At 71.0% G+C, this 54,575-nt stretch carries 55 protein-coding genes and 1 tRNA gene; 18 read left to right on the forward strand and 38 right to left on the reverse strand.

What is annotated here, in order from left to right:
* Positions 1 to 161: 161 nt before the first annotated feature.
* Both FM112_RS08175 and FM112_RS08180 read left to right on the forward strand, forming a co-directional pair.
* Positions 162 to 905, forward strand: coding sequence for an ABC transporter permease (locus tag FM112_RS08175; RefSeq protein ID WP_087006314.1), 744 nt, complete (start codon positions 162 to 164; stop codon positions 903 to 905).
* A gap of 77 nt (positions 906 to 982) precedes the next feature.
* Positions 983 to 1,510 (forward strand): GNAT family N-acetyltransferase, encoded by a 528-nt coding sequence (locus tag FM112_RS08180; protein WP_087006316.1) that lies wholly within the window; start codon positions 983 to 985, stop codon positions 1,508 to 1,510.
* Here FM112_RS08180 and FM112_RS08185 read toward each other — a convergent pair.
* Positions 1,455 to 2,060, reverse strand: a complete 606-nt coding sequence (locus FM112_RS08185; protein ID WP_087006319.1) for a GNAT family N-acetyltransferase — start codon at positions 2,058 to 2,060, stop codon at positions 1,455 to 1,457. The genes FM112_RS08180 and FM112_RS08185 overlap by 56 nt on opposite strands.
* Positions 2,061 to 2,207: 147 nt before the next feature.
* Between FM112_RS08185 and FM112_RS08190 the strand changes: the two genes are divergently transcribed.
* Complete coding sequence (locus FM112_RS08190) at positions 2,208 to 2,621, forward strand: DUF1622 domain-containing protein (protein WP_087006322.1); 414 nt, start codon at positions 2,208 to 2,210, stop codon at positions 2,619 to 2,621.
* 127 nt (positions 2,622 to 2,748) lie between these two features.
* Here FM112_RS08190 and FM112_RS08195 read toward each other — a convergent pair whose 3' ends face one another.
* The 4 genes from FM112_RS08195 to FM112_RS08210 form a co-directional block, all read right to left on the reverse strand.
* Positions 2,749 to 3,108: a hypothetical protein gene (locus FM112_RS08195; protein WP_176386740.1), complete on the reverse strand. Its 360-nt coding sequence runs from the start codon at positions 3,106 to 3,108 to the stop codon at positions 2,749 to 2,751.
* Positions 3,109 to 3,206: 98 nt separating this feature from the next.
* Complete coding sequence (gene rhuM, locus FM112_RS08200) at positions 3,207 to 4,061, reverse strand: RhuM family protein (RefSeq protein WP_217874485.1); 855 nt, start codon at positions 4,059 to 4,061, stop codon at positions 3,207 to 3,209.
* Complete coding sequence (locus FM112_RS08205; RefSeq protein WP_087006325.1) at positions 4,058 to 5,626, reverse strand: type I restriction-modification system subunit M; 1,569 nt, start codon at positions 5,624 to 5,626, stop codon at positions 4,058 to 4,060. Before FM112_RS08205 ends, rhuM begins: the two co-directional genes overlap by 4 nt.
* A gap of 105 nt (positions 5,627 to 5,731) precedes the next feature.
* Positions 5,732 to 5,929, reverse strand: a complete 198-nt coding sequence (locus tag FM112_RS08210) for a zinc finger domain-containing protein (RefSeq protein WP_087006328.1) — start codon at positions 5,927 to 5,929, stop codon at positions 5,732 to 5,734.
* Positions 5,930 to 6,174: 245 nt separating this feature from the next.
* On the opposite strand from FM112_RS08210, the gene FM112_RS08215 reads away from it, so the two are divergent.
* A complete protein-coding gene (locus tag FM112_RS08215) occupies positions 6,175 to 7,263 on the forward strand; it encodes a hypothetical protein (RefSeq protein WP_087006331.1) in 1,089 nt (362 codons plus the stop codon).
* Positions 7,264 to 7,311: 48 nt separating this feature from the next.
* Here FM112_RS08215 and FM112_RS17210 read toward each other — a convergent pair whose 3' ends face one another.
* The 10 genes from FM112_RS17210 to FM112_RS17215 form a co-directional block, all read right to left on the reverse strand.
* Positions 7,312 to 7,452: a hypothetical protein gene (locus FM112_RS17210; protein ID WP_176386741.1), complete on the reverse strand. Its 141-nt coding sequence runs from the start codon at positions 7,450 to 7,452 to the stop codon at positions 7,312 to 7,314.
* A gap of 372 nt (positions 7,453 to 7,824) precedes the next feature.
* The gene (gene mutM, locus FM112_RS08225; RefSeq protein ID WP_087006337.1) at positions 7,825 to 8,700 is read right to left on the reverse strand and encodes a bifunctional DNA-formamidopyrimidine glycosylase/DNA-(apurinic or apyrimidinic site) lyase; all 876 of its coding nucleotides are present in this window, start codon (positions 8,698 to 8,700) and stop codon (positions 7,825 to 7,827) included.
* Between the two features lie 2 nt (positions 8,701 to 8,702).
* Positions 8,703 to 9,437: a ribonuclease III gene (rnc, locus tag FM112_RS08230; protein WP_087006340.1), complete on the reverse strand. Its 735-nt coding sequence runs from the start codon at positions 9,435 to 9,437 to the stop codon at positions 8,703 to 8,705.
* Complete coding sequence (rpmF, locus tag FM112_RS08235; RefSeq protein ID WP_087006343.1) at positions 9,437 to 9,640, reverse strand: 50S ribosomal protein L32; 204 nt, start codon at positions 9,638 to 9,640, stop codon at positions 9,437 to 9,439. The genes rnc and rpmF overlap by 1 nt, the downstream gene beginning before the upstream one ends.
* A 197-nt stretch (positions 9,641 to 9,837) precedes the next feature.
* Entirely contained in the window at positions 9,838 to 10,347 is a 510-nt protein-coding gene (locus FM112_RS08240) for a DUF177 domain-containing protein (RefSeq protein ID WP_087006346.1), read from the reverse strand.
* A 33-nt stretch (positions 10,348 to 10,380) separates the two neighbouring features.
* Positions 10,381 to 10,884 (reverse strand): pantetheine-phosphate adenylyltransferase, encoded by a 504-nt coding sequence (gene coaD, locus FM112_RS08245; protein ID WP_087006349.1) that lies wholly within the window; start codon positions 10,882 to 10,884, stop codon positions 10,381 to 10,383.
* Between the two features lie 85 nt (positions 10,885 to 10,969).
* Positions 10,970 to 12,190, reverse strand: coding sequence for a Dyp-type peroxidase (locus FM112_RS08250; RefSeq protein ID WP_087006352.1), 1,221 nt, complete (start codon positions 12,188 to 12,190; stop codon positions 10,970 to 10,972).
* A complete protein-coding gene (locus tag FM112_RS08255) occupies positions 12,190 to 12,726 on the reverse strand; it encodes a copper chaperone PCu(A)C (protein WP_087006355.1) in 537 nt (178 codons plus the stop codon). The genes FM112_RS08250 and FM112_RS08255 overlap by 1 nt, the downstream gene beginning before the upstream one ends.
* A gap of 22 nt (positions 12,727 to 12,748) precedes the next feature.
* Entirely contained in the window at positions 12,749 to 13,372 is a 624-nt protein-coding gene (locus FM112_RS08260) for a copper resistance CopC family protein (protein ID WP_176386742.1), read from the reverse strand.
* An 83-nt stretch (positions 13,373 to 13,455) separates the two neighbouring features.
* A complete protein-coding gene (locus tag FM112_RS17215) occupies positions 13,456 to 14,073 on the reverse strand; it encodes a hypothetical protein (RefSeq protein WP_176386743.1) in 618 nt (205 codons plus the stop codon).
* 138 nt (positions 14,074 to 14,211) lie between these two features.
* Between FM112_RS17215 and FM112_RS17220 the strand changes: the two genes are divergently transcribed.
* Positions 14,212 to 14,694 carry an HXXEE domain-containing protein gene (locus FM112_RS17220; RefSeq protein WP_176386744.1) on the forward strand — a complete coding sequence of 161 codons (483 nt, stop codon included), beginning with the start codon at positions 14,212 to 14,214 and terminating at the stop codon, positions 14,692 to 14,694.
* A 24-nt stretch (positions 14,695 to 14,718) separates the two neighbouring features.
* Here FM112_RS17220 and FM112_RS08270 read toward each other — a convergent pair whose 3' ends face one another.
* Genes FM112_RS08270 through FM112_RS08285 form a run of 4 tightly spaced genes read right to left on the reverse strand, consistent with a single transcriptional unit; the run spans position 14,719 to position 21,470 of the window.
* Positions 14,719 to 16,839 (reverse strand): ATP-dependent DNA helicase RecG, encoded by a 2,121-nt coding sequence (locus tag FM112_RS08270; RefSeq protein ID WP_087006535.1) that lies wholly within the window; start codon positions 16,837 to 16,839, stop codon positions 14,719 to 14,721.
* Positions 16,840 to 16,856: 17 nt separating this feature from the next.
* A complete protein-coding gene (locus FM112_RS08275) occupies positions 16,857 to 19,235 on the reverse strand; it encodes a DUF3488 and transglutaminase-like domain-containing protein (protein ID WP_087006364.1) in 2,379 nt (792 codons plus the stop codon).
* Complete coding sequence (locus tag FM112_RS08280) at positions 19,232 to 20,494, reverse strand: DUF58 domain-containing protein (RefSeq protein ID WP_140400630.1); 1,263 nt, start codon at positions 20,492 to 20,494, stop codon at positions 19,232 to 19,234. Before FM112_RS08280 ends, FM112_RS08275 begins: the two co-directional genes overlap by 4 nt.
* 4 nt (positions 20,495 to 20,498) lie before the next feature.
* On the reverse strand, positions 20,499 to 21,470 hold the full coding sequence (locus tag FM112_RS08285) for a MoxR family ATPase (protein WP_087006371.1): 972 nt from the start codon (positions 21,468 to 21,470) through the stop codon (positions 20,499 to 20,501).
* Positions 21,471 to 21,524: 54 nt separating this feature from the next.
* Here FM112_RS08285 and rsmD point away from each other — a divergent pair, with 54 nt between their 5' ends.
* Positions 21,525 to 22,085 carry a 16S rRNA (guanine(966)-N(2))-methyltransferase RsmD gene (gene rsmD, locus FM112_RS08290; RefSeq protein ID WP_087006375.1) on the forward strand — a complete coding sequence of 187 codons (561 nt, stop codon included), beginning with the start codon at positions 21,525 to 21,527 and terminating at the stop codon, positions 22,083 to 22,085.
* A gap of 74 nt (positions 22,086 to 22,159) precedes the next feature.
* On the opposite strand, the gene puuE is transcribed toward rsmD, so the two are convergent.
* The 3 genes from puuE to thiL all read right to left on the reverse strand — a co-directional run bounded on the left by puuE (position 22,160) and on the right by thiL (position 24,945).
* A complete protein-coding gene (gene puuE / locus FM112_RS08295; protein WP_087006378.1) occupies positions 22,160 to 23,080 on the reverse strand; it encodes an allantoinase PuuE in 921 nt (306 codons plus the stop codon).
* A 300-nt stretch (positions 23,081 to 23,380) separates the two neighbouring features.
* A complete protein-coding gene (locus tag FM112_RS08300) occupies positions 23,381 to 23,728 on the reverse strand; it encodes a carboxymuconolactone decarboxylase family protein (RefSeq protein ID WP_087006382.1) in 348 nt (115 codons plus the stop codon).
* Positions 23,729 to 23,817: 89 nt separating this feature from the next.
* Entirely contained in the window at positions 23,818 to 24,945 is a 1,128-nt protein-coding gene (gene thiL / locus FM112_RS08305; RefSeq protein WP_254910421.1) for a thiamine-phosphate kinase, read from the reverse strand.
* A gap of 25 nt (positions 24,946 to 24,970) precedes the next feature.
* On the opposite strand from thiL, the gene FM112_RS08310 reads away from it, so the two are divergent.
* On the forward strand, positions 24,971 to 25,540 hold the full coding sequence (locus tag FM112_RS08310; protein WP_087006386.1) for a DUF3515 domain-containing protein: 570 nt from the start codon (positions 24,971 to 24,973) through the stop codon (positions 25,538 to 25,540).
* A 27-nt stretch (positions 25,541 to 25,567) separates the two neighbouring features.
* On the opposite strand, the gene FM112_RS08315 is transcribed toward FM112_RS08310, so the two are convergent.
* Positions 25,568 to 26,065: a hypothetical protein gene (locus FM112_RS08315; protein ID WP_087006389.1), complete on the reverse strand. Its 498-nt coding sequence runs from the start codon at positions 26,063 to 26,065 to the stop codon at positions 25,568 to 25,570.
* A gap of 155 nt (positions 26,066 to 26,220) precedes the next feature.
* On the opposite strand from FM112_RS08315, the gene FM112_RS08320 reads away from it, so the two are divergent.
* On the forward strand, positions 26,221 to 27,138 hold the full coding sequence (locus FM112_RS08320) for a LysR family transcriptional regulator (RefSeq protein ID WP_087006392.1): 918 nt from the start codon (positions 26,221 to 26,223) through the stop codon (positions 27,136 to 27,138).
* 34 nt (positions 27,139 to 27,172) lie between these two features.
* Here FM112_RS08320 and FM112_RS08325 read toward each other — a convergent pair whose 3' ends face one another.
* From FM112_RS08325 to FM112_RS08360, 8 genes are all read right to left on the reverse strand, one after another.
* The gene (locus FM112_RS08325) at positions 27,173 to 28,315 is read right to left on the reverse strand and encodes a D-alanine--D-alanine ligase family protein (RefSeq protein WP_087006396.1); all 1,143 of its coding nucleotides are present in this window, start codon (positions 28,313 to 28,315) and stop codon (positions 27,173 to 27,175) included.
* On the reverse strand, positions 28,315 to 29,388 hold the full coding sequence (locus FM112_RS08330; RefSeq protein ID WP_087006400.1) for an NAD(P)H-dependent glycerol-3-phosphate dehydrogenase: 1,074 nt from the start codon (positions 29,386 to 29,388) through the stop codon (positions 28,315 to 28,317). Before FM112_RS08330 ends, FM112_RS08325 begins: the two co-directional genes overlap by 1 nt.
* Positions 29,385 to 30,092 carry a 1-acyl-sn-glycerol-3-phosphate acyltransferase gene (locus FM112_RS08335; protein WP_254910422.1) on the reverse strand — a complete coding sequence of 236 codons (708 nt, stop codon included), beginning with the start codon at positions 30,090 to 30,092 and terminating at the stop codon, positions 29,385 to 29,387. Before FM112_RS08335 ends, FM112_RS08330 begins: the two co-directional genes overlap by 4 nt.
* A gap of 67 nt (positions 30,093 to 30,159) precedes the next feature.
* A complete protein-coding gene (gene murA, locus FM112_RS08340; protein WP_087006405.1) occupies positions 30,160 to 31,530 on the reverse strand; it encodes a UDP-N-acetylglucosamine 1-carboxyvinyltransferase in 1,371 nt (456 codons plus the stop codon).
* Positions 31,527 to 32,186 (reverse strand): 3-isopropylmalate dehydratase small subunit, encoded by a 660-nt coding sequence (gene leuD, locus FM112_RS08345; protein ID WP_087006407.1) that lies wholly within the window; start codon positions 32,184 to 32,186, stop codon positions 31,527 to 31,529. The genes murA and leuD overlap by 4 nt, the downstream gene beginning before the upstream one ends.
* On the reverse strand, positions 32,186 to 33,643 hold the full coding sequence (gene leuC, locus FM112_RS08350) for a 3-isopropylmalate dehydratase large subunit (RefSeq protein ID WP_087006410.1): 1,458 nt from the start codon (positions 33,641 to 33,643) through the stop codon (positions 32,186 to 32,188). The genes leuD and leuC overlap by 1 nt, the downstream gene beginning before the upstream one ends.
* Before the next feature lie 120 nt (positions 33,644 to 33,763).
* Complete coding sequence (locus tag FM112_RS08355; protein WP_254910423.1) at positions 33,764 to 34,516, reverse strand: PP2C family serine/threonine-protein phosphatase; 753 nt, start codon at positions 34,514 to 34,516, stop codon at positions 33,764 to 33,766.
* A 262-nt stretch (positions 34,517 to 34,778) separates the two neighbouring features.
* A tRNA-Glu gene (locus tag FM112_RS08360) sits at positions 34,779 to 34,854 on the reverse strand.
* Positions 34,855 to 35,065: 211 nt separating this feature from the next.
* Between FM112_RS08360 and FM112_RS08365 the strand changes: the two genes are divergently transcribed.
* The 3 genes from FM112_RS08365 to FM112_RS08375 all read left to right on the forward strand — a co-directional run bounded on the left by FM112_RS08365 (position 35,066) and on the right by FM112_RS08375 (position 38,049).
* A complete protein-coding gene (locus tag FM112_RS08365; RefSeq protein WP_087006414.1) occupies positions 35,066 to 35,659 on the forward strand; it encodes a short chain dehydrogenase in 594 nt (197 codons plus the stop codon).
* 228 nt (positions 35,660 to 35,887) lie between these two features.
* Complete coding sequence (locus FM112_RS08370; RefSeq protein WP_087006416.1) at positions 35,888 to 37,081, forward strand: Gfo/Idh/MocA family protein; 1,194 nt, start codon at positions 35,888 to 35,890, stop codon at positions 37,079 to 37,081.
* A gap of 2 nt (positions 37,082 to 37,083) precedes the next feature.
* A complete protein-coding gene (locus FM112_RS08375) occupies positions 37,084 to 38,049 on the forward strand; it encodes a sugar phosphate isomerase/epimerase (RefSeq protein WP_087006419.1) in 966 nt (321 codons plus the stop codon).
* Between the two features lie 138 nt (positions 38,050 to 38,187).
* Here FM112_RS08375 and FM112_RS08380 read toward each other — a convergent pair whose 3' ends face one another.
* Both FM112_RS08380 and fdhA read right to left on the reverse strand, forming a co-directional pair.
* Complete coding sequence (locus FM112_RS08380; protein ID WP_087006421.1) at positions 38,188 to 39,228, reverse strand: Rv2578c family radical SAM protein; 1,041 nt, start codon at positions 39,226 to 39,228, stop codon at positions 38,188 to 38,190.
* Positions 39,229 to 39,430: 202 nt separating this feature from the next.
* Positions 39,431 to 40,648 carry a formaldehyde dehydrogenase, glutathione-independent gene (gene fdhA / locus FM112_RS08385; RefSeq protein WP_087006537.1) on the reverse strand — a complete coding sequence of 406 codons (1,218 nt, stop codon included), beginning with the start codon at positions 40,646 to 40,648 and terminating at the stop codon, positions 39,431 to 39,433.
* 121 nt (positions 40,649 to 40,769) lie between these two features.
* Between fdhA and FM112_RS08390 the strand changes: the two genes are divergently transcribed.
* A complete protein-coding gene (locus FM112_RS08390; RefSeq protein WP_087006423.1) occupies positions 40,770 to 42,086 on the forward strand; it encodes a LuxR C-terminal-related transcriptional regulator in 1,317 nt (438 codons plus the stop codon).
* Between the two features lie 21 nt (positions 42,087 to 42,107).
* On the opposite strand, the gene FM112_RS08395 is transcribed toward FM112_RS08390, so the two are convergent.
* Both FM112_RS08395 and FM112_RS08400 read right to left on the reverse strand, forming a co-directional pair.
* Positions 42,108 to 42,458, reverse strand: a complete 351-nt coding sequence (locus FM112_RS08395) for a hypothetical protein (protein ID WP_087006425.1) — start codon at positions 42,456 to 42,458, stop codon at positions 42,108 to 42,110.
* Positions 42,459 to 42,590: 132 nt separating this feature from the next.
* The gene (locus FM112_RS08400; RefSeq protein ID WP_087006427.1) at positions 42,591 to 42,878 is read right to left on the reverse strand and encodes a stress protein; all 288 of its coding nucleotides are present in this window, start codon (positions 42,876 to 42,878) and stop codon (positions 42,591 to 42,593) included.
* Between the two features lie 348 nt (positions 42,879 to 43,226).
* Here FM112_RS08400 and FM112_RS17225 point away from each other — a divergent pair, with 348 nt between their 5' ends.
* Complete coding sequence (locus FM112_RS17225) at positions 43,227 to 43,391, forward strand: hypothetical protein (RefSeq protein WP_176386745.1); 165 nt, start codon at positions 43,227 to 43,229, stop codon at positions 43,389 to 43,391.
* A 66-nt stretch (positions 43,392 to 43,457) separates the two neighbouring features.
* Here FM112_RS17225 and FM112_RS08405 read toward each other — a convergent pair whose 3' ends face one another.
* Positions 43,458 to 44,957, reverse strand: coding sequence for an APC family permease (locus tag FM112_RS08405; RefSeq protein WP_087006429.1), 1,500 nt, complete (start codon positions 44,955 to 44,957; stop codon positions 43,458 to 43,460).
* 419 nt (positions 44,958 to 45,376) lie between these two features.
* Here FM112_RS08405 and FM112_RS08410 point away from each other — a divergent pair, with 419 nt between their 5' ends.
* The 3 genes from FM112_RS08410 (at position 45,377) to FM112_RS08420 (ending at position 49,080) form a co-directional block, all read left to right on the forward strand.
* Positions 45,377 to 46,252 carry a glycine betaine ABC transporter substrate-binding protein gene (locus FM112_RS08410; protein WP_176386746.1) on the forward strand — a complete coding sequence of 292 codons (876 nt, stop codon included), beginning with the start codon at positions 45,377 to 45,379 and terminating at the stop codon, positions 46,250 to 46,252.
* 177 nt (positions 46,253 to 46,429) lie between these two features.
* On the forward strand, positions 46,430 to 47,593 hold the full coding sequence (locus tag FM112_RS17690; RefSeq protein WP_176386747.1) for an ABC transporter ATP-binding protein: 1,164 nt from the start codon (positions 46,430 to 46,432) through the stop codon (positions 47,591 to 47,593).
* Complete coding sequence (locus FM112_RS08420; protein ID WP_087006432.1) at positions 47,590 to 49,080, forward strand: FtsX-like permease family protein; 1,491 nt, start codon at positions 47,590 to 47,592, stop codon at positions 49,078 to 49,080. Before FM112_RS17690 ends, FM112_RS08420 begins: the two co-directional genes overlap by 4 nt.
* A 176-nt stretch (positions 49,081 to 49,256) precedes the next feature.
* On the opposite strand, the gene pdxT is transcribed toward FM112_RS08420, so the two are convergent.
* The gene (gene pdxT, locus FM112_RS08425; protein WP_087006433.1) at positions 49,257 to 49,901 is read right to left on the reverse strand and encodes a pyridoxal 5'-phosphate synthase glutaminase subunit PdxT; all 645 of its coding nucleotides are present in this window, start codon (positions 49,899 to 49,901) and stop codon (positions 49,257 to 49,259) included.
* The gene (gene pdxS / locus FM112_RS08430; protein WP_087006435.1) at positions 49,895 to 50,818 is read right to left on the reverse strand and encodes a pyridoxal 5'-phosphate synthase lyase subunit PdxS; all 924 of its coding nucleotides are present in this window, start codon (positions 50,816 to 50,818) and stop codon (positions 49,895 to 49,897) included. The genes pdxT and pdxS overlap by 7 nt, the downstream gene beginning before the upstream one ends.
* An 84-nt stretch (positions 50,819 to 50,902) precedes the next feature.
* On the opposite strand from pdxS, the gene FM112_RS08435 reads away from it, so the two are divergent.
* The gene (locus FM112_RS08435; protein ID WP_176386748.1) at positions 50,903 to 52,372 is read left to right on the forward strand and encodes a PLP-dependent aminotransferase family protein; all 1,470 of its coding nucleotides are present in this window, start codon (positions 50,903 to 50,905) and stop codon (positions 52,370 to 52,372) included.
* Positions 52,373 to 52,498: 126 nt separating this feature from the next.
* A complete protein-coding gene (locus FM112_RS08440) occupies positions 52,499 to 54,535 on the forward strand; it encodes a primary-amine oxidase (protein WP_087006439.1) in 2,037 nt (678 codons plus the stop codon).
* The last annotated feature ends 40 nt before the right edge of the window (positions 54,536 to 54,575 follow it).

The following is a 54,575-nucleotide window of genomic DNA, read 5'->3' on the forward strand; positions in this document are numbered from 1 at the left end:
CCTCGGCGGTAACCCACCGACCAGCCGAGTACGACCAACCTCCTGACCGGGTACAACTAGGAGGGCGGATATCGCCTCATCCCCCTCGAAACGACCGGCATGCGCCGCCGACGGCCCTCCTATCGCGGATCCGCGGGCCGAGGCCTCAGTACTGTGATCGCGTGGATCACTTCGACGTCGCGCGCACGCTCATCACCTGCCTCTGCATGGCGGGCCTCGCGGCGCTTGTCCTGTGGTGCGCCCGCGTGCCGCTGAGCTGGGAGCCGATCGTCGCCGTCCTGCGCGCCGGGGTGCAGCTGGTGCTGCTCGCGCTCATCCTCTCCTTCCTGCTGACGGATGCGTCGTGGATCCTGCTCTGGCTCGGGGTCATGTACCTCGTGGCCGTGTTCACCTCGGCGCAGCGGATCGCGCTGACGCCCCGGGTGGTGGCGGCCGTCGCCGCGGGCATCGGCGGCGGCGTGCTCGCCGCGCTCGGTATCGCGTTCCTCTCCGGCACGGTGGAGTTCGGCGCCCAGTACCTGCTCGCCACGGGCGGCATCGTGATCGGCAACACCATGAACGCGTCCACGCTCACCGTGAAGCGCCTGCAGGAGCAGCTGGCCGAGCACCGGGGCGAGGTCGAGGGCTGGCTCTCGCTCGGCGCGACGCCGCGGCAGGCGGCCGCCCGGTTCCGCGCGGCCGCCTCGCGCCTCGCGCTCACGCCGACGATCGACCAGACCAAGACGACCGGCATCGTCACGCTACCCGGCGCCTTCACCGGCGCCGTGTTCGCCGGCGCGAGCCCGCTCGACGCGGGGCTGTTCCAGCTCGTGGTCCTCTCGGGCGCGATCCTCGGCTCCGCGATCTGCTCGATCACGGTCGCGGCACTGCTGGGCGCGCCGAAGCAGGTCCCTGCTATCGGGTGAGGCGCGGCGACCGTTACCGGCCCCGGCTGGGACTAGCGTTGGATGCGATACCGCAGAGCACGAGCGAAAGGCACCGGATGCGAGTACGCGACGCGCAGCCGAAGGACGTCGACGCGATCACGGCGATCTACAACGACGCCGTGGAGCATTCGACGGCCATCTGGAACGACGAGACCGTGGACTCGGCCGATCGCGCGGCGTGGCTCGAGCAGCGGCAGTCGTCCGGCTACCCGGTGCTCGTGGCCGCGGATGACGCGGACGAGGCGACCGCCTACGCGACCTTCGGCGACTGGCGCGCCTTCGACGGCTACCGCCGCACGGTCGAGCACTCCGTCTACGTCCGCTCCGATCGGCGCCGGAACGGCGCGGGGCGGATGCTCATGCTCGAGCTCATCGAGCGGGCGCGCCGCCTCGACAAGCACGTCATGGTCGCCGGCATCGACGCCGCCAACGAGGGATCGATCCGCCTGCACGAATCGCTCGGCTTCACGATGGTCGGGCGGCTCCCCGAGGTGGGCACGAAGTTCGGCCGCTGGCTCGACCTCGCGTTCATGCAGCTGATGCTGGACGAGCGCGGCGCTCCTGCGCGAACAACTTCCGCATGATCACGCGGGGGAAGCCGTCGAGCACCGACTTCGTCTCGGCGGCCTTCTCGAACCCGGCCTGCTCGAAGAGCCGGCGAGTGCCCGCATAGGCCATCGTCAGGTCCACCCGCTCGCCGGCGTTGTCGACCGGATACCCCTCGATCGCCGGGGCGCCGCGCGCTCGGGCGTGATCGACGGCGCCGGCGATCAGCGCGTGCATGATGCCCTGCTTCCGATGGCCGGGACGCACGCGGAAGCACCACAGCGACCAGACGTCGAGGTCGTCGACGTGCGGGATGGTCCGGCTGCGGGCGAAGCTCGTCCCCGCGCGCGGGTGCACCGCGGCCCATCCCACCGGCTCCCCGTCGAGATACGCGACGACGCCCGGAGGTGGATCCTGGGAGCAGAGTTCGCGGACCTTCTCGGCTCTGGCAGGGCCGCGGAGCGCGTTGTTCTCCTTGGCGGCGAGCCGGTAGCTCAGGCAGAAGCACACGTTCGAGGTCGGCTTCTTCGGCCCGACGAGGGCCGCGACGCTCTCGAACTCCGTCGCCGGTCGAACCACGATGTCCATGCCGGACAGGATAGGGCCGTTCCCCGGAAGAGCAGCTGATCCGCGCCGTCCTCGCTCGATGGCCATCCTACCGCTTCGAGGCCTCGGCGGCCGACGGGGATGCTGCGGCACCGGCCCACTCACACGCCCGGCCGATACGCTGACGGCATGCTGCAGATCGAGCCCGTGGTCGAGTTCGTCACCGTCGTCTTCGAGATGATCGGCGTCGCCGTCATGATCATCGGCTTCACCATCGCCGCGGTGCTCGCGGTCAGGGCGCTCGCGCGCGGCCGCGGTGGCGCCGCGGCGTTCAAGCTGCTGCGCACGATCATCGGCTCCTCGATCCTGCTGGGTCTCGAGGTCCTCGTGGCGGCCGACCTCATCAAGACGGTCACGACCCCCACCCTCGAGGAGGCGCTGATCCTCGGGATCATCGTGATGATCCGCACGGTGCTGAGCGTCTCGATCCAGATCGAGATCGAGGGCGTCCTGCCGTGGAAGCGCGCGCTGTTCACGAGCGGAGGGAGGGTCCTCGGCGACACCCTCGCGAAGGAGACCCGGGATCGGCCCGTCTCCGGTTGAGCTGCAGCGCCGTTCCTCGCTTCAATCACGTGGCGAATTCGGCGGAAGGCGGCTTCGGGCCCTGGAGGAGGTTTCCGCGGATGTGAGGGAAAACCGGAGAACCACTGGTCTATATCCTGCATATGCCTCACATCCGCAGGTAGAAGTATACGAATTTCTGATCAACGTCCGCATCGTTAATCGAGTACGACCAAAGCTCATTCTTGTGCGTGAACGAGCCTTCGTAATAGCTGAACCCGATATGCCCACGAGATTTCACGATGATACTTGGAACCTGAACCACGTCCTTCGCAGGGATCACGTCTTCAGCAACGTCAGCGACAGTCTGTCCGCCCGCAAACACTCGGACCGGCCCGCCACCGCCGATCGCCTTCATCTTTGACGCAGTTATGGCAGTGCCTATATTCCGCTTCCCAAGAGAGCTAAGAGGCCGACGCGGCGCTCCATCCGGGCAGTGGCGCGCAATCAGTTCATCGATGCGGCTCATGCGGCTCCCTCCGTGATCATGCGGACGAGCAGGGCAATCATGAGGTCCTTCTCCTGGGGTCGCTCATGGCGACCATGAGGGTGATCGCAGCAAGAGCATTATTCGTGATGCGTGGCGTGCCGCCTGCGCCCGAAAGCAGTCCGTTGCGGGCGAAGAGGGTGCAGTGCCGCTGCGCTGCGCTTATTGCCGTCCGAGAGCGGGTGGTCTTTGACGACCAGGTAGAGCAGGTTCGCAGCCTTCTCTTCAACGGTCGGATAAAGATCCTGCCCGCCGAACCCCTGGTAGATCGCGCCGATCACACCGTCGAGCGCGTCGCCGCGCTCCTTGCCGAACAACCCGTCGTCGGGAAACTCGGCTGCCACCTGCGTGATGACCGACCGAGCCTCGTCGGGGGTGAGCGTCCAATCCGGCACCGAGTCGGGGTCGGTGTCGATGCTGCCTTCGTCGTAGTCGCGCAGCAAGGTGAGACCAGGCAGGTACTCCGCCAGCACGTCCGCGACCCCGGCGACCAGCTCGTCACTGGAACGGGCGAGAATCTGCACGATGGTGCCGAGCTGTTCGAGCCGCTGCTCGTTGATCGCGTATCCCTGCACGAGGTAGTCGCGCAGCCGCTCAGTCGCCCAGATGCGAAACTGCGTGGCGACCTTGCTCTTGACTCGATAGCCGACGGAGATGATCACGTCCAGGTTGTAGTGCGGAATCTGCCGCGTCACGCGACGTGCGCCCTCCTGACGAACCTGTGAGAAATCCTCACATGTTGCCGCTTCATCGAGCTCGCCTTCCTGGTAGACGTTTCGGATGTGCTTGACGATGTTCGTCCGATCCGTCTGGAACAGCTCCGCGATCTGCTGCTGGCTCAGCCACACGGTGTCCGCATCGAGGCGCACCTCAAGCGCGGGTGCGCCGTCGTCGCGCTGGTAGAGGATCACCTCTCCAGAAGGCTCATCTGTCATGCGGCGCCTCCTTCCAGGTCGGCCACGATGGCGTCGATGGAGGTTCGCAGCTCCGCCTGGCGGGCGACGATGCGGGCGATCTCAGCGTTCAGCTCGACGATGTTCACGACCTCGCGGGTGTCTTCCTGCTCAACATAGGAAGACACGGCGAGGTTGCACTCGTTCGCCGCGATGTCCTCATTCGGCACCAGTTTCGCGACGTAGTCGACGTCCTCCCGCGTCGTGAACGTGTCGAGGATGTGCTGCTGCTGCTCGGGCATCAGCTTGTTCTTGTTGCCGACGCGGGCGAACTCGGAGGAAGCGTCGATGAACAGCACCGCGTTGTCGGTCTTCGACTTCTTCAACACGATGATGCAGGTCGCGATCGTGGTGCCGAAGAACAAATCTGGCGGCAGCTGGATCACGGCGTCGACGTAGTTGTTGTCGATCAGGTATTTGCGAATCTTCCGTTCCGCACCGCCGCGGTACAGCACTCCGGGGAATTCGACGATCGCCGCCGTGCCGTTCACCGCCAGCCACGACAGGATGTGCATCGTGAAGGCGAGGTCAGCCTTCGACTTCGGTGCCAGCACACCGGCCGGCGCGTAGCGCTCATCATTGATGAGCAGCGGGTTCGCATCGCCCTCCCACTTGATCGAGTAGGGCGGATTGGAGACGATCGCCTCGAACGGCTCGTCATCCCAGTGCTGCGGATCAGTGAGCGTATCCCCATGCGCGATGCTGAACCGCTCGTAGTTCACATCGTGGAGGAACATGTTGATCCGCGCGAGGTTGTAGGTGGTCAGGTTGATCTCCTGGCCGAAGAACCCACCCACGTTGTCGCGACCGAGCACCTTCGCGAACTTCAACAGCAGCGAACCGGAACCAGCCGCGGGGTCGTACACCTTGTTCACACGGCTCTTGCCGACCACGGTGATCTTCGCCAACACTTCAGAGACTTCCTGCGGCGTGTAGTACTCGCCACCGGATTTCCCCGCCTGCGAGGCGTACATCTGCATGAGATATTCGTAGGCGTCGCCGAACAGATCGATCGAGTTGTCCTCGAAATTGCCCAGGGGCAGGTCGCCGATCGCGTCCAGCAGCTTCACGAGCTTCGCATTGCGCTTCGCGACCGTGCTGCCGAGCTTGGAGCTGTTGACATCGAGGTCGTCGAACAAGCCCTTCAGATCGTCCTCGCTGTCCGTACCGACCGCCGACGCCTCGATGTTCTTGAAGACGCGTTCCAGCGTCTCGTTGAGATTCGCATCCCGTGGCGCACACTCGCGCACGTTTTGGAACAACTCGGACGGGAAGATGAAGAAGCCCTTCTCCGCCACCAGGTCTAGACGGGCCATCTCGGCCTCCCCGTCAGGCAGGAACGCATAGTCGAACTCGGTGTTGCCCGCCTCGTGCTCACCGCGATTGAGGTAGGCGGTGAGGTTCTCCGAGACGAAGCGGTAGAACAGCATGCCGAGCACATAGCTCTTGAAGTCCCAGCCATCGACGCTGCCGCGCAGATCATTCGCGATCCGCCAGATCATCTTGTGCAGCTGGGCGCGCTGGGCCTCTTTGGTGGTCGGTGCCATATGGTTCGTCTCCTGCGCCGTAGGGGCGTGTTCAGTTGTGTTCTCGTGTGCATTCCACGCTACCCACGGCCACCGACACCACCGAATCGGCCCGCCGCGATCCAACTATTTGCGCCGCAACCGCTGGCAGCCGGGGCAGCGGTACGAGGACCGGTTCGCGAACGCCTCCCGCTTGATGGCCCGCCCGCACCGCTCACGGGGCTGCCGCTCGCGACCGTACACCTTGAGCCGCCGCGCGAAGTACTCCCACTTCCCACGATAGATACATTTTCCGCGCGAGGAGATCCTTCGTTCGTTAGCCATCAGTTCGTTCGACGTCGCGTACGAATCTTTTCATCTGCCGGCCCCATCAGATGGAGACCAGGAACAGAAGTCCCTGGAGTCGCCAGCAGCAGAGCCGCCCCGTTCGGTGCGGTCGTCGGAGTTGTTCGGACGGGACTCATTAACATGAAGCGTGAGGACGAACGATCCCGTGAGTATTGATTAGGTCGGGCTAGAAACGCCGTAATCGACGAGCGCCTCCGGCGACAAACCAACAAGGAGCAATAGTGACTGTTGAAATGGGCTTGTGGCGCGCGGACGGTGGCCGGCTCAGCCGCATCGTCCCCACCTCGATCGGGCTCGAGTCCTACCTCGAGACGTATATCGAGTCCGACCCGTCGATGCTCGGAGAGACGCTCCTGATCATCGGCCGCCAGGTCCCGACCGCTTTCGGCGGGTTCATCGATCTGCTCGCGCTCGACGAGACTGCCGCGGTGCACGTCATCGAGCTCAAGCGCGACAAGACTCCACGCGATGTCACCGCGCAAGCGCTGGACTACGGCTCCTGGGTCGCGGGGCTCGGCCGCACCCAGATCCAAGCGATCTTTGAGACATACAAGCCCGGCGTCGCGCTCGAGGAGGCCTTCGCGGAGTGCTTCAACGAGACCCTCCCCGAGGAGGTCAACAGCACACAGACTTTCACGATCGTTGCCGCGAGCGTCGACGCGGCCACCGAGCGCATCGTGCGATTCCTCAACGAGGGCTTCGCCGTGCCCATCAACGTCGTATTCTTCCGTCACTTCGAAGACAACGGGGCGAAATACCTGGCCCGCACCTGGCTGGTCGAGAACGAGGGCCAACGGGCTCCCGGCGCTGCGCCCGCCAGGCAGACGAAAACCCGCGAAGCATGGAACGGCAGCGACTGGTACGTCGCGTTCGGCGAGGACAGCGGCACCCGCCAGTGGGCCGACGGGCAGAAGTACGGCTTCGTCTCGGGCGGCGGCGGCGCATGGTTCTCCCGGACTCTGAAGAACCTGCCCATCGGCGCTCGGGTCTTCGTGCACATCCCGAAGGCGGGCTACGTCGGCGTAGGCACCGTCATTGGCGAGGCCCGCCGCTTCGACGAGGCGCTCGTCGATATCGACGGCGTCGAGACCCCGCTGCAGAGTCTCCCACTCGGGGGCAGCTACCGTCATGAGGGCGACGTCGAGGACGAGAACGCGGAGTGGGTCGTCCCCGTCGAATGGACCAAGACGGTGCCGCGCGAGCAGGCGGTGTGGAAGAACGGGATGTTCGCGAACCAGAACACCGCGGCAAAGCTCCGCCAGAAGTTCACCATCGAGCAAGTGACAGACGAGTTCGACCTCAGCGACTGACTGTCGCCGGACGGCTCATCGAGGCCTCGACCACATCAACTGCCGGCCTCAACCGCCGTTCGCCACGTCGTAGCCCAGCGCATTCAGCTGCCCGGTCTCCTCGATGGCGTCGATGCTACTGACAGGGGTCGTCTTCTGCGAGGGCGCGGTGCTCGAGGAAGTAGGCCACGTCACGCGGGTAATACGCATGGCCGTGCGCCTCGGCGCACGGGCTCTTACCAGTGCAGATTGGATGGGCCTTCGGAAGCATGCAGTCCTCGAAGGTCAGGTACCTGTCGCCGAGTTGCTCGCGCAGCTGCGCCTTACTGTGCCCAATGGCACAGTCGGACCCTACGAATCCGGAACAGCCGACCTCCAGCACCGCCGCGGGGTAGTGCGCCGAGCCGACGAGGCCCACGGGCCCAGTAACGCGGTTCGGCAGACGAAGATTCTCGTACCTCGCAAGCGCGAGCTGCGAGGGCAAAGTCCTCATATCCGCGTCGGGAGGGGTAGAGGCTATCCACGGAACGGGAGGGGAAGCCGGGCAGAACGGTGCGGATGGCACGACCCGCCGCAATCCAACTATTTGCGCCGCAGCCGCTGACACCCGGGGCAGCGGTACGAGGACCGGTTCGCGAACGCCTCCCGCTTGATCGCCCGCCCGCACCGCTCGCAGGGCTGCCGCTCGCGACCGTACGCCTTGAGCCGCCGCGCGAAGTACCCGGACTCGCCGTTGACGTTCACGTAGAGCGAGTCAAAGGACGTGCCGCCCTCGAGCAGCGCCTCGTCGAACACGTCGCGCACGTGATCGAGCAGCTCCCCCGCCTTGCGCGTCGAGATGCTCGCGCCGGGCTGGCGCCAGTGGAGCCGCGCCCGCCACAGCGCCTCGTCGGCGTAGATGTTGCCGATGCCCGACACCACCGCCTGGTCGAGCAGCACCGATTTGACGCTCCGCGAGGTCGACCGCAGGCGGAACCGGAAGAACGCGTCGTCGAACTCCGGATCCAGCGGGTCGCGCGCGATGTGGCGCACCTGGTCGGGGATGCGCTCCTCGGGATGGTCCGGAGCCGCCACGAGCGGCGTCACGGCGAGCGAGCCGAAGAGCCGCTGGTCGAGGAACCGCAGCTCGTACTCCCCCGCCGGTCCCTCCACCCGCATCCGGATGCGCAGCTGCCTGTCCTCGGGCGCGCCGATCGCGCGGATGATCATCTGCCCGCTCATCCCGAGGTGCGCGAGCAGCGCGTCATCGCCCTCCGCGAAGGGCACCCATAGGAACTTGCCGCGCCGGGAGGGCGCCCGCAGCACGCGGCCCTCGATGCGCGAGACGAAGTCGAGCTCGCTGCCCACGTGACGCTTGAGCGCGCGCGAGTCGTGCACCTCCACGGCCGTCACCGTCGCCCCGGCGAGGGCGGGCGTGAGGCCGAGGCGCACGACCTCGACTTCCGGCAGCTCCGGCACGGCTACGAGCCCCGCGGGCTGCGCAGCTCGTTCCACGCCGTGAGCGCGGCGGCGAGCTCGGCGTGCTTCTTGCTGCGGCCGGTGCCGACGGCCTCGACGAGCACCTGCCCCTTCCTGCGGGCCACGACGGAGGCGGTGAAGACCTGATCGTGCGCGGGACCGCTGCCGCTCACCTCGTACACCGGCGCATCCCCGCCCCGCTCGGCCACGGCCTCGAGCAGCGCGGTCTTCGGATCGAGCTCCGCGCTGAGCCGGTCGACGTCGACGAGATACGGGCGGACCAGGCGCAGGACGAGCCCGCGCGCCGCCTCGAAGCCCGCGGAGAGGTGCGCGGCGCCGAACACCGCCTCCATCGCATCCGCGAGGATGGACTCCTTGTCCACGCCGCCCGTGAGGTGCTCGCTGCGGCCGAGCCGCAGATACGGCCCCAGCCCGATGCCGCGCGCGATGCGCGCGAGCGAGACGGCGGACACGAGCGCGTGATGCCGCGGCGACAGCTCGCCCTCGCTGAGATCCGGGTACTCCGAGTAGAGCAGATCGGCGACCACCAGGCCGAGCACCGAGTCGCCGAGGAACTCGAGGCGCTCGTTGTCGGGAGCGCCGCCGTGCTCGTGCGCCCACGACGAGTGCGTGAGCGCGAGGTCGAGCAATTCCGGAACGAACTCGACCCCGAGGGCCTCGGCCAGCGGAGCTGGGTCGGCGACCTCGGGGTCGAATTTCTTAGAGCGACGTGCCACTAGGCGTCAGCGACGCGGCGGCCCTTGTACTCGTAGTAGAGCGGGGTGCCGTCGACATCTTCAACGAGCTTCGCACGGTGCGGGAGGCTGTAGGTGACCTTGCCGTTCTCGACGGTCTTGACGAGGGTGGGGGTCTTGGCCTTCCACTGCGAGCGGCGCGAACGGGTGTTCGAGCGGCTCATCTTGCGCTTGGGGACTGGCATGGTTGCCTTCCTGTTCTATGTGAAATGTCTGCTTCCGCGGTGCGGTCACGCAATCGGTGCGGTCCGCGCGGGCGGTGGGGCTTCTTCGCGCATCGGTCTTGCGACCGGAACGGGCTGAGTCAATGAGGTCTCGAAGCAACGAGCCGACACCAGACGTCGAGTCTACGCGAGAACTCGGCGCCGCGCGACCCTGGGCGCTAGCTGTCCTCCAGCAGGCCCTGGAGCTTCGCCCAGCGCGGGTCGATCTCGTCGTCGGTCTCGGGCAGCGGCTCGGTGAGCTTCTCCCCCGTCTTGGGGTCGAGGCCCAGGCAGTCGGGCTTGCACAGCGGGGCGAACGGGAGATCGGCCACGACCACGTCGCGGATGGGCCCCTCGAGATCCACGGACTCGTCCGCGACGAGGTACTCGACGGATTCGTCGGGCAGGTAGCTGTAGAGCTCGGTGATGCTCCCCGTCCACGGCCGCTCGAGCGGGTCGAGGCAGCGGCTGCACTCGCCGGTGAAGGTCCCGGAGACCTGGGCGGTGGCGAGGATGCCGTCGACGAGCGTCTCGAGACGCAGGTCGACCTCGAGCTCCGCGCCCTTGTCGAAGTAGATCAGCCCCTCGCCGATCCGCTCGGGGACGACGAGGTCGAGCTCCAGCTCCCGCATTGTGCCTGGCCGGTTGATCATGCTGGCCACGTTCACGGCATACGGTGAAGTTGTCATGCCCCGAGTCTACGCCCCGGGGCCCCGCCGGACTCAGATGGCGATGTTCGGGTCCGTGTCGCCCTGCAGGAAATCGCGGACCACATTCGGCACGTACGGCGATACATCGCCGCCGAGCTTCGCGACCTGGCGGACGAGCGAGCTCGACACGTGCGCATGCAGCGGGTTCGGCATCATGAACATCGTCTCGATCCGCGCGAGGTTGCGGTTGACGATGGCCATGGGCGTCTCGTAGTCCACGTCGTTCGAGCCGCGGACGCCCTTGACGATGACGCTGGCGCCGATGTCGGTGCAGTAGTCGACGAGCAGCCCCACGCTCCACGAGCGCACGACGATGTTCGTCGGCGCCCCGGTCTCCACGAGCGCCTGCTCGATGAGCTCGACTCGGCGCGCGATGGGGATCATCGCCTGCTTGTCGGGGTTGTGGACCACGAGGACGTGCACCTCGTCGAACACGTTCGCCGTGCGCGTGATCACGTCCACGTGACCGAGCGTGACGGGGTCGAAGGATCCCGGGACTACTGCAATGTTCGACATGGTCTCTATCGTATGTCGTCCCGGGCTGGAAGCTTCGTGCGGCCTGCCTGAAGAATGACGACCGCACGAAGCATTTGCCCAATCGCTAGCCCTCCGCGAAGAGCTGCTCGCCGACGAATCCGCCCGGGGGCGCGGCCGGCGGGATCGCGAACACCGCCGAACCGACCGGCGCCGTCCATTCGTTGAGCAGGTCCGCCTCGGCGAGCCGCTGCTGGACGGGCGCGAACTGCGCGACGGGATCCGCCTGGTACGCGCCGAACAGCAGCCCCGAATCCGAGACCTCCGCCCCGGCGCCGCCCGCGTCCGCGACCGGATGGTCGTAGTTGTAGGCAACCCGGTGGAAGCGCTCCCTCGGGTCCTCGCTGCGGGCCCGGCGCAGGTGGCTGACCGGGTTGATCACGGTGAAGCCCTGCGCCGTCACCGCCTCGAAGTCGGGCTCGTCGCGCTCCTGCGCGCCCGTGAGCGGCGCGCCGGTGTCCAGCCGCCGCCCGACGGCCGCCTCGCGCCCCGGCAGATCCACCTCGTCCCAGGTCTCGAGGTCCATGCGGATGCGGCGCAGCACGAAGCTCGTGCCGCCGAGGAGCCACGCGGGCCCCTCGGAGATCCAGACGAGCTCGTCGAACTCCTCGGTGCCGGGCAGCGGGTTCGCGGTGCCGTCGATCTGCCCGAAGAGGTTCCGCTGGGTCGTGCCCGGCGCCAGGGAGCCCCGGGCGTTGCGGAATCCGGGCTGCTGCCAGCGGATGCGCCCGAACGCGCGCACGTCCTTGAGCAGCATCCGCTGCGCGTGGGCGAGCGTGAGCGGATCGTCGCACGCCACGAGCAGCAGGAGATCCCCGCCCGACCATCGCTCCTCGAGCCGATCGACGGAGAACGCCGGCAGCGGGGCGAGCCAGTCGGGGGCGCCGTCCTCGTCCACGCGCCGCACGAGCCCGCGGCCGAAGCCGATGGTGATCGCGAGCCCCGCAGGCACCTCGGCCATCTGCGGCTCCTGGTCGCCGATCGGCGCGTAGCCGGCCATGAGCCGGCTCGCGTCGTCGGTGAGGATGCGCAGCAGCGAGCGGATGCGCTCCCGGTCGACCCGCTCGTCGAGATCCACGGCGATGTGCACGGCATGCGCGGGAGGGTCCGTGCGAAGCCCGGGCTGGTGCCCGTCCTCGCCCGGCGTCCGCTCCGCGCCGAAGGGCTCCGGCCCGGCCTGCTGCCGGACGGCGGCGCCGCCCGCGAGCACGACCGCGGCGCCGACGCCGACGCCGGCCGCGCCGACGAGCACATCCCGTCGGCGCGGCCCTTCATGACGCCCGGCCATCAGTGGCCGCCGTGGTCGCCGTGCTCGGAGTCGGGCGCGTAGGTCTCCTGCGCCCCCGTGTACTCCTTCGCCTGCGCCGTGAACTCGTGCTCGGCGCCGTCGGCGGTCGTGACGGTCACGACGATCTCGTCGCCCGGCAGGATCTCGCGATCGAGATCCATGAGCATGATGTGGTTCCCGCCGGGCTCGAGCGCGAGCTCCTCCCCCGCGGGGATGGTGAAGCCGCCCTCCACCTCCTGCATCACGCTCGACCCGTCGGACTGCGTGATCGTCTCGTGGAGCTCGACCATCCCCGCGAGCTCGGCGTCCGCGGCGACGATCCGCAGGGGCTCGTCGCCGGTGTTCTCGATGGTGCCGAAGACCCCGGTCATCTCGGTGTCGGTCGCCTTGATCCACGGATCGGCGATGGCGAGGGCCCCGCTCTCTTGGATCGGGGCGTGATCTTCCGCCGCATCCTCCGCCTCGGCGCAGCCGATGAGGGCGAATGCGGCAATGGTTGACAGCGCGGCGAGACGCCGCGCGATTCCGATGTGCATTGTGTGTGTTCCGTACCTTCGTCTAGGACTCGGTACCGGAGGCGTCCTCGTCCTCGTTCGGGCTGCTCGGCTTGCTCAGCCGCCGGATCGCGAACACGATGATCGTGCCGACCACGACGATGCCGATGATCCCGATGATCGGGGTCGGGTCGAACCGCCCGCCCTCGTCCTCGGCGGCGTCCTGGGCGGGCCCGGCCTCGAACGAGGGCTCCTGCGAGCTGTTGCCGAACGAGCCGCCGGTCTCGGCCGGCGCGCCGCCGCCCGCGACGACGAAGTCGATCGTGCCCGAGATCGGGTGGCCGTCCTGCGAGACGATGCGCCAGTTGAGCGCGTACTCGCCTGCTTCGAGCGCCGGCAGCGGCTGCGTGATCGTGTCGTAGCTGATGCTCAGCTCCTCCTCGAAGGGGATGACCTCGCCGTCGGCGCCCTGGAGCGCGAGCTCCGCGCCGATCTCGATCACCTCCGCAGAGAACTGCAGCGTCGCCTCGCCCGGCGACTCCTCCAACTCCTCGCCGGGCTGCGGCGAGGAGTCGATGAGCTGGTCGTGCGCCGAGGCGCTGCCCGCCGCCGGGACGACGACGAGCAGCGCCGCGAGCAGCAGCGTTGCGAACAGGATGAACTGGGTCTTACGGATGCGTAGACGCAAGGGATGCTCCGGTACGTGAGTTGAAAATGATGATGTGCTCATGGCAGCCGTGCCGAGGCGGGACGCCGTCGGCAGGGCCGCGCTCACGCGAGGGCCGGAGGGCCCCTCCTGCGGATCGCCTCGGCGGTGCGGGCGCTCAGCGGACGGATGAGGGTCCCGAACCCGGTGCGGGGCCGCGCGGCGGGGATCGGCCGGGGTCCCGCCGTGCGGACGAGCCGCACGAGTCTGTCGACCGCAGCGTGGCAGCCGCGCAGGATGCGTCGGAGCAGCGCTTCGCCGTACCAGACGAGCCCTACGGTGGCGAGCGCCGCGAGCAGGTGCGCGCCGAGCATCCAGCCCCCGGCCGCCTCGGCCGCCGGCGCGACCAGGTGCAGCGCCCCGGTCTCGAAGTGGTGGGCGTGGGTGTCGACGCCCGGCGCGGAGACGCCGGAGAGATCCGTGGCCGTGAAGAACGCGTGGAACAGCGCCTGGCTCGACAGGATCGCGAGCGCCGAGCGGAGTCGGCTGAACCGGCGCCCGATGAGCGGCACCGAGATCGCGGCCGCGAGCACGACGGCGACGAGCAGCACGGCCGGCTCCGGGTCGTGCCCGTGGGCGGCACCGTGGAGGGCGGCGGCCGGCGCCGTCGCGACGACGGCGAGCGCCCAGCCGCGGGCGAGCATGCGCGGGCCACGACCGCTGTGCCGCACGCGCTCATCCATGCCTCCGAGTCTACTGCGAAGACGACTCCGGCAGGGTCCCGATTCCGCGCTTCCCCGCCCGGCGCGACTACGCTCTCGGGAAGACGCCTCGCACCAGCCCGAGCGGGTGCGGGGGCGGGCCGACGGAGGTGGTGGCGCATGCGAGGACCGGGCGCGCTGTTCGCGGCGTGGACGCTGCACGACGTCGAGGAGGCGGTCGCGTTCCCGCAGACCTGCGATCGCCTCGCCGACCGCACCGGCGCCGAGCGGCTGCGGATGGACGGCCGCCAGTCCTGGGCCGCGGTCGGGATGATGGCGGTCCTGGTGGGCACCTCGTGCCTGCGCGGGGAGCGCACGCGCGGGCGCTCCCGCCTCTACCGCGCCGTGCTCGCCGGGCTGGAGGCGCACGTGGGCACCCACCTGATCGCCTCCGCCGTGCTGCGCGGCTACACGGCAGGGGTCGCCACGGCGGTGCCCGTGATGCTGCCCGGCGCGGTGCTCGCCCGGCGCGAGCTCGAGCGGCGCGGCGCCCCGCTCCGCAGCCGCGAGTACGCCGTCGGCGCCGCCGTGCTCATACCCGCGGCGCTGCTGTGCCATCTCCTCGCCCGGCTCCTGCCCGCGAAGACGCGCACCCGGCGCTGAGCCCCTTCTCGGCCGGGAGCCCCGCTATCCCATCTCGAGGTGCGCGCGCTCGGCCCCCGACAGGCGCCGCAGCGACTCGCGGAGCACCGGGGCGGAGCGCAGCTCCGGATCCCGCTCGATCAGCTCCGCCGCGGCCAGGCGCGCCTCGGCGATCACATCCGCGTCCTTGGTGACGCGCAGCAGCTTGAGCGAGGAACGGCCCCCCGACTGCGCCGAGCCGAGCACGTCGCCCTCGCGCCGCAGCTCCACATCGCGCTCGGCGAGCTCGAAGCCGTCGAGCGTGCCGGCCACCGCCGAGACGCGCTCGTACGCCAGGGACTCCTGCGGGGCCGCGGTCACGAGCAGGCACACGCCGGCATGCTCCCCACGCCCCACGCGGCCGCGGAGCTGGTGGAGCTGGGAGACGCCGAACCGGTCGGCGTCGAGCACGATCATCGTCGAGGCGTTGGGCACGTTGACCCCGACCTCGATCACGGTGGTGGCCACCACGACATCGATGCGGCCGGCCGCGTAGTCGAGCATCACCGAGTCCTTCTCCTCGGCGCTCATGCGCCCGTGCAGCGGTTCGATGCGGCGCCCCGCGAGCAGCGGGTGCTCCCGCAGCTGCTCGAGCACCTCCGCGACCGAGGCGGCGGCCTGCTCGTCCTCGGCCGCCTCGACGCCTTCCCCCGGCTCACCGGGCTCGATCGATGGGCACACGACGAAGGCCTGACGCCCCTTCGCGAGCTCCTCCGCGGTGCGCTCCCAAACGCGCTCGATCCAGTGCGGATGCTCGGCAAGGCCCACGAGGAAGGAGGAGATGCCCGCACGCCCGCCGGGCAGCTCGCGCAGCGTGGAGACGTCGAGGTCGCCGAACGTGGTCATCGCGACGGTGCGCGGGATCGGCGTCGCGGTGAGCACGAGCACGTGCGGGCTCGCCTTGCCCTTGCGCCGCAGCCGCTCGCGCTGCTCGACGCCGAAGCGGTGCTGCTCGTCGATCACGATGAGCCCGAGGTCCTCGTACTGCACGTCCTCGCTGATGAGCGCGTGCGTGCCGACGACGATGCGGGCGTCGCCCGTCACGATGCGCAGCAGCGCGCGCTGCCGCTCGGTCTTCGTGAGCGATCCCGTGAGCAGGGTCGGCATGAGCCGCTTGGAGAGCTCCGGGCCGAGCGACTCGGTGATCGAGCGCAGGTGCTGATTGGCGAGCACCTCGGTGGGCGCGAGCATCGCGGACTGGCCGCCGTGCTCGGCCACCTGCAGCATCGCCCGCACCGCGACCACGGTCTTGCCCGAGCCCACCTCGCCCTGCAGCAGCCGGTGCATCGGCGTCGACTCGGCGATCTCGGCCTCGAGCCGCTCCCCCACCAGGCGCTGGTCCTCCGTGAGCGAGAAGGGCAGATGCGCGTCGAACTCGTCCCGCAGGCCGTCCCGCTCCGGCGGCCGCGCGATGGCGGGCTGCTGCGCGGAGCGCGCCCGCTGCTGCAGCAGCGCGGTCTGCAGCTCGAACGCCTCCGTGAACTTCAGCGCCTTCCTGGCGCCCTCGATGTCGCCGCGGCTGCGGGGCAGGTGGATGCGGCGCAGCGCGAGGTCGTAGGTCCAGTGCTCCTCGGGGCGGAACTCCGGCGGGATGGGATCCGGGAACTCGGGCAGCATCTCGAGCACCTTCTCGACGGCCCGCTGCACCTGCCAGCTCGTGCACTTGGCGGTGGCGGGGTAGATCGGGATCGGCCGGTTCGTCCACTTCTCGATCGCCTCCTCGCTGTCGCCCTCGTCGCGGAAGAGCTGGTAGTCGGGATGCGAGAGCTGCGCGTCGCCGCGGTAGAACCCGACCTTGCCCGAGAAGAGCCCGCGGGTGCCGGGGACGAGCTCCTCGGCCCGCCACGCCTGGTTGAACCAGGTGAGCTTCACCCGGCCGTGGCCGTCGGTGATGATCGCCTCCACGAGCTGCCCCCGACGGCTGCGCATGCGCCTGGCCGAGGCGCTGACCACCTCGGCGACGAGCGTGACGTGCTCGCCATCCTCGAGCCGCGACATCCGCGTCAGCTCGCCTCGGAACACGTGCCGTCGGGGCAGGTGGGCGACGAGGTCGGCAGCGAACCGCATGTCGAACGCCGCGGAGAGCGCCTCCGCCTCCTTCCGGGGCAGCAGCTCGGCCAGCGGCATCTCGGGCGTCGCGTTCGTCACCGGTTCCTGCCTCCACCTCGATCGGTTCGCCTCGACCCGCGCCGGCGCCGCGAGCGCAGCGGGCCGAGCACCGAGGCCGGCGCCCACTTGGCCCGCCTCGCCTGCCGGTCGGTCGCGTGCTCGCGCATCCTGCCCGCGACGCTCTCGACATCCTCCCACTCGACTCGCGATTCGACAAGATGTTCGGGCCCGGAGAAGGCGGATTCGTCGAGCATCTCGCCGATCCGCCGCAGGGACTCGCTCGGCGCATCGCCGGGCTCGAGCTCCAGCTGCGCGGAAAGCACGCGGAGCTGCTGCCCCGTCGTGCGCCCCCGCGGGACGTGCACGCCGTAGTCCGCCGCGCTGTCCCGGACCTCGTCCCAGGCGGCCGCGGCGATCGCCGCCGGCGCCGCGGCGTCCTCCCCCGGGCGCAGCAGCGCGCGTCTCGCGGCCCGCCTGCGGCCGCGGATGAGCCGGGGCAGGAGCACGAGCAGCGCCAGGACCGCGAGCGCGAGGACGATCGCGCCGATGGTCAGCGCGAGGCCGGCCCACTCGGGTGCCCCGCCCTGCTCCGCCTCCTGCTCGCCCGAGTCGTCGGCGTGCTGCTGATCGGTCTCGGGCTGGGTCTCCGGCGTCGTCTCCTCCCCCTGCGGGGCGGTCTCGGTGGGCACGGGCGCGACGGTCTCCTCCGGCGGCGTCTGCACCTCCTCGCCCTCGTCGCCGACCTCGGCGACCTCGGTCGAGCCGATGCCGGAGCTCGGGGTCGTCTCGAAGGGGACCCAGCCGTAGCCGTCGACCCAGAACTCCGCCCACGCGTGCAGATCGTTCGTCGTCACGGAGTACACGGGCTGGCCAAGCTCGTTGACGCTCGCGAACGACCCGGGGGTGAAGCCCACCTGGATGCGCGTGGGGATGTCGAGCAGGCGCCCCATGACGGCCATGGCGCTGGCGAAGTGGACGCAGTAGCCGCTGCGCACCTGCAGGAACTGCTCCACGACCGACAGGCTGGTGCCGTCGTAGCCGCCGGAGACGGGGGCGAGCTCGGAGTAGTCGAACGCGCCGCCGCGGAACCAGTTCTGCAGCTCGAGCGCCTGCTGGTACGGGGAGGCGTTCGGCGAGATCACGGACTCCATCTGGGCGCGGATGCCCTCGAGCGCCGGGTCGTCCGGGAGCTGCAGGTACTCGGCGAACTGCTCGCCGGCGGGGAGCGCGGTGCCGCGGAGCTCCGCCTCGGAGGGCCTCGGCACGAGGCTGTCCACGTGGAAGCTCTGCGCGAGCGCCTCCTCGTCGACGCTGCGGATATCGCCGGTGGCCTCGCTCCAGCCGTACTCGCCGTCGACGGCCGCGAGGCGCACCGGGGTGGACGGGTGCGGCAGGTACGCGCTGACCCCCGCCTCCATCACGACGTTGGAGTTCACGGCGAGCGTGCTCGGCGCGTTCCCGAGGTCGCCCGGCAGCGGCAGGTCGCCGTCGAGCGCGCCGAGGTCGGGGGTGAACTCGCCGGGCTGCCAGTCGGCGTCCGAGTCGAGCTGCGTGAGCGATACGAGCGAGAGGTAGGGCAGCTCGCCCGAGGTCTGCGACGTGGCGTAGCGCAGCACCTCCACCGGCTGATCGCGGCGCAGGTCGTCGCCGAGGTCGATGATGGGGTTCACGCGGTTCGTCGAGATCGAGGCGGTGGAGCCGACCATCTGCCACCAGTACCCGCCCGGCGCGGGCAGCATCACGGCGAGGAGCCCGGCCACCGTGATGGCGACCGCGCCCGTGGTCAGCGCGCCGACGAGTCCGCCCATGCCGCGCCCCTCGCTCGACAGGCCGCGGCTCGTGCGCTCCTCGTCGTCGAGCTGCTGCAGCCAGCGGTAGCCGAGGTGGAGGTGCAGCACCGCGAGCGCGGCGAACAGCAGCCAGTAGCCCCAGGGGGCGGCGCCGAGCCCCATCGCGAGCGGCAGCGCGACCGCCGGCGCCGCGATCACGAGGCCCACCGAGGGCGACCGCAGCACGGATACCAGCACGTCGGCGATGATCGCGAGGGCGCCGGTCGCGAGGCCCATCATGAAGGCGACGGGGGGCGAATGCCGCAGCGGCGGCTGGTCGTTCGGGAGCTGCTCGGCCAGTCCGGTCACCTGCCGGCCGATGGCCGCGAAGACGTCGGTGAGCCCGGTGGGCTGCGCGAGCACGAGCATCGCCCCGGCGAGGGTCGCGACCCCGAGCAGGATGCTCAGGGCGTTCGAGCCCGTGAACTGCCGCGCGCCCTGCATGAGCACGAGCACGACGAGCGAGGTGATCATGGCCGGCAGCAGCCACTCGGGGGTGGAGGTGAGCGGCAGCGCGAGCAGCGCGCTGCTCCAGACGAGACCGACCAGGCCGATCGTGACGAACCAGGAGCCGCGATTGGTCATATCGACACCCCGATCCGCTGCGCGCTCGACCAGGGGTCGATCGCGCCCGCGTTCATCCGCACGACCTGCCAGCCCGAATCCGCGAAGCGGTCGGCCGCCCGCAGCTCGCGGTCGGCCCCCGTCTCGCAGACCACCGCGATCGCGGGCGAGCCGTAGGCCTCGATGTCGAGCGCGCCCGCCTCGGGCTCCCGGTCGCCCCGCGTCACGAAGATGACGGGGGCGCGGCCCACTCCCGCGAGCCGGTCGAGCAGCTCCTCGTGCCGGGCGTCCGCCTCGGGCTCCGCAGGCTGCACGAGCATGAGCCGGCGCATGACCCGGCCGAGGGTCTCGGAGGCGCTCGTGCGATACACGACGTCCTCCTCGACGTCGGGGTCGTCGTGCGTCTCGAGCAGCTCCGTGTCGTAGCCGAGCGCGTGGAGCCGGGTCAGCACGGAGGCCGCCACGGACACCCCGAGCTCGAAGCGGGGGTCGGTGCCGGCGTTCGGCGCGGTGTCGAGCACGACCACGGCCACCACCTCGGCGTGGTGCTCCTCCTGGCGCACGCGCAGCTCGCCCGCGCGCGCGGTCGCCCGCCAGTGCACGCGGCGGAGCGCGTCGCTCCGGCGGTACTCGCGGGTCACGACGTCGTCGGCGTCGCCCGAGCGCCCGAGCGCGACGTCGGCCTCGGCGCCCGTGCGCAGCGCCGGGATGTTCAGCCGGTCGACGTCGTGCACGTGGGGCCAGACCTCGACCTCGATCGCCTCGCCGACCCGGATGCGGCGCGTGGTGAGCCCGAGCCCGTCGCCGTTCTCGAGGTAGAGCGGCCCGATCTCGCTCAGGCCGCGGCGCATGCGGGTGAGCGCGTAGGCGATGCGGCGGCGCCGACGGCCCTCGCGGCGGTGCAGGCGCGTGGCGATGCTCGAGAGCACGCCGGAGACCCGCTTGCGCTCGGTCCCCGTCACGGTGTCGACGTAGGTGGAGGACTCGAAGCCGAACAGCGAGCGGTTGCGCACCTCGGCGACGACGCGGATGCGGTCGCCGGCCGCGACCGTGGTCGGGTACACGGAGCGCTCGACCTCGAGCCGGGGCGGCGCGAGCAGCCGCAGCAGATACGCGCCCACGGGCAGCAGCACGAGCACGAGACCGATGAACCGCAGCGCAACCACGCCGAACAGCTCCGCGAGCGCGATCACGATCGCCCCCGCGATCAGCAGGCCCCACGCCCGGGGCGTCGGCCGCAGCCCCCGCGCGGTCATGGGCTGCGCGTCACTGGCCGCCACCGGCTCAGGCCCCCGTGGGAGCGGGGATCTGCGCGGCGATCTGCTCGAGCACGCGGCTGGCCTCGGCGTAGGAGCTCGACTTGCGGCCCGCGCGGCTGCCGATCACGAGGCGATGCGCGAACACCCGCACGAGCAGGCTGCGTACGTCGTCGGGGACGACGTACGAGCGCCCGGCGATCGCCGCCGACGCCTTGGCGGCGCGCAGCAGGTGGAGCGAGGCGCGCGGGCTCACGCCCACCCGGATGGCGTCGTGCTCGCGCGTCGCGCGCGCGAGGTCGACGACGTACTGCTTGACGCTGGGCGCGACGAACACGTCCTGCACCTGCGCGATCATGTCGCGGACCTGCGCGGCGGTAACCACCGGCTGCAGCTGCGAGAGCGGATCGATGCGGTCGCGCGACTCGAGCATCCGCAGCTCGGCGTCCCGATCGGGGTAGCCCATCGAGATGCGGGCCATGAAGCGGTCCCGCTGCGCCTCGGGCAGGGGGTAGGTGCCCTCCATCTCCGAGGGGTTCTGCGTCGCGAACACCGTGAAGGGGTCGGGCAGGCGGTGCGTCTCGCCGTCCACCGAGACCTGGCGCTCCTCCATGCACTCGAGCAGCGCCGACTGGGTCTTGGGCGAGGCGCGGTTGATCTCGTCGCCGATCACGATGTTCGCGAACACCGGGCCCGGCTGGAACTCGAACTCGCTCTTGCGCTGGTCGTAGACGGCGACGCCGGTCACGTCGCTCGGGAGCATGTCGGGGGTGAACTGGATGCGGTTGACCTGCGAGTCCATCGCCCGGGCGAGGGTCTTGGCGAGCACGGTCTTGCCGACGCCCGGCACGTCCTCGACCAGCAGGTGGCCGCCGGCGAGCAGCACCGTCACGGCGATGCGCACCTGCTCGGACTTGCCTTCGAGCACGCTCGAGACGGCCGCCTGCAGCGAGCCGGCGTTGTCGAAGAGCGTGGCGGAGAGGGTGTCGCGCTGAGTCATGACGGCTATCTTTCCACGTCTGCGATGACAACTCGCGGCGCGTACGATCGAGATATGACCCGCATCATCGCCGGCGCGGCCGGAGGCGCCGTGCTCCGCGCCTCCCACAGCGGTACGAGGCCCACGAGCGACCGCGTGCGCGAGGCGCTGTTCTCGGCCCTGGAGTCGGCGTTCGAGTTCGAGGGCGCGCGCGTGCTCGACCTCTACGCCGGCACCGGCGCGCTCGCCCTCGAGTCGCTGTCGCGCGGCGCCGAGTCGGCGGTGCTCGTCGAGCGCAGCGGCTCGGTCTGCCGCCTCGCGCGGGCCAATGCCCGGCAGGTGCTCGAGAGCGTCCCCGCGGCCCGGGCGGACGTGGTGGAGTCCACGGTGCGGTCCTGGCTGGCCTCGGCGGCCGGCGAGTTCGACCTCGTGTTCCTCGATCCGCCCTACGATCTGGGCGATGCGGAGTGCGCCGAGGCGCTCGACCTGCTCGTGCCGCTCCTGAGCGAGGACGCGCTCGTCGTCCTCGAGCGCTCGACCCGCTCGGGCGACGCGCCGCTCCCCGCCGGGCTGGCGCTGTGGCGCCGCCGGGACTACGGCGACACCGCGCTGCACTTCGCCGAGCCGGCGGCCTGACCGCCGCGCTGGGCGGAAGGCCCGGCGGCGCCCCGCGCGATTCTCGCCGCGGGGCGCCGCCGGACCGCTCCCGATCAGGCGGGGCGGTGGTGCTCGTGCCAGTGGCGCGCGATGTCGATGCGCCGGGGCGTCCACACGCGGGCGTGGCTCTGCACGTACTCGAGGAAGCGGCGGAGGGCCGCGACCCGGCCGGGCCGGCCCACGACGCGGCAGTGGAGCCCGACCGACATCATCTTCGGCGCGCCGTCGACGCCCTCCTGGTAGAGGGTGTCGAACGTGTCCTTGAGGTACGTGAAGAACTGGTCTCCCGAGTTGAACCCCTGCGCGGCGACGAAGCGCATGTCGTTGGCCTCGAGCGTGTACGGGATCATGAGGAAGGGCTCGCCGTCGATGCCGGGGACCCAGTAGGGCAGGTCGTCCGCGTAGGTGTCCGAGGAGTAGAGGAAGCCGCCCTCCTCCTGCACCAGGCGCAGCGTGTTGTCCGAGGGCTTGCCCTGGTAGATGCCGTAGGGCCGCTCGCCCGCCACCTCGGCGTGCAGGCGCACGGCCTCGCGGATGTGCTCGCGCTCGACGTCCTCGGGCACGTCCTTGTACTCGAGCCAGCGGTAGCCGTGGCTCGCGATCTCCCAGCCGGCCTCGTTCATGGCGCGCACGGCCTCGGGGTTGCGCGCCATCGCGAGCGTCACGCCGTACACCGTGGCGGGCATCTCGAGCTCGGTGAAGAGCCGGTGCAGGCGCCAGAAGCCGGCGCGGGAGCCGTACTCGTAGATCGACTCGATGTTGAGGTTGCGCTGCCCCTCCCAGGGCGCCGCGCCCACGATCTCGGAGAGCAGGTGCTCCGAGCGCGGGTCGCCCTCGAGGATGGAGGACTCGCCGCCCTCCTCGTAGTTGATCACGAACTGCACGGCGACCCGCGCGTCGTCTGGCCATTCCGGATCCGGCGTCTGCGCGCCGTACCCCACGAAATCACGGGGCGAGGGGAGGATGTTCGTCATGAAGGCTCACTTCCCGAGTGCATCGCACTCATCATGGTCGACAACGGGATCGGGCGGCGGTCCGGCGGGGGTCGACCGGGAAGCCGCGATGATTCCCGTTCGCTCCGGAATCGGAGGCGAAGTTCTAGCGTAGGCCCTCCGCGGATGGGTGAACGCCGCGAGCCGCGACGGCACAGGGCCACCGCATGAGCGCAGGGCCACCGCATAGGCACAGAGCCGCCGCAAGAGCGCGGGGCGCGCCGCGCGCCGGAGGCATCGGGGCCTCGGCGCGGGGCGCGCCCCGGTGGACGCCCTCGCCCGCTACTCCGCGTGGTCGTGCACGCCCGAGAACTTGAACCCGAGGCGGCCGTGGGTGTACGCGCCCCCGGCCTTGATCGCGGTGGCCACCCATGCGGCCTCGGCGAGCTCGGTCTTGGTCGCGCCGGCCTTGACGGCGTTCTTGCTGTGGCCGTCGATGCAGTAGGGGCACTGCGTGCTGATGCCCACCGCGAGCGCGATGAGCTCGCGGTACTTGAGCGGGATCTCGCGGCCCTCGGGCGCGAACACCGCGTCGTTCAGGTCGCCGAACGCCTTGAGGATGTCCGGCGTGGTCTCCTTGTAGTCCTTGGTGTAGCTGGCGTCGTGCTCGCGGTCGAGGAACTCGGTCATCGGGTACTCCTTCATCGAAACGGTCGGGTGCAGACGATAACGCGCCCGCCCTCGCGCTGTTCCTCGGCGGCCGCGCGCGTTACCCCGCGTTACGAGGCGCCGCCGTCCCCGGCCATGCCGACGTAGGGGTCCCAGCCGGCGGGCTCGGCCGGCTCGCCGTCGACGAGCACCGGCGCCGGCCCGGCGGGGGCGACCCGGCCGATCGCGCGGAACGGCTCGGGCAGCGGCGCGCCCTCCGGGAAGGTCGCGAGCAGCGAGTGGTCCTCTCCCCCGCCGAGCACGAGGCGGAGGGCGAGTTCGCGGGCCTCCTCCTGCCCGAGGCCGAGCGCGTCGGCGAGCGTCGGGACGAGCCGTGCCGCGTCCGCCGCCACCGTCGTGGAGTCGATCCGGATGCAGACCCCGCTCGCCTCCGCGAGCCGGGTGGCGTCGAGCAGCGGCCCGTCCGAGAGGTCCATCATCGCGGTCGCGCCGGCCCGGGCCGCGAGCACCCCGGCGCGCAGCGGCGGCTCCGGCGCGAGCTGCGCCGCGATGAGCGCCTCGAGGCCTCCCCCGGCCCCCGCGGCGCCGAGCGCGGCGAGGATGCCCGCCGTGCGATCGCCGACCGCGAATCGGCCCGCGGATCGATCCATGCGGTCGATGCCGGCGAACAGCAGGTGCAGGCCGGCCGCCGCCCGCCCGAGGCCGCCGGCCACGGCGACCGTGTCGCCGGGTCTCGCCCCCGAGCGCAGGACCGCGTCACGCCCGTCCAGCGATCCGAAGACCGTGACGGCGATCGTCACCTCCGAGGCGGTCGCGAGATCGCCGCCGACGATGCCGCATCCCGGCGCCAGGCGCTCGAGGCCGATGGCGCAGCCGCGGGCGATCCCCGCCGCGAAGTCGACCGGCGTCTCGCGCGGCACGGCCAGCGCCATGACGATCCCGGTCGGCCGCGCGCCCATCGCGGCGATATCCGCGAGGTTCGAGGCCATGGCCTTGCGCCCCAGCTGCTCGGGGCCGGACCAGTAGAGCCGGAAATCCGGCCCCTCGATCATCGTGTCGGTGCTGATCACGACGCGCCCGTCGGGCGCGGCCACGATCGCCGAGTCGTCGCCGGGCCCCAGCAGCGTCGGCGCCTCGGGGAGCTCAGCGAGGATGCGCCGCAGCGTCTCGCGCTCTCCCGCCTCGGCGACGGTGGTCGGGGCGGACGGGGCGGGCGCGGGATCGGGAGCGTCGAGCACGTGGTCACGATACCCTGAAGGCGACATGTCTCGTCGAATCTCGCGCGCGCTCGCGCCCATGCTCGCCCTTACCGCGGCCGCCCTCGCGGGCTGCAGCGGGATCAGCCCGTCCGTGCCGATGCAGCCCGCCGAGGACGCCGGCGCCCCCGCGTGCGCCGAGGTGACGGTGCGGCTGCCCGAGGCCGTGAGCGGCCTCGAGCTCCGCCATACGAACGCGCAGGCCACCGGCGCGTGGGGCGATCCGGCCGCGGTGCTGCTCCGCTGCGGCGTCGAGACCCCGCCGCCGACCACCGACCAGTGCATCTCGGTGGACGGCGTCGACTGGGTCGAGAACGACGACGAGGCGCCCACCTACCGCTACACGACCTACGGGCGCACCCCCGCCGTCGAGGTGGTCATCGACTCCACGCAGGAGGTCTCGGGCCTCACGAGCCTCATGGATCTCAACGAGGCGGTGTCCTATCTGCCGCAGACCGGGCAGTGCGTGGGCGCCGAGGACGTGCTCGACGTGCCGGACGCCCCCGGCGCGACCGATGCTCCCGGCACGACCGACGAGCCGACGGCGACCGAACCGGAAGCGACGCCGGGCGGCTGACCCGCGATGGGACGCGACGACCGGGCCCTACGCGAGGGCGGTCGGAGGCGAGGCGGCCGGGGCGGACTGCGCCGCGGACGCCTCCGCCTGCACCGCGGCGGGCTCGGATGCGCGCTCCGCCGCGGCGGGCTCGGCGGGGTCCTCCCGGCCGGCGTCCGCGCCCGCCGGGGTCAGCCACGGCAGGTCGATGAGCGTCGCCTCCGTGACGGTCGGGTCCCATTCGCGCTGGACCACGAAGATGGGCGCGGTGCAGTCGCCGATCGAGTCGACGCTCGCGGGCGTCTTGGCGCGCGCGGCGGCGATGATGCCGTGCAGGCCGATGAGCCCCCAGACGAGGTTGCTCGTGGCGGCGGGCACGGCGCCGAGCGCGAACGCCCCCGCGGAGGCCGCGAACCCTCCCACCGTGTTGAGCGCGAGGTACCAGCGGTTGGCGGGGTTCACCCATCCGCGCAGGATCATCAGGTACGCGGAGAGCGTGCCGAACGTCCCGATCCATCCGAGAATGCTGCCGATCATCGCTTCCATAACGACCCTCCTCCGCACGGGTTGCGACATCACCGGAACCGCGCCGAAGAGGTCGTGATGCCGACCCTCGCGACGCGGTGCAGGTCTATTCTGGAGACCGCGCCCAGTTCAGCGCAATCGAATCATTCAGCATCCGGCATTTAGACTTTTCGAATATGAAGATCAACGTCGCGCGCCTGCAGTACCTGCTCCAGATCTCGCGGAGCGGCGGCGTCCTCGCCGCCGCGGAGGCGATGAACCTCACCCCGTCGGCCGTCTCCCAGCAGCTCTCCCGGCTCGAGGCCGAGGTCGGCGTCCCGATCGTCGACCGGAGCCCTCGGGGCATCACGCCGACGGCGGCGGGCCGGGAGCTCATCGAGCTCGCGGAGAACGTGGAGCGCGAGGTCAACGAGGCGGCGCTCCGGGTGGGCGCGGCCAGCGAGCTGCCAAGCGGCCTGGTCCGGGTCGGCGGCTTCCAGAGCGTGGTGAGCGGCGTGATCGCCCCCGCGCTCCCGCGCTCCCGGAGCGAGCTGCCCGGCGTGCACCTGCAGGTGGTGGAGGACGAGCAGGACGAGCTGCTCCGCGGCCTGCGCGCCGCCGAGTACGACATCATCGCCGTGGAGCGCGACGAGTCCGTCGAGCCGGTGCGGCTCAGCCCGGGCGTGCGCGAGATCCCCCTCCTCGACGACTCGTGGGTGCTCGTGGTGCCCGCGGGCACCCAGGCCGCGATGGGCACGATCGAGCTCGAGCACCTGCGGCTGCCCTGGCTCGAGGTGGACCCGAGCTCGGGCGCGCTCGACGCCGTCAAGCGGGTGCGCCGCCGGCTGCCGGGCTCGACCACCTCGCCGCAGCGGTACGCCAACCACCAGACCGCCATCGCGCTCGTGGCCGCGGGCGAGGGCGTGACGCTCCTGCCGCAGCTGGCCCTCGCCGAGCACCCCCTCGGCGGGGTGGAGGTGCACGAGCTGCCGGGCCTCGGCGTGCGGCGCATCTCGCTGCGGTACCGGGCCGGGAAGAAGCCCAACGCCGCGGTCAACGCGACGCTCGAGTTCATCCGCACCGCCGCGACGGGCGGCGACACGACGATCGACTGAGCGGCTCTTCCCCGGGCAGCGGCCCCGGGCGCGGCTAGGCGTCGTGCGCGCGGCGGGCCTCGGCCCGCGATCGCGCGACGTCGATGAGCTCGGTGATGAGCTCCGGGTACGGCAGACCCGACTCCTGCCAGCAGCGCGGGAACATCGAGATGGGTGTGAACCCCGGCATCGTGTTGACCTCGTTGACGAGGAACCCCTCGGCGTCGAGGAAGAAGTCCACCCGCGCGAGCCCCTCGCAGCCGAGCGCCTCGAACGCGCGGATCGCGAGATCCTGCGCCTGCGCCAGCTCGGCGCCGGTCACCGCCGCCGGGCAGGCCAGCCGCACGGCGCCGCTGTCGAGGTACTTCGCCGCGAAGTCGTAGAACTCGGCGCCGTCGACGAGGATCTCCCCGGCCACGGACGCGCGGGCGCGCTCGCCGTACCGCGCGCCGAGCACGGCGATCTCGATCTCCCGGCCGTCGATGCGCCGCTCGACCAGCACGTGATCGTCCTCGGCCAGCGCGATCCGCATCGCCTCGTCCAGCTCGGCAGCGCCGTTCGCCTTCGAGACGCCCACGGAGGAGCCCGCGCGCGCCGGCTTCACGAAGACCGGATACCCCAGCTCGCGGCCGATGCGCTCGCGGATGCCCTCCGCCTCGCGCCGCCAGTCGTGGTCGTGCACGGTGAGCCCCGGCGCGACCCGCAGGCCGGCGGCCGCGAGCAGCGCCTTCGTGTAGTGCTTGTCCATGCCCACGGAGGAGGCCAGCACGCCCGAGCCCACGAACGGCAGGTCCACGAGCTCGAGCATCCCCTGCACCGTGCCGTCCTCGCCGTAGGGGCCGTGGAGGATGGGGAAGACGACGTCGACCTCGCCGAGCGGCTCGACGCGACCGTCCGCATGACGCACCGAGACGGTGCGATGCCGCGCCGAGTCCGGCAGCTGCACGCGGGTGCCGTTGTCGACGACCTCGGGCAGGCGCTCCGGGTCGAGCCGGAACTTCTCCGGATCGTCGGATTCCAGCACCCATTCGCCGTCCCGGGTGATGCCCACGGGGATCACGTCGAACCGCGAGCGGTCGATGGCCTCGAGCACACCCGCCGCCGTGGCGCAGCTGATCTGGTGCTCGCTCGAGCGTCCGCCGAACAGCACCACCACCGTGCTCTTGCCGTCGGCGCCGTTCGCTGCGGTGTCGGTCATCATTCTCCCAGTGGAATCTCGTTATCGGTGGCCAGATGCGGGGCCAGATCGATGGGGCGCATCTTGCCCTCGAGCACGTGCGCGATCTGCTGCACGATGGGCATCGGCACCTGGCGCTCGCGCGCGAGCACGAGAATCGAGTTTACCGAGCGAAGCCCCTCGGCGGTCTGCTCCATGCGGCTGTTGACGTCCTGGTAGCTGTACCCCTGCCCCAGCAGGCGGCCCGCCGTGAAGTTGCGCGAGAGCGGGGACATGCAGGTGGCGATGAGGTCGCCGAGGCCCGCGAGCCCCATCATCGTGTCGCGCGAGGCGCCCATCGCCACCGCGAAGTCGGTGATCTCGGCGAGGCCCCTCGTCATGATGGACGCCTTGGTGTTCTCACCGAAGCCGACGCCGTCCGAGATGCCGATCGCGATGGCGATCAGGTTCTTCAGGACGCCCCCGAACTCGGTGCCGATCACGTCGTTGTTCACGAAGGAGCGCAGGTAGGAGTTGCGCGCGATCTGGGCGACCTCCACCGCGAGCTCCTGCGAGGTGCTCGCCACCACGATCGCGGTGGGCTCCTCGCGCGCGATCTCGAGGGCGATGTTGGGGCCGGAGGCGACGGCGATGCGATCGGCGGAGAGCCCGCCTGCCTCCGCGACGACCTCGCTCATGCGCTTGCCCGTGGAGCGCTCGACGCCCTTCATGAGCGAGACGATCGCGGCGCCCGGCTTGACGGCGTGCTTGATCTCCTCGAGGTTCTCGCGGGCCGACTGCGCCGGCACCGAGAGGAAGACGTAGTCGGCGTCGCGCACCGCCTCGACGGCGTCGCAGGTGGCCCGGATCCGCTCGGGCAGGTTGATGCCGGGCAGGTAGTGGGTGTTGCGGTGCGCCTCGTTGATCTCGTCCCGCATATCGGGCCGGCGGACCGCGAGCGTGACATCGCGGCCGCCGTCGGCGACGACCTTCGCGAACGTCGTGCCCCAGTTGCCGCCGCCCACGACCGTGACGCGGCCCTCCTCGGACTCCGCGGCGGAGTCGGCGAAGGCGGGCAGCGTGATCGGCGAGGTCGCCGGGTACCACTCCGTCACTGCTTCGGCTCCGCATCCGGCCGCCCGAACTCGGACTGCCCGTGGTCGGCGGGGTTGTAGAGCTCCGCCGGGGCGGCGGCGCCCCGGACGTCCTCGAGCAGGGCCGTGATCTCGCGCATGATCTTCTCGGTCGCGCCGTCCACGGCGCGCTTCGAGGTGTGCCTGCCCTCGAACTCGTCGAGGTCGATGGGCTCGCCCACCGCCACGGTGATGCGCGTGCGGAAGCGGAGGCGGACCTTGCGCTCCCAGCGGGGAAGCACGGCCTGCGCGCCCCAGGTGGCGATCGGGATGACGGGGATGCCGCCCTGCAGCGCGAGCCGCGCCGCGCCGGTCTTGCCGCGCATCGGCCACATCTCGGGCTCGCGGGTGAGCGTGCCCTCCGGGTAGACGATGACTGCGCCGCCCATCTCGACGATCTGGTTGGCCGCCTCCATCGACTGCGCCTTCGTGCGCGAGCGCCCGCGCTCGACCGGCACCTGGCCGCTGCGGCGCAGGAACCATCCGACCACGGGGATCTTGAACAGCGAGGCCTTCGCCATGAAGCGGGGCAGGCGGCCGAGCTTCCACACAGCGTACCCGGTCACGATCGGGTCGATGTCCGAGTAGTGGTTCGGCGTGAGGATGTACGGGCCCGTCTGCGGCAGCCTGCCGCGGATCTCGTACTTGAACATGAGCGACAGGAAGGGCACGACGATCGCGGCCATGAGCCAGAAGATCGTCGGGCGCCGCTTCTCCGGCGACCGCTGCCGCCGAGGTCCCCGCGCCACTCGCCTAGCTCTCGACGGTGAAGTCGGCGCCGAGGGTCTTGAGCTTCTGGAGGAAGTTCTCGTAGCCGCGGGCGATGATCCCCACGTTCGAGACCCGCGAGACGCCATCCGCCATGAGCGCCGCGATGAGGTGGCTGAACCCGCCGCGCAGGTCGGGCACCTCGATGTCGGCGCCGTGCATCTGGGTCGGCCCCGAGATCACGGCCGAGTGGATGAAGTTGCGCTGCCCGAACCGGCACTTCTGCCCGCCGAGGCACTCGCGGTGCAGCTCGATCGTGGCGCCCATCTTCACGAGCGCGTCGGTGAAGCCGAAGCGCTGCTCGTAGACGGTCTCGTGCACGATGGAGACGCCGGGCGCCTGCGTGAGCGCGACCACGAGCGGCTGCTGCCAGTCGGTCATGAAGCCGGGGTGCACGTCCGTCTCGATCACGACCGGCTTGAGGTCGCAGCCGGGGTGGCGGAAGCGGATGCCGTCGTCGGCGACCTCGAAGATGCCCCCGGCCTTGCGGAACACGTTGAGGAACGTGAGCATCTCGGGCTGGCGGGCGCCGCCGACGAAGATGTCGCCGCGGGTGGCGAGCGCCGCCGCCGCCCAGCTCGCGGCCTCGTTGCGGTCGAAGAGCGAGCGGTGGTCGTAGCCCTCGAGGCGGTCGACGCCCTCGATGCGGATGACGCGGTCGGCGTCCACCGAGATCACGGCGCCCATCTTCTGGAGCACGTTGATGAGATCCATGATCTCGGGCTCGGTGGCCGCGTTCGTGAGCTCGGTCGCGCCCTGGGCGCGCACCGCGGTCAGCAGCACCTGCTCGGTGGCGCCCACCGAGGGGTAGTCGAGATGGATCTTCGTGCCCCGCAGCCCATCGGGCGCGGTGAGGCGGATGCCCTCGGGCAGCTTGTCCACGACCGCGCCGAAGGAGCGCAGCGCCGAGAGGTGGAAGTCGATCGGCCGGTCGCCGATGCGGCAGCCGCCGAGATCCGGGATGAAGGCCTCGCCGAGCTGGTGGAGCAGCGGCCCGCAGAAGAGGATCGGGATGCGGCTCGAACCGGCGTGCGCGTTGATCTCGGCCATGTGCGCCGACTTCACGGCGGAGGGGTCGAGGTGCAGCACCCCGCCCTCGACATCGCGTTCGATCTTGACGCCGTGCACGTCGAGCAGGCCGCCGACGACGCGGACGTCGGAGATGTCGGGGACGTTGCGGAGCACGCTGGGGGTCTCGCCCAGGAGCGACGCGACCATCGCCTTGGTGACGAAGTTCTTGGCGCCGCGGACCTCGATCCGGCCGTCCAGCGGCTGGCCGCCGTGGAAGGTGATGGTGTCCGCGCTCAGGCCGACGAATTTCGCGGCACGGGCCGCATCCTGGTTAAGACTGGTCACGCGCGGGTCCCTCCCGACATCTCGATAAGGTCTCCCGCGAGCGTACCCGGTTGGGTGTCGTCGAGGGCGGGGAGCGTCTTCGGCATCCACGAGGGGCGCTTGCGCTCGAATCGGGTGATCGCGTCCTCGTCCCGGAGGGTGAGCGCGATGTCGTCGAGCCCCTCCATGAGCCGCCAGCGCGTGTAGTCGTCGATCTGGAACTCGAACGTGAGCTCGCCGATCGAGATAGTGCGGTCCTCGAGGCTCACCTCTGCCTCGATGCCCGGGGACGCCTCGATGGCCTCCCACAGCCGCTCGACCTCGTCCTCGGCGAGCACGCCGACGAGCAGCCCCTGCTTGCCCGCGTTGCCGCGGAAGATCTCGCCGAACCGCGAGCCGATCACGACGCGGAAGCCGTAGTCCCGCAGCGCCCAGACGGCGTGCTCGCGGCTCGAGCCGGTGCCGAAGTCGTGCCCGACGACGAGGACCTTGGGGTTCGCGTACTCGGGCCGGTTGAGGATGAAGTCCGGGTCCTGGCGCCAGCTCGAGAAGAGCGCGTCGTCGAAGCCCGTCTTGGTGACGCGCTTGAGGAACACCGCCGGGATGATCTGGTCGGTGTCGACGTTCGACCGGCGCATGGGCACGGCCTTGCCGGTGATGCGATTGATCTTCTCCATCAGGCGACCGCCTCCTGGTTCTGTGCGTCGGCGTAGAGGTCGGCTGGGCTCGACAGCGTGCCGCGGATCGCGGTCGCCGCGGCGACGACGGGCGACACCAGGTGGGTGCGTCCGCCCTTGCCCTGCCGGCCCTCGAAGTTGCGGTTCGAGGTGGATGCGCAGCGCTCCCCCGGCGCGAGCTGGTCGGGGTTCATGCCGAGGCACATCGAGCAGCCCGCGAAGCGCCATTCGGCGCCGAAGTCCTTGACGATCCGGTCGATGCCCTCGGCCTCGGCCTGCAGGCGCACGCGCGCCGAGCCGGGCACCACCATGACGCGCAGGCCCTCGGCCTTGCGCCGCCCCTTGATGATCTCGGCGAACGCGCGCAGGTCCTCGATGCGCGAGTTGGTGCACGAGCCCATGAACACGGTGTCGACCCGGATGTCCTTGAGCGGCGTCCCGGCCTCGAGGTCCATGTATTCGAGCGCGCGCGAGGCGGCCTGCTGCTCGCTCGGGTCCGAGAAGTCCTCGGGCGAGGGCACGGAGGCCGAGAGCGGCACGCCCTGGCCCGGGTTGGTGCCCCAGGTCACGAAGGGCTCGAGCGCGTCCGCGTCGATGTGGATCTCCGTGTCGAACTTCGCGCCCTCGTCGGTCTTCAGCGTCTCCCAGTAGGCGACGGCCTCGTCCCAGTCCTCGCCCTGCGGGGCGTGTGGGCGGCCCTCGAGGTAGTCGTAGGTGGTCTGGTCCGGCGCGACCATGCCGGCGCGGGCGCCTGCCTCGATCGACATGTTGCAGATGGTCATGCGGCCGTCCATCGAGAGGCTGCGGATGGCCGAGCCGCGGTACTCGAGCACGTAGCCCGCGCCGCCGCCCGTGCCGATCTTGGCGATGACGGCGAGGATGATGTCCTTCGCGGTGACGCCCGGCCGCAGCGTGCCCTCGACGTTGACCGCCATGGTCTTGAAGGGCTTGAGCGGGAGCGTCTGCGTGGCCATGACGTGCTCGACCTCGGAGGTGCCGATGCCGAACGCCATAGCGCCGAAGGCGCCGTGGGTCGAGGTGTGCGAGTCGCCGCACACGACGGTGATGCCGGGCATGGTGAGGCCGAGCTGCGGGCCCACCACGTGCACGATGCCCTGCTCGCGGTCGCCGAGCGAGTGGAGGCGGACCCCGAACTCCTCGGCGTTCCTGCGGAGCGTCTCGATCTGCGTCCGGGAGGTGTCGTCGACGATGCGGTTGAGGATGTCCACGGTGGGGGTGTTGTGGTCCTCGGTCGCGATCGTGAGATCGGTGCGACGCAGCGGGCGCCCCGCCTGGCGGAGGCCGTCGAAGGCCTGCGGCGAGGTGACCTCGTGCATGATGTGGAGGTCGATGTAGATCAGGTCGGGGGTGCCGTCCTCGCCGCGCTTCACGACGTGGTCGGCCCATACCTTCTCCGGCAGCGTCTTGGGAACGGCTCCCTGAACAGAATCGGTCATAGTTGGCAATTTTCTCCAGATCGAGACAGCGTCGGACGCACGCGAACAGCGCCCCGCCCTGTCACTCGCGTGTTGGCAATGGTAACACCGGGGATCGCGGCGGTATTCCGCCGCGGACGGCTACTCCTCGGCCGGCGCGGCGGGTGCCTCCACGCCCTCTCGGCCGAGCGCGTTCGACTCGAGCACGACGACGCTCACGTTGTCGCGGCCGCCTCGGCCGACCGCGAGGTTGACGAGGAACTGCGAGAGGGAGAGCTCGGGCGACTCCTCCTGCATGTAGGCGTGGATGGCCGCCGAGATGTCCTCGTCCTCGAGCTCCTTGGTGAGCCCGTCGGAGCAGGCCACGAAGACCTGGTTGCCCTGCACGGGCATGAGCCAGAGGTCGGTCTCGATCTCGGGCTCGGAGCCGACCGCGCGGGTGATGACGTTGCGGTCGGGATGCACGAGCGCCTCCTCGGCCGTGATCACGCCGAGCGCCACCAGCTCCTGCACGGCCGAGTGGTCCACCGTGATCTGCACGACGTCCCGCCCGTTCCAGCCGTAGACGCGCGAGTCGCCGACGTTGAAGATCATCCAGTGCGGGGCGACCGCAGCGTCCGGCGCGGGGGCGACCTCGACGAGCGCGACGCCCGCGAGGGTCGTGCCGGCCACGGCCCCCGGCCCGTCGTCCTCGGTCACGAGGCCCTGGACCCGGCTGTTCGCCTCGTCGATGGCCCGGAGCACCTCGGCGGGATGCGTGGGGGCCTCCTCGTCGAAGTGGTCGGCGAACGCCGCGACGAGCGACTGGCTGGCGCGGTCGCCGTAGGCGTGGCCGCCCATGCCGTCCGCGACGAGGAACGCCGGCGGGCGCGCGAAGACGGAGTCTTCGTTCACTGCGCGGATCGACCCGACATCCGTAGCGGCCGAAACGCGAAGCTCGAGGTCGCCGGCGCAGGTCGCGACGGTCGTCTGATAGTCGGCAGGCACGCATCCCCCTGTGTTGTGTACCGGGCAACTCTACCGCCTCCGATGCCTCCTCCGGGAGCCCCTCGACGGAGGAGTCCCGAGGTGGGAGCGGCGGCGGGCGCGCGCATCGCGGGACGGGCTGGCCGGAAGACGAAGAAGCCCAGATCCGGAGATCTGGGCTTCTTCAGGTTGGTGACCCCAGCGGGATTTGAACCCGCGCTGCCGCCGTGAGAGGGCGGTGTCCTAGGCCGCTAAACGATGGGGCCTCGCTTGCAACGTTGTATATCTTGGCACAGGTTTCACGGCGAAGTCAACCTGAAGTTCACCGAGTCAATGAAACACCAGATCAGACCCGATAAAAAAACTCTCCGGGCCGTCGGCGCCCGGTTCACCGCCATCCCTCGGCGGCGCCCAGCCTCCGCGGATCGGCGCCGCCGAGACTGGACCCGTCATCATCCGCTTCCGAAGGAGCATCGCATGAAGATTCTGCTGATCGGCGCAACCGGGCACGTGGGGTCGGCCGCCCGCCAGGCGCTCGAGGACCGCCACGAGATCATCGCCGCCTCCCGGTCGTCGGAGCCGGGCGTGGACCTGCTCGATCCCGACTCCGTGGCGCGGCTCTTCGAACGGGTCGGGACGGTGGACGCCGTGATCTCCGCGTTCGGCGCCGCCCCGGTCAAGCCCTTCGCGGAGCTCGCCCGGGAGGACTACCTGCAGGCGTTCGAGAGGAAGGCGCTGAGCCAGATCGATCTGGTCCGCATCGGCGCGCCCCACGTCGCCGACGGCGGCTCGTTCACGTTGACCACCGGCGTGCTCAGCCGCGAGCCGGTCCCCCGCTTCACGGCCGCCGCCATGGCCAACGGCGCGGTCGAGGCCTACGTCATGGCCGTCGCGCCGGAGCTGCCCCGCGGCATCCGCATCAACGCGGTGAGCCCCTCGGTGCTCCAGAGCGCGCCGGACTATCACGCCGCCTTCCGCGGGTTCGTACCGGTGCCCTCGGAGCGGGTCGGGGCCGCCTTCGCGCGCTGCGTCGAGGGGAGCATCACCGGCCGGGCCCTCGCCGTGGATTAGCCCCTCCGACCACCCCGGGGCACGTCGGCCGGGAACCGCATGCCGACGCGGGATGGAGCGCTACCAGAGGAACCGGATCCGCACGTCCAGGCGACACGAAGAATCCCTTTTGACATGACATATGCACATCCATACGCTCATACCCATTGGGGCGCGATTCCATCCGGCCTCATCACTGCACCGGCGCCGTGATAGGGCCCGGTCCTATCTCTGTCCAGGAGGAGAACCATGAGCAAGAACAGCATCGGAGTCGCGGTCATCGGCGCCGGCATGGCGGGCAAGGCGCACGCCGCGGCCTACCGCGCCGCCGCCGGCGTCTACGACACCACCCTTCCCGAGATCCGGCTCGTGTCGATCGCCGACGTGTTCGAGCCCCTCGCCGAGTCGGCGGCCAAGCGCTTCGGGTTCGAGCGCCACGACACCTCGTGGCAGGCGCTCGCCGAGGCCGAGGACGTCGATGTCGTCAGCGTCGTCGTGGCCAACCGCCTGCACCGCGAGATCGTCGAGGGCCTCCTCGCCGCGGGCAAGCACGTGCTCTGCGAGAAGCCGCTCTCCGACACCCTCGAGGACGCCGAGGCGATGGTCGCCGCCGCGCGGCGGGCCGACTCCATCGGCCGCATCGGCCTCACCTTCCTCCGCCAGCCCGGCATCGCCTACGTGCAGCGGCTCATCGAGGAGGGCACGCTCGGCAACATCCTCCACGTGAGCGGCCGCTACCTCACCGACTACGGCTGCGACCCGCAGGCGCCGATCAGCTGGCGCTACAAGGGCCCGCAGGGCTCGGGCGCGCTCGCCGACGTCGGCAGCCACCTCTCCTACCTCATCGAGATGCTCGGCGGCGAGGTCGAGGCCGTCAGCGGCGGCGTGCTCAGCACCGCGATCACCTCGCGCCCGAAGCCGCTCGGCAATGTCGTGGGCCACGAGCACGTCGAGGTCTCCGAGGAGCGCGAGCCCGTCGAGAACGACGACTACGCGGCCTTCACCGTGAAGTACGCGAACGGCACCGCGGGCACCTTCGAGGTCTCGCGCGTCGCGACCGGCCACGCCAACACGCTCGCCTTCGAGGTGTACGGCGACAAGGGCTCCGCGAAGTTCGACTTCGACCGCCCGAGCGAGGTGCGGGTGTTCCTCAACGACGGCGACACCGCGAACGCCGGGTTCCGCACGGTGATCCTCGGCCCCGACCACCCGTACTGGCGCGGCGGCTTCGCGATGGATGCCCCCGGCGTGGGCGTCGGCCAGAACGAGGGCTTCGTGTTCCAGGCGCGGGCCTTCCTCGAGGAGGTCGCGGGCATCCCCGAAGGCGAGTCCCTCCCCCGCGTCGCCACCTTCGAGACCGGGCTGCGCAACATGCGGCTGCTCGACGCCGTGGCGCGGTCCGCGCAGCGGCAGGGCGCCGCCGTCGCCGTGAAGGAGTCCTGATCATGCGGCTCGGACTCATCACCGATTCCCTCGGCGCGCAGCCGCTCGAGCAGGCGCTCGACACCGTCGCGGGCCTCGGCCTCGACACCGTCGAGCTCGCCACCGGCAACTGGTCGGAGGCGCCCCACGTCGATCTCGATCGGCTCCTCTCGGACGCCTCGGCCCGCGCATCCCTGCTCGACTCGATCCGCTCGCGCGGCCTCGAGCTCGACGCGCTCAACGCCAACGGCAATCAGCTCCACCCCGTCTCCGGGCCCGAGCACGACCGCGTCGTGCGGGGCACGATCGAGCTCGCCGCGGAACTCGGCGTCGGCACGGTCGTGCTCATGTCGGGGCTGCCCGGCGCGCGCGGAGAGCAGGCGCCGAACTGGATCACCACCTCGTGGCCGCCCGAGACGGTCGAGATCCTCGACTACCAGTGGAACGAGGTGGCGGCGCCGTACTGGACCGACCTCGCCGAGTTCGCCCGCCGGCGCGGCGTGCGCCTCGCCGTGGAGATGCACGGCACCCAGCTCGTCTACAACGTGGCCTCGCTGCAGCGCCTCCGCGAGATCGCCGGCCCGGATGTGGTCGGCGCGAACCTCGACCCCTCGCACCTCATGTGGATGGGCGCGGACATCATCCAGGTCATCCGCGCCCTCGGCGACGCGATCTTCCACGTGCACGCGAAGGACGTGCGCATCGATCGCGACAACGCGGGGGTCAACGGCCTGCTCGACCCGCTGCCGCCGGCCGCGGTCGCGGAGCGCTCGTGGAACTTCGTGACCCTCGGCCTCGGCCACCCCGGAGGCGAGCGCTTCTGGGCCGACTTCGTGTACGAGCTGCGCCGCGTCGGGTTCGACGGCGTGCTCAGCATCGAGCACGAGGACGTCCTGGTCAACTCGGTGGAGGGGCTGCAGCGCTCGGCGGATCTGCTGCGCCGCGTCGTGCTCCGCGACGAGCCCGACTGGAAGCCGGCGGACATCTAGCGAGCGGTTCGCACTAGCGGGCGGTTCGCACTGACGAGTAGCTCGCACTGACGAGCGGCTCGCGAGGCGGGCCCGGGGATCATGCTTCCTCGGGCCCGCCTCGTGCATGGGGCGCCCGCCGGGATGCCTCGTCCATGCCTAGAAGAGCGTCGGCGCGCCGGGCACCGGGAGCGCATCCCGGATCCGCTCGACCGGCGGGGTGCGGCGCGCCCCGCGCTCGAGCCCGTAGTCGCGGAGCATCGGGCGGAGGCGGGCCGCGAGCGCCTGCCGGTACGCCTTGGCGACCGTGCTCGCGCTCCCCGGGTACAGCCCGCGATACCGCGGCACGAGCTCCGGATGCGTGCGCTCGAGCCACTCGAAGAACCAGGGCTTGACGTGCGTGCGCAGGTGCAGGGGTCCGTAGACCACGGACCGCGCTCCGGCATCGCGGATGTCGCGCAGCAGCCGGCTCAGCTGCAGCACCGAATCGGTCAGGTGCGGCAGGATCGGCATGAGGAACACCGAGCACTCGAATCCGGCCTCCGTCGCCGCCGCGATCGTCTCGAGCCTCGCCCGCGTGCCCGGCGTTCCGGGCTCGATCGACTGCTGCAGGGCGTGATCGCCCACCGCGATCGACATCGCGAGGCTCACGTCCACGCGCTCCCGCGCCTCGGCCAGCAGCGGCAGGTCGCGCCGCAGGAGCGTGCCCTTCGTGAGGATGGAGAACGGCGTGCGGCGGTCCGACAGCGCCCCGATGATGCCGGGCATGAGCCGGTAGCGACCCTCGGCGCGCTGATACGGGTCGGTGTTCGTGCCGAGCGCGACGTGCTCCCTTGCCCAGGAGGGCTTGGCGAGCTCGCGGCGCAGCACCTCCGCGACGTTGACCTTGACGACGATCTGGGAGTCGAAGTCCGCGCCGGTGTCGAAGTCGAGGTACCGATGCGAGCCGCGCGCGAAGCAGTACACGCAGGCGTGTGAGCACCCCCGGTACGGGTTGACGGTCCAGTCGAAGGGCATGGAGGACTCGCCCGGCACCCTGTTGAGCGCGCTCTTGGCGAGCACCTCGTGGCACACGACGCCCTTGAACTCCGGCGGGCGCACCGTGCGCAGGTGCCCGGGCATCGCGGCGACCTCGTTGAGCGCGAGCCCGGGCAGGGATCCGTCCTCGGCTCCCGCGGCACTCTGTTCGACCCAACGCATGATCGTATTCGATCACACGTTCGAATCGGTTGCAAGGGCGGACGACCGCGAGCGCATCCGAATGCCCGCAGAACGCGGGCTCGAGGATGTCGCGGCATCCCGCCCGGCGCCTCGACGCCGGTGCCGCGGGCCGCATCGCACGGGTACGGCCCGCGGCATCCTGCCGCTCCCGACCTCCGCCTCGGGCTCAGGCCCCGCGGAGTCAGGCCTTGATGTAGCCGTTCGGGTTCAGGACGTACTTCTTCGCGGCGCCCTGGTCGAAGGCCGCGTAGCCGTCCGGAGCGGCTTCGAGCGGGATCGGCGTCGCGTTCACCGCCTTCGCGATCTGCACCTTGTCATGCAGGATGGCCTGCATGAGCTGGCGGTTGTACCGCATGACCGGGCACTGGCCCGTCGTGAACGAGAGCGACTTCGCCCAGCCGAGCCCCAGCCGGATCGAGAGCGACCCCTCCTTGGCCGCGTCGTCGATCCCTCCCGGATCGCCCGTGACGTAGAGGCCCGGGATGCCCAGCGCGCCGCCGGCCTCCGTGAGGTCCATGAGCGAGTTGAGCACCGTGGCCGGCGCCTCGGTCGTCGCACCGGATCCGTGCCCCCGCGCCTCGAATCCGACCGCATCCACTCCGCACTCCACCTCGGGCACGCCGAGGATCTGCTCGATCTGATCGCGCGGGTCGCCCTTGGAGACGTCCACGGTCTCGCAGCCGAAGGATCGCGCCTGCGCGAGCCTGTCCTCGACCAGATCCCCCACGATGACGCACGCCGCGCCGAGCAGCTGCGCCCCTACCGCGGCGGCGAGGCCAACGGGGCCGCCGCCCGCGACGTACACCGTCGAGCCCGGCCGGACCCCGGCCGTGCAGGCCCCGTGGAAGCCGGTCGGGAAGATGTCCGAGAGCATCGTCAGGTCGAGGATCTTCTCGAGCGCCTGATCGCGATCGGGGAACTTCAGGAGGTTCCAGTCGGCGTACGGCACGAGCACGTACTCGGCCTGGCCGCCGACCCATCCGCCCATGTCCACGTAGCCGTAGGCGCCGCCGGGACGCTCCGGATTCACGTTGAGGCAGATGCCGGTCTTGCCCTCCTTGCAGTACCGGCAACGGCCGCACGCGATGTTGAAGGGCACCGAGACGATGTCGCCGACCTCGATGAACTCCACGTCGGGGCCGCACTCGACGACCTCGCCGGTGATCTCATGGCCGAGGACGAGCCCCTCGGGCGCCGTCGTCCGCCCGCGGACCATATGCTGATCCGACCCGCAGATATTCGTGCTGACCGTGCGCAGGATCACGCCGTGGGGCACCTTCCGGCCCACGTTCTCCGGATGGACGCCGGGGCCGTCCCTCAACTCGAATCCGGGGTACTCGGTGTCGATCACCTCGACGACTCCCGGACCCTTGTACGCCACTGCTCTATTCCCAGACATCATCGTCCTTTCGACATGCATCGCAGGTATGCGGTCCTCCGAGCCTCATGCGTGCCCCGCCGCCTGACAACTACCCGTTCTTCCGGTCTTCGCCATACCTTCGGAGGGCTATCGTGAGGGCATGGACAACGGTGTTCTCCTCCGCCGCATCTCGGACGCCCTCGCCACGCCTGCGCCGGCATTCCCCGACCGGCTCTCCGCGCTGCTCTCGGCCCTCCTCCCCCACGCCGCGCTCGTGATGCTGACCGCCGACGCGCAGGGAGGCCGGCTTCGCGGGACCGGGGATCACGGGTTCGTCCGCAACGTCCGCGCGCTCGACCTCGACCGTCTCCGCAACCGGGCGCACGGCGCCGGCCCGGCCCTGCGGGTCTCGCTGAACGTCGGCGGCTCGATGCGCGACACCCTGCAGGTGCTCTCCCGCAACGGGGCTCTGCTCGTCCTCGCCGAACCGGGTTGGCCCGAGGGCGCGCCCGGCGACGACCTCGGCGCCGCCGAGCCCGTGAGGACGATCGTCGAGATCTGGAACATCGTCGCGTGCACCGTCCAGGATCGCGCGGACGACGCCGCTCCGGATTACCTGCAGCAGGCCCGGCGGCACTCCGGCACCCGTCTCGATGCGCTCGCGGAGCTGACCGATGCGCACTCCACCGCGTTCGAAGCCCTCCTCGCGCTCTTGCGATCGCCGCACTTGAGCGATGCGGAGGCCCGGAGCGCGGCGATCGGCCTGGCCGCGGAATCGCTGCTCGAGCTCCGCTCGACCGGCGTCGGAGCCCGGGCGCTCTCCGAGGAGCCCATCGCGGCCGCCTTCGAGACGCTGCGGAGCGAGATGCGGGCCGTCCTGCAGCATCGCGGCGTGGAGGCCGAGCTGATCGCTCCCCCGGCTCATGACGCCGGCCTGCCCGGCGAGATCGCCCGCGGGGCTCGCGCGCTGACGGTCCGGGCGGTCCTGGGGCTGCTCCAGGCGGACGGCGCGGACGGGACCAGCACGACGAGGATGCGCATCGAGTGGCGGATCGATGACGCCCGCCTCCTGATCGGCGTCCGGGACGACGGCGCGGGCGAGGAGACGGCATCCGCGACGCTGTCGGCCGCGCTCCGGCAGCGCGTCGAGGCGCTGGGCGGAAGGACGTGGGTCGAGGCGACGCCGGGATGGGGGACCATCGTGGGCATCGCGCTGCCGATCGAGCCTCCCCGTCCGGCGCCGACCTCCGTCGCGCTGCTGGGGCTGCGACCGCGCGAGCTGCAGGTGGCCGAGCTCCTTCTCGCGGGCCATCGCAACCGATCGATCGCCGCCGAGCTCGGGATCTCGGAGAACACGGTCAAGTTCCACGTCTCCCGAGTGCTGCAGAAGCTCGGCGCGACATCCCGCGGCGAGGCCATCGCCAAGCTCAGCGCCGAGCGTCGCGCGCCTTCGCCCGCCGAGACCGCGCTCGCGTGAGGCGCGCCGCCGCGGCGACGGTCACCCCGCCTCCGCGGCCTTCTCCGCGGCGGCGCGGCGGCGCAGCTGGATCTCGGCCTCGGCCTCGGGGATCACCACCAGACCGCGGCGGGTGTTCGAGAGGTCGTGCAGCATCTCCAGCCACGCCGGGTTGAGCTCGGGCGACCGGCTGCCGGCGAACCGGAAGACGATCGGGACCATCGGCGAGATCCACATGGAGAACCGGCCGCTGCCCTTCTCCGCGGGGTTGCTCCAGCTCAGGAAGAAGCTCTCCTGCCGGCGCAGCTTCTGCCCGATCACGACCTTGAGATGCGCGAGCGTGCGGTCGTCGAACTCGTACTCGCCGGCGGCGCCGTAGATGAGGTAGCCCATGGCCGCAGTGTGGCAACCGTCGATGCGCGTCCCGTGTGCGGAAGCGCTCCGGTTCGCAGGCGATGACGAGGTTCGCCCCTCGCCGGGCGGGCCGGCGAGGGGCGAACGATCGAATGTCTGCGCGACGGGCCGTCAGGCGCGGCCGCCGCGTCGGCCCGCCTCGTGCGGGTCGGCGCCCTCGGGAGCGCCGAACTGGCCGGGCGAGTTCTCCCCGCCCCTGCGGCCCGCCTGCTGCGGGTCCGCGCCTTCGGAGGCGCCGAACTGACCGGGCGAGTTGACCCCGCCCTCGTGCCCCGCCTGGTGCGGATCCGCGCCCTCGGAAGCGCCGAACTGACCGGGCGAGCTCTGGCCGCCTCGACGGGCCTGCTCCTCCGTGTCCGTACGGTTGCCGAACTGTCCCGGGTTCTTCGTGTCTGCCATGATGAACTCCTTTCTCGTCCTTCGGTATCGGACGCTTCCCACCGTAGGGACGCGCGCCCCGCGGCTGCACCGGCTTTACACGGCGCCGAGGCGGAGTATCCTTCGGCCGCCGAATCGCCTCCTCACCGCCCTCCCGCATGCGGACGCGGAACCCCGCTCCGCCCGGCGGGCAGGGCTCGGGCACCCGGGCCCCTCGGACCCGCGCCGCCTCAACGTGCGCGAAGAACATGGCGGCGATTGATCGCTTTCCCAGCCCCCGGTCGAGGCGTCTTCAGGACCGGCGCTCCGCGGGGGTCGCGCCTCCGCGTCCGCCAGCGGCTCCCCCTCCGGGACGGCTATCATGGCGGCATGCCGGCCTTCATCATCCTGCTCATCCTCGTCGCCATCGCGCTCGTGATCATCGGTGTGATCGTGAAGGTCGTGCAGTTCCTCTTCTGGATCGCTCTCGCCCTGGTCCTCATCGCCGTGATCATGTGGGCGCTGCGGTCGATCTCCGGCAAGAACCGCCAGTAGCCGCTCCCCGGCCGCGCCGACACGTCCGTGCGGCCGTCCGGCCCGCGTCGCGTCGAGCGCCGGGCCTCAGCCTCGCGCGGCCTCGGCCCCGCTCTCGAGCTCGTCGAACTTCTCGAGATCCTCCGAGAGGTTCGCGTAGGTCGACGGCCGCTTCGTCCGCAGGTACCAGGCGTAGAGCAGGCCGCCCGCCACGGCGACCACGAGCACCCAGGGCAGCATGAGCACGTAGGCGGCCTCCGACCCCGCGACGAGATCGAAGTTCGCGATCGCCATGATGCTGAACAGCAGCAGCGCGAGGAATCCGATTCCGGGCGCGATGAACGTGCTCCACAGCCGAGGATCGCGCCTGCGCCGGAAGTAGACGACGACGGCCAGCGCCGCGATGGCCTGCACGATCATGATCGACAGCGTGCCGAAGCCGAGGCCCACCGGCACGAGCGTGGCCACCGGCGGCAACGGGTTGCCCTCCGGATCGGTCTCGACGAAGACGGCGAAGATCGCCGCGACGACCAGGGCGAACACGAGGTTCACCGCGAGTCCGCGCTGCGGGGCGCCCTTCGCGTTGGTCGCGGCGAGCCAGCGGGGCAGCACGGATGCCCGCCCGAGCGCGTAGAGGTAGCGGGCGGCGGAGTTGTGGAACGCGAGCTGCGCCGCGAACAGGCTCACCACCAGCAGGACCACCGCGACGATGCCCATGATTGGGCCGAGGTACTGCTCCACGAGCATGAGCGTCAGGTCGCCGCCGTCGAGGTGCTCGAGCGCGACCCGCTGGGCGTCGAAGACGCCCACGGCGCTGACGATCGCCCACGCGCCGAAGGCGTGCAGCACGCCGATGAGGACGATGGCCCAGTAGGTCGCCCGGGGGATCGTGCGCCGCGGCTCCTTCGCCTCCTCGCCGAACAGCGCCGTCGCCTCGAAGCCGATGAACGCGGTCGCGACGAGCAGCAGCGCGATCCAGACCGATCCGCCCACGAGGATCTCGGGGCTGAACGCGAGCGTGATCGCCTGGATGTCGAAGCCCGTGGTGAACAGTACCGAGCCCGCGAATACCAGGATGAGCAGGATCTCGAGCACGAGCGCGATGCCGAGCACCACCGCGCTCACGTGCACGCCCGACCGGGCGAGCAGGAACACCACCACGCACAGCACCGCCGCGCACAGGTACCAGTGGACCTCGACGCCGAAGATCATCGGCAGCGCCACCGCCCCGGTGAAGAATCCGATGGTGCCGAGCGCCCCCGCGACGAACACGTTGTACCCGATGGTCGCGATGATGCCGGTCACGAGGCCGGCCGCGCGGCCGAGGCCCCGCACCGCGATCGCGTAGAACCCGCCCGCGTTGGTGAGCTCCTTGGTCATCTGGGCGTAGCCGATCGCGAAGAGGAGCAGGGCGAGCGCCACGATCACGACGGCCACGGGGATGCCGCCGCCGTTGCCGTACGAGATCGCGAGCGGCAGGACGACGATCGCGACGGTGACCGGCGCGACGGCGGCGATCACCAGGAACACGATCGAGGCGACCCCGAGCTTGTTGCGTGCGAGTTGATGCTGAGCGGTATCGGACATGCTGGGTTCCTCCGGTTGGTTCGTCATCGAGCCGGGAAGGACGCCGACGACGGTGTCGGTCCTGCCACGTTCATAACCACCCTGCGGACGTTCCGGGGAGATGAGTTCAGCGTTGTGCGCACTCTCCGACAAGAATCCGCCCCGGCGGTGCACGGAACGACAATTCCGACCGGCTTCGGAGGCGGCCGGCCGCGCCGTTTCTCCGGGCGGCCATAGCGACCCGATCTGTGTAATCGCTCCACGCCGGGCTCCGCCGATGCGAGATGATCGTTGATCAATCAAGTTCTTCTCCGGCCGACAGCGCGCCGATGAGAGGATGGAGACGCGGGGCCCCCAGAGCGCGCCCCGGTTCCCAGGAGAATCCGCCCATGAGAAGCGGCCGCGACGACGCGGCCACTACCGGAAGGAAACCTCACCGTATGTGGAAGAAAGCTCTTGCCGGCGTCGCATCGCTCGGCCTGCTCGCGAGCGTCGCGGGCTGCGCGGAAGCCGGCGACGACGGCGATACGATCACCTTCTTCGAAGTCCCGGGCTTCGACGACACCGAAGCGATGACCGCCCTGTGGACCGTCCTGCTCGAGGAGCAGGGCATCACGCTCGAGACCACCTCGATCGACCTCGCGGCCGGGTTCACCGGCATCGCCGACGGCAGCGTCGACGGCTACGTGAACGCCTGGCTGCCCTCGACCCACGAGCAGGTCCTCGCCAACTACAAGGAAGACGTGGTCATCGTCGACGAGGACGGGGAGGGCTACTTCCACGAGAACGAGAACGTCCTCGTCGTCCCCGAGTACGTCGAGCACGACACCATCGAGGAGGCCCTCGCCGACCCCGAGCTGTTCGGCGGGGAGATCATCGGCATCGAGGACGGCTCGGGCCTCATGACCATGCTCCCCGACACGATCGCCGCCTACGACGCCACCGACGACTTCGAGGTGGTCTCGGGCAGCACGCCCGCCATGCTCACGAGTCTGCAGGGCGCGATCGACGACCAGGAGCCGATCCTCGTCACCCTGTGGAACCCGCACTGGGCCTTCGCCGAGATGGACCTCAAGGTGCTCGAGGACAACAAGGACGGATGGCCCGAGCCCGACGGCTCCTACTTCGTCGTCTCGAAGGAGTTCGACGAGTCGCACCCGGAGATCGTGGAGTGGTTCGCGAACTCCCAGGTGACCCAGGAGGAGTACTCCACGCTCATGCACGCGGTGAGCCAGGCCGAGACGCCCGTGGACGGCGCTCGCACGTGGCTCGAGGACGAGAGCAACCGCGCGACCGTGGACAGCTGGTTCGCGTAGCGAATATCGCCGTCCGAGAGGCGGGGCGTGCCGGGCGGCGCGCCCCGCCCCGCGTTTCCGCGTCGGCGCGGGGTTTCCCCCGCGCCGACGGTATACCTCCGATGGGAGGAGGCGCGGGGCGGAGCCGCGACGATCGGAGCCTGTGCGGGCGCGCCGGCGCGCACGAGCATTGGATGCATGACCACGCAGACTCCGAATCCACACGCGCCGGGCCTTTCGTCGCCGCACTCGCAGCGCATCGTGCTCTCCGCGCGCAATCTCGACAAGCGCTACGGCACGACCACCGCGCTCCGCGACGTCTCCCTCGACCTCGTCCAGGGCAGCTCCGTCGCGATCATGGGCGCATCCGGCTCGGGCAAGACGACGCTCATGCACGTGCTCGCGGGCATCATCCGCCCCGACTCCGGCTCCGTCTCCATGACGGACGCCCAGGGCCGGAACGTGGAGGTCGCTTCCGCCTCCGAACGCGATCGCACCGCGCTGCGTCGCGAATCCTTCGGCTTCGTCTTCCAGCAGGGCCTGCTCATCCCCGAGCTCACCGCGGTGGAGAACGCGGCCCTGCCCCTCATGCTCGGGGGCGTCGAGCGCGCCGAGGCCGAGCGCATCGCCGCCGGCTGGCTCGACGCGCTCGGCCTCGCCGGGCTCTACGGCCGCCGCATCGGCGAGCTCTCGGGCGGCCAGGCGCAGCGCGTCGCGGTGGCCCGCGCCCAGGTGACGAACCCGGCGATCGTGTTCGCCGACGAGCCCACGGGCGCCCTCGACTCCGAGACCGGCGTGGAGGTCATGTCGGCGCTGCTCGGCACGACCTCGGGCATGGGGCGCACGCTCCTCGTCGTCACGCACGACCCGAACGTCGCCGCGCGATGCGACCGCACGGTGCAGATGCGCGACGGCGTGCTCATCGCCGATCAGGCCTCGCCCGACGCCGCACAGGCCTCGCACTCCGCCGGCGAGGACGGGAGCGACGCCCCCGCGAGCGCACCCGAGCCGGCGGGACGCCGGCCCTTCGACGCGCCGCAGGGGCAGACCCCCGCGGCGCCGAATCCGCAGGCCCCGTACGGGCAGGCCCCGCATCCGCAGGCCCCGTACGGCCAGGCCCCGCACCCGCAGGCCCCCGCGCCGCAGATTCCCTATCCGCAGGCGCCCTATCCGCAGCCTCCGTACCCGCAGCAGGCGCCCTACCCGCAGCAGGCGCCGCCCTACGGTGCGCCGCAGATGCCCCCGCCGTATCAGTGGCCGCCCGCCCCGGAGGGCCCCGGGGCGCCGGGCCTCGGAGACGGATACCGGCCCGCGCCGCCGGCGTTCCCCGCCGGCGAGCAGGATGCGGGAGGCCCGCGATGAGCCTCACGACCCCCTCCGCCACCTCCGCCGATGCTGCGGACGGCGCCGCGCCGGAGCCCCGCTCCGACGTCGACCTCGCCGCCCTCGCCCGCGACACCGCGCAGGTCGCCTCGAGCGGCAGCGGCCACGGGGGCCCCGCCCTCGGCATCCGGCTCGCCTGGCAGCTCGCGAAGCCCTCGCGCTCCGGGTTGAGCGCGCTGCTGCTCCCGGTCGTGGCGTTCACGATCACCGCGGCGCTCGTGCTCACGGTGCTCGCGGGCGTGCGCTGGTTCTGGCAGCTCGACACCGAGAACGGCCCGTTCCTGGCCATGTTGAGCGTGCTCGCGCTGGTGCTCCTCGCCATCCCGCTCATGGGGCTCGCCGGCTCCGCCGCACGGCTCTCGCTGCGCCGGCGCGACGACCGGCTCGCGACGCTCCGCCTCCTCGGCGGCACCGGCGGGCTGGTGCGCGGCATCACGCTCTTCGAGTCCACCGCGCTGGCGCTCGTGGGCACGCTCCTCGGCGTGGCCGTCTACTTCGCGCTCATCCCGCTCGTGGGCCTGCTCCACTTCGACGGCGGGCCGATCGGCGCGGGCGGGCTCGTCCTGCCGCTGCCGTGGATCCTCGTCGTCGTGCTCGCCGTCGTCCTGATGGCGCTCGCGAGCGCCGCGCTCTCGCTCGGCAAGGTGCTCGTCACGCCGCTCGGCGTGCGCACCCGCCAGCGCGCCCCCGAGCTGAGCTGGATCCGCGTGGCCATCGGCGCCGTCGCGCTCATCGCCTGCGTGATCTTCACCACGCTGAACCCGGCTTCGGCGGGCGGCACCGATCTGCTCATGGTCGCCGCGATCTTCGCGGTGCCCTTCGCGATCATGCTCATCGTGCTCAACCTCGTGGGCCCGTGGCTCATCCGCACCCTCACGCGGATGTCGCTCAAGCGCGCCAAGTCGGGGCCGCAGCTCATCTCGGCCAGGTCGATCCTCGAGGATCCCAAGCAGGTGTGGCGGCAGGTCTCCGGCGTGGCGGTGACGAGCTTCGTGGCGGTGATCGCGGGCTCGGGCATGGCCATCGCGGGCTCGGTCGAGTCCGGCGAGGGCGCCTCAGCCGCCGAGATGACCATCAATCAGGACATCCAGACCGGCGTGCTGCTCACGCTGATGATCTCGTTCCTGCTCACCGCCTGCTCGGCCGGGCTCACGCAGGCGGCCGCGATCCTCGACCGCCAGGACCTCTGGGTGGGGCTGCACCGGATCGGCATGGCCGTGGGCACGATGGACGGCATCCGCCGCCGGCAGATGCTGGCCCCGCTGCTGCAGGTGTCGATCACCGCGATCGTCGTGGCCGCCGCGCTCACGCTCCCGCTGGTCGGGGCGGCGATCATGATGGACCCGCTGTCGATCGGCGTGATCGTGGTCACCTGGATCATCGGCGTGCTGCTGACGGTGCTCGCGGGCATCGCGGCCGGCGGGGTCCTGCGCTCGGTGCTCCGCGCGCAGAACGACCTCGACTGACGCATCCGTCCCCCGAGCCGAACGCCGCCGATTTCTCCCTCGCCTCGGGAAATCGGCGGCGTTCCGCGTCTCCGGCCGCGTCGATCCCGCACCCGCTCGCCGAGTTCCGGCGCAGACGGACATCCGGCGCCAGGATTCGGAAGGGCGCCGTGCCCGGCTCGGGGCGGCGCCGAGCCTCAGGGGATGAGTTCGAGCAGGCGGCGGTGGAGGGTCGCATCGCCCGTGAGCTCCGGGTGGAAGGAGGCGCCGAGCAGGCTCCCCTGCTCAACCCCGACGATCTCGCCCTCGAAGTGCGCCATGGCCCTCGTCCGCGGGCCGTCGACGGAGACCACGCGCGGCGCGCGGATGAAGGCGGCGCGGATCCCGCCCCATTCCGTGTCGAGCACCGCCTGCGCCGAGTCGCGCTGCGGGCCGAACGCGTTGCGGTTCACCGTGATGTCGAGGCCCCCGATGGTCCGCTGCCCCGGCGCCGGATTCTCGAGCCGGTCGGCGAGGAGGATCAGCCCGGCGCAGGTGCCGAGCACCGGCAGGCCCTGCCCGATCAGCGCCCGGATGGGCTCGTCGAGCCCGAACATGCGGCAGAGCCGGTCGATGACCGTCGACTCGCCGCCGGGCAGCACGAGCGCATCCACCCGCGCCCCGTCGGTGCCGACGAGATCGGCGGGCTTGCGCACCTGCCGCGTCCGGGCCCCGATCGCCTCGAGCAGGGAGGCGTGCTCGCGCACGCCTCCCTGCAGGCCGAGCACGCCCACGGTCGCGCGACCGTCCGCGGTCCCGGCGGTCGGCGCGGGGGCCGCACCCGTGCCGGCGCTCGCTACCATCCGCGCTCGGCGAGGCGGTGCGGCGCGGGCAGGTCGTTGACGTTGAGCCCGACCATGGCCTCGCCCAGGCCCCGGGATGCGGCGGCGATGGCCTCGGGGTCGTCGTACTGCGCAGTCGCGCGCACGATGGCGGCGGCGCGCTTGGCCGGGTCGCCCGACTTGAAGATGCCCGAGCCGACGAAGACGCCGTCGGCGCCGAGCTGCATCATCATCGCCGCATCGGCGGGGGTGGCCACGCCGCCCGCGGTGAACAGCACGACGGGCAGCTTCCCGTGCTCCGCCACGTGCTCCACGAGGCCGATCGGCGCCTGCAGGTCCTTCGCCGCCGCGTAGAGCGCCTCCGGCTCGGAGGCCCACAGCGCCTGCAGGCGCGCGATCTCGCCGCGGATGGTGCGGATGTGCTTGGTCGCCTCCGAGACGTCGCCGGTGCCGGCCTCGCCCTTGGAGCGGATCATCGCCGCGCCCTCGGCGATGCGGCGGAGCGCCTCGCCCAGGTTGGTCGCGCCGCATACGAACGGCACGGTGAAGCCCTGCTTGTCGATGTGGTGCACGTAGTCGGCGGGGCTCAGCACTTCGGACTCGTCGATGTAATCGACGCCGAGCGCCTGCAGCACCTGGGCCTCGACGAAGTGGCCGATACGGGCCTTGGCCATGACCGGGATCGAGACGGTCTCGATGATGCCGTCGATGAGGTCCGGGTCGCTCATGCGGGCCACGCCGCCCTGCGCGCGGATGTCCGCGGGGACGCGCTCGAGGGCCATGACGGCGACGGCGCCGGCGTCCTCGGCGATGCGGGCCTGCTCGGGGGTCACGACGTCCATGATCACGCCGCCCTTGAGCATGTCGGCGAGGCCGGTCTTCACCAGCGGGGTGCCCGTCCGGGTCTGCTGGTCGGTGGTTTCGGTTGCATTGGTCATCGCACCATCATCGGCAGCGCAGTGGACTATTTCCAGATCCACTTCCAGGGCATTGCACTGGACCACTTGTGCGAGACTGGACCGGTGCGCCCCGCCTCCGCCCCGGAACTGCCCGTCGCCCTCGACCGCGGCGGCCCGCTCGGGCTGCCCCAGCAGCTCGCGCAGGCCGTCCGCGCCCTCATCGAGCAGGGATCGCTCCGGCCGGGCGATCCGCTGCCCTCCACCCGCGCCTGGGCGGCGCGGCTCGAGGTCTCGCGCGGCACGGTCGTCGCCGCCTACGAGCAGCTCGCCGCCGAGGGGTACCTCGTCGGCGAGGCCGGCTCGGCCACCCGCATCAACCCCTCGCTCCCGGCAGCGCATCCCGCCGCCGGGAGGCCGCGGCCGGCGAACCCGACCGGCCCCCTCCGCCTGCCCCGACGCGCGTCGGGGCGCCCCGCCGCCATCGACATGCTGCCCGGCCAGCCGGCCACCGACCTGCTGCGCACCCCGGCCTGGCGCCGGGCATGGCGCACCGCGTCGGATGTGGAGCTCGCCCCGCTCCCCATCGAGGGCGATGCGCGGCTCCGACGCCGGATCGCCGAGCACTACCGCCGGATGCGCGGGCTCTCGCGCGATGCCGATCGGTTCCTCGTGACGGCGGGCGGGCGCGAGGGCCTCTCTCTCGTGCTCCAGACGCTGCACTCGGAGCTGCGCGGGGCGCGGCCGCTGCGGGTCGGCGTGGAGTCGCCCGGCTATCCCTCGCTCCGGCGGGCCGCCACCCGGCTCGGCGCCGAGCTCGTCCCGCTCGAGGTGGACCGCGCCGGGCTCCGCACCGACCTCCTGCCGAGCGGCGGCGCGCGGCCCGATCTCGCGATCGTCACGCCGAGCCACCAGTACCCGCTCGGCGGCTCGCTGCCCGTCGACCGCCGCCTCGAGCTGCTCGAATGGGCGCAGCGCGAGGGCGTGCTGCTGCTCGAGGACGACTACGACTCGGAGCTCCGCTACGTCGGCCAGCCGCTGCCCACGCTCACCGCGCTCGACGACCCCGAGGCGGGCACCGTCGCGCTGCTCGGCACGTTCTCGAAGACGATGGCGCCGGCGCTCGGCCTCGGGATGCTGTGCGCGTCGGGCGCCCTGCGCGACCGCCTCCTCGCGACCCGCGCGGATCTCGGCACGCCGGTCTCCGCGGTGGTGCAGCACGCGCTCGCCGACTACCTCGCCTCGGGCGAGCTGCACCGCCATACGGCGAGGGTGCGCCGCGCCTACCGGCACCGCCGCGACCTCGTGCTCGAGCGGCTCGGCGAGCTGCCCGCCGCCACGGTCTCGCCCATGGACGGCGGCCTGCACGCCGTGATCCGCACCGGGATGCCCGAGGAGGCGCTGCTCGACGCGTGCGCGCGGGCTCGGGTGCGGGTCTCCCCCGGCGCCGCGTACTGGCAGCGCCCCGACACCGCCGCGAACGGCGAGGCGGATGGCGGAGAGTCGGAGGGCGGGAGCATCGTGATCGGCTACGCGCACCTCGCCGATGCGGAGCTCCGCGAGGGGCTCGATCGCCTGCGCCGGGCGCTCGGCTGACCGGCTCGCGGGTGCGGCGAGGCCGATTCCGAATCCGCCCTCGTTTCTCGACGCTTGTAGATTTACACTATCTGCAACCGTGTCGGCCGATGTCCGACTCACGCGCTCAAGGAGGAGACGAGTTCCATGTCGCACGCCCCTGATCAGACCCATACGCACGGCAAGCGGGTCACGACTCCCGTCGAGGCCGCGCACCCCCTCGACCCGCTCACCGCCGACGAGATCGACCGCGCCCGGGAGATCCTCGTGGAGGCGGGTCATCTCGGCGAGGACACCCGGGTACCGATGCTGCTCCCGCTCGACCCCGACAAGCGGGAGGTCGAGGAGTGGCGCCCCGGCGCGCCGCTCGACCGGCGCGTCATCGCGACCCTGCTCGACCGGCCGAGCGGGGAGTCCGCCGAGGCGATCGTCTCGCTCACCCGCGGCGAGGTGGACGACTACCGGGTGCTGCCCAATCGCGAGCACCCGTACGGGCAGCCGCAGGTGCTGCTCGAGGAGTTCGAGGAGGTCGGCGAGATCGTCAAGGCCGATCCGGGCTGGCGCGCGGCCATGGAGCGCCGCGGACTCGGCCGGTACATCGACACGTGCTTCTGCTCGCCGCTCGCGCCGGGCTACTTCCCCGACCGGGAGGACGAGAACGGGCATCGCATGCTGCGCTCGCTCACCTACCTCATCCCCAACCCGGGCGACAGCCCGTGGGCGCATCCGGTCGAGGGGCTCATCGCGCTCGTGAACCTCACCGAGCGCCGCGTCGTCAAAGTAGAGGACGAGGGCGACGTGCCCGTGCCGATGGAGCACGGCAACTACGGCCTCGACGCGCAGGGCCCCGCCCGCACCTCGCTCAAGCCGATCGACATCAGCATGCCCGAGGGGCCGAGCTTCTCGGTCGACGGCGGCCTCGTGCAGTGGGAGAACTGGAAGTTCCGGGTGGGCTTCAACGCCCGCGAGGGCCTCGTGCTCAACACCGTCAGCTTCCGCGACGGCGACGAGGACCGGCCGGTGCTCACCCGCGCGAGCGTGCCCGAGATGGTCGTGCCCTACGGCGACCCGAACTTCACCCGCTACTGGATCAGCTACTTCGACGCCGGCGAGTACCTGCTCGGCAAGAGCGCGAACTCGCTCGCGCTCGGCTGCGACTGCCTCGGCGTCATCCACTACTTCGACGGCTTCGTCGCCGACGACCACGGCCATGCGCACAAGATCCCGCAGGTGATCTGCATGCACGAGGAGGACTACGGCATCCAGTGGAAGCACACCGATCTCGAGGGCAAGGCGGACGTGCGTCGCAGCCGCCGCCTCGTGGTCAGCTACTTCGCCACCGTGGGCAACTACGACTACGGCTTCTTCTGGTACTTCTACCTCGACGGCTCCATCCAGGTCGAGGCCAAGGCCACGGGCGTGGTGTTCGCCGGCGCGAACCATCCCGGCTCGGAGGCGCCGCACGGCCCGGAGATCGCGCCCGGCATCTTCACCCCGGTGCACCAGCACATCTTCTGCGCCCGCCTCGACACGGCCGTCGACGGGGAGGACAACACGGTGCACGAGGTCGATGTGCGCCGCATCCCGATGGGCTCGCAGAACCCCTACGGCAACGCGTTCACCTACGAGCAGACGCAGCTGCGCAGCGAGCTCGAGGCGCAGCGCATGGCGGACAACGAGGCGAACCGGGTGTGGGAGGTCCGCAGCGCCCACCGGACGAACCACGTGGGCAGGCCCACCGCGTTCCACCTCATCCCCGAGGGCAAGCCCGTGCTCATGGCCGATCCCGAGTCGACGGTGTACGCGCGCGCCAACTTCGCCACCAAGCACCTGTGGGCCACGCAGTACGCGCCGCGCGAGCTCTACCCGGCCGGCGACTACCCCAACCAGCACGCGGGCTGGGCCGGACTGCCGAGCTGGACCAAGGACGACCGCAGCCTCGACGGCGAGGACGTCGTGCTCTGGCACTGCTTCGGGCCCACCCACGTGCCGCGGCCCGAGGACTGGCCCGTGATGCCCGTCGACTACTCGGGCTTCTGGTTCAAGCCCTACGGCTTCCTCGACCGCAACCCCACCATGGACCTGCCCTCGGATGCGCGCTCGCAGGGCGCCTGCGCCGCGGACGACTCCGCGGGCGGATGCTGCTCGGGCGAGGCCTCCGAGGGCGAGGGCTGCTGCGGCTGACCGGCCGGCGCCGCGACGCGGAACGGCCCGGCGCCCCGAT

The organism is Gulosibacter sp. 10 (genome assembly GCF_900163695.1).
Lineage (GTDB): Bacteria > Actinomycetota > Actinomycetes > Actinomycetales > Microbacteriaceae > Gulosibacter.

Excerpts from the sequence above, each read along its gene's own strand:
- FM112_RS17210 (WP_176386741.1), bottom strand. The coding sequence starts at position 7,452 with ATGCGTATTACCCGCGTGACGTGGCCTACTTCCTCGAGCACCGCGCCC.
- fdhA (WP_087006537.1), bottom strand. The coding sequence starts at position 40,648 with ATGTCTGGGAATAGAGCAGTGGCGTACAAGGGTCCGGGAGTCGTCGAG.
- FM112_RS08335 (WP_254910422.1), bottom strand. The coding sequence starts at position 30,092 with ATGGCCGCGATCGTCGTGCCCTTCCTGTCGCTCATGTTCAAGTACGAG.
- FM112_RS08315 (WP_087006389.1), bottom strand. The coding sequence starts at position 26,065 with ATGGAAGCGATGATCGGCAGCATTCTCGGATGGATCGGGACGTTCGGC.
- FM112_RS08400 (WP_087006427.1), bottom strand. The coding sequence starts at position 42,878 with ATGGCAGACACGAAGAACCCGGGACAGTTCGGCAACCGTACGGACACG.
- FM112_RS08240 (WP_087006346.1), bottom strand. The coding sequence starts at position 10,347 with ATGACAACTTCACCGTATGCCGTGAACGTGGCCAGCATGATCAACCGG.
- FM112_RS08380 (WP_087006421.1), bottom strand. The coding sequence starts at position 39,228 with ATGCGTTGGGTCGAACAGAGTGCCGCGGGAGCCGAGGACGGATCCCTG.
- FM112_RS17220 (WP_176386744.1), top strand. The coding sequence starts at position 14,212 with ATGCGAGGACCGGGCGCGCTGTTCGCGGCGTGGACGCTGCACGACGTC.
- FM112_RS08270 (WP_087006535.1), bottom strand. The coding sequence starts at position 16,839 with ATGCCGCTGGCCGAGCTGCTGCCCCGGAAGGAGGCGGAGGCGCTCTCC.
- pdxT (WP_087006433.1), bottom strand. The coding sequence starts at position 49,901 with ATGGTAGCGAGCGCCGGCACGGGTGCGGCCCCCGCGCCGACCGCCGGG.
- FM112_RS08185 (WP_087006319.1), bottom strand. The coding sequence starts at position 2,060 with ATGGACATCGTGGTTCGACCGGCGACGGAGTTCGAGAGCGTCGCGGCC.
- FM112_RS17215 (WP_176386743.1), bottom strand. The coding sequence starts at position 14,073 with ATGGATGAGCGCGTGCGGCACAGCGGTCGTGGCCCGCGCATGCTCGCC.
- pdxS (WP_087006435.1), bottom strand. The coding sequence starts at position 50,818 with ATGACCAATGCAACCGAAACCACCGACCAGCAGACCCGGACGGGCACC.
- FM112_RS08250 (WP_087006352.1), bottom strand. The coding sequence starts at position 12,190 with ATGGCCGGGCGTCATGAAGGGCCGCGCCGACGGGATGTGCTCGTCGGC.
- FM112_RS08410 (WP_176386746.1), top strand. The coding sequence starts at position 45,377 with ATGTGGAAGAAAGCTCTTGCCGGCGTCGCATCGCTCGGCCTGCTCGCG.
- FM112_RS08310 (WP_087006386.1), top strand. The coding sequence starts at position 24,971 with ATGTCTCGTCGAATCTCGCGCGCGCTCGCGCCCATGCTCGCCCTTACC.
- FM112_RS08255 (WP_087006355.1), bottom strand. The coding sequence starts at position 12,726 with ATGCACATCGGAATCGCGCGGCGTCTCGCCGCGCTGTCAACCATTGCC.
- coaD (WP_087006349.1), bottom strand. The coding sequence starts at position 10,884 with ATGTCGAACATTGCAGTAGTCCCGGGATCCTTCGACCCCGTCACGCTC.
- rhuM (WP_217874485.1), bottom strand. The coding sequence starts at position 4,061 with ATGACAGATGAGCCTTCTGGAGAGGTGATCCTCTACCAGCGCGACGAC.
- FM112_RS08325 (WP_087006396.1), bottom strand. The coding sequence starts at position 28,315 with ATGACCGACACCGCAGCGAACGGCGCCGACGGCAAGAGCACGGTGGTG.
- FM112_RS08190 (WP_087006322.1), top strand. The coding sequence starts at position 2,208 with ATGCTGCAGATCGAGCCCGTGGTCGAGTTCGTCACCGTCGTCTTCGAG.
- FM112_RS08370 (WP_087006416.1), top strand. The coding sequence starts at position 35,888 with ATGAGCAAGAACAGCATCGGAGTCGCGGTCATCGGCGCCGGCATGGCG.
- FM112_RS08210 (WP_087006328.1), bottom strand. The coding sequence starts at position 5,929 with ATGGCTAACGAACGAAGGATCTCCTCGCGCGGAAAATGTATCTATCGT.
- leuC (WP_087006410.1), bottom strand. The coding sequence starts at position 33,643 with ATGACCGATTCTGTTCAGGGAGCCGTTCCCAAGACGCTGCCGGAGAAG.
- rsmD (WP_087006375.1), top strand. The coding sequence starts at position 21,525 with ATGACCCGCATCATCGCCGGCGCGGCCGGAGGCGCCGTGCTCCGCGCC.
- puuE (WP_087006378.1), bottom strand. The coding sequence starts at position 23,080 with ATGACGAACATCCTCCCCTCGCCCCGTGATTTCGTGGGGTACGGCGCG.
- FM112_RS08365 (WP_087006414.1), top strand. The coding sequence starts at position 35,066 with ATGAAGATTCTGCTGATCGGCGCAACCGGGCACGTGGGGTCGGCCGCC.
- FM112_RS08395 (WP_087006425.1), bottom strand. The coding sequence starts at position 42,458 with ATGGGCTACCTCATCTACGGCGCCGCCGGCGAGTACGAGTTCGACGAC.
- FM112_RS08390 (WP_087006423.1), top strand. The coding sequence starts at position 40,770 with ATGGACAACGGTGTTCTCCTCCGCCGCATCTCGGACGCCCTCGCCACG.
- leuD (WP_087006407.1), bottom strand. The coding sequence starts at position 32,186 with ATGGAGAAGATCAATCGCATCACCGGCAAGGCCGTGCCCATGCGCCGG.
- FM112_RS08275 (WP_087006364.1), bottom strand. The coding sequence starts at position 19,235 with ATGACCAATCGCGGCTCCTGGTTCGTCACGATCGGCCTGGTCGGTCTC.
- FM112_RS08375 (WP_087006419.1), top strand. The coding sequence starts at position 37,084 with ATGCGGCTCGGACTCATCACCGATTCCCTCGGCGCGCAGCCGCTCGAG.
- rpmF (WP_087006343.1), bottom strand. The coding sequence starts at position 9,640 with ATGCCAGTCCCCAAGCGCAAGATGAGCCGCTCGAACACCCGTTCGCGC.
- FM112_RS08320 (WP_087006392.1), top strand. The coding sequence starts at position 26,221 with ATGAAGATCAACGTCGCGCGCCTGCAGTACCTGCTCCAGATCTCGCGG.
- FM112_RS08440 (WP_087006439.1), top strand. The coding sequence starts at position 52,499 with ATGTCGCACGCCCCTGATCAGACCCATACGCACGGCAAGCGGGTCACG.
- FM112_RS08205 (WP_087006325.1), bottom strand. The coding sequence starts at position 5,626 with ATGGCACCGACCACCAAAGAGGCCCAGCGCGCCCAGCTGCACAAGATG.
- FM112_RS08195 (WP_176386740.1), bottom strand. The coding sequence starts at position 3,108 with ATGAGCCGCATCGATGAACTGATTGCGCGCCACTGCCCGGATGGAGCG.
- FM112_RS17225 (WP_176386745.1), top strand. The coding sequence starts at position 43,227 with ATGCCGGCCTTCATCATCCTGCTCATCCTCGTCGCCATCGCGCTCGTG.
- FM112_RS08420 (WP_087006432.1), top strand. The coding sequence starts at position 47,590 with ATGAGCCTCACGACCCCCTCCGCCACCTCCGCCGATGCTGCGGACGGC.
- FM112_RS08405 (WP_087006429.1), bottom strand. The coding sequence starts at position 44,957 with ATGTCCGATACCGCTCAGCATCAACTCGCACGCAACAAGCTCGGGGTC.
- FM112_RS08300 (WP_087006382.1), bottom strand. The coding sequence starts at position 23,728 with ATGACCGAGTTCCTCGACCGCGAGCACGACGCCAGCTACACCAAGGAC.
- FM112_RS17690 (WP_176386747.1), top strand. The coding sequence starts at position 46,430 with ATGACCACGCAGACTCCGAATCCACACGCGCCGGGCCTTTCGTCGCCG.
- FM112_RS08180 (WP_087006316.1), top strand. The coding sequence starts at position 983 with ATGCGAGTACGCGACGCGCAGCCGAAGGACGTCGACGCGATCACGGCG.
- FM112_RS08285 (WP_087006371.1), bottom strand. The coding sequence starts at position 21,470 with ATGACTCAGCGCGACACCCTCTCCGCCACGCTCTTCGACAACGCCGGC.